Origin of the sequence: Pseudoxanthomonas japonensis (genome assembly GCF_043632995.1) — a bacterium.
GTDB classification, from domain to species: Bacteria; Pseudomonadota; Gammaproteobacteria; order Xanthomonadales; family Xanthomonadaceae; genus Pseudoxanthomonas_A; species Pseudoxanthomonas_A japonensis.
Window position 1 is genome coordinate 1 of sequence record NZ_CP171634.1, and the last position, 52,106, is coordinate 52,106.

The window sequence follows — 52,106 nt, forward strand, 5'->3', positions numbered from 1 at the left end:
ATGCCGATCACGAAAGCCGAGGCGCAAGGGGTGACGCGGGCTTTCGTCCGCGACTACCCCGGCGCGCTGGAGCTGGCCTACAAGTTCCGCGAGGACGCGGCCGAGCTGTACGGGCCGCGAGCGGCCGAGGTGCCGGCCGACATGAAGGGCGGCTACGTGCCCAAGGAGACGCTGCACGCCGGCCGCGCCTACCGTGGCCGCGTGGACGTGCCCTTGCAGAACGTCGAGAGCGCCAGCGACCTACTGATGACGCTGCGGCACGAGGTGCTAGGCCACTACGGGGCCAACACCTTCGCGCCGGGCGAGAAGCGCGCCTTGCTGGACGGCCTGGCGGCCGCCCGCAACGAACCCACCCTCAAGCCGCTATGGGATGACGTGAACCGGCGCTATGCCGGCCAGTCCCTGGACGTGCGCGCCGAGGAAGTGTTTGCCCTGCACTGCGAGGGCATCGAGCCGAGCCAGCACCAGGTCGCCGACCAGGTGCAGCAGCGCGGCCAACAGTCATTCACGGAAACCTGCATCGCCCGCGTGCGGCCCATGCAGGCCGACGACCTGCACAACATCGTGTGCATGGTCGCCCAGGGCCTGCGCGACCGTTCCCGGACACAGCAGAACTTCCCTCAGTTCAACGAGCTATTCCGAAGGGACGAGAACATGGAGCCGAAGAAGCCGTTTCACGAAGTCGTGGCCGAAAAGCTGATCGAGCAGCTCAAGGCCGGCACCGCACCGTGGCAAAAGCCGTGGGAGCCGGGCGAACCCAACGCCTACCTGCCGATGAACCCGACCACCGGCAAGCGGTACAAAGGGATCAACGCCATCCACCTGATGGCCCAGGGCCGCAGCGATGCGCGCTGGATGACCTACAAGCAGGCCGCCGCCGTGGGCGCGCAGGTTCGCAAGGGCGAGAAAGGCACGCCGGTTCAATACTGGAAGTTCAGCGAAGAGCAAGACAAGCTGGACGACAGCGGCCGGCCCGTCCTCGATGCGAAGGGCCAGCCGGTCAAGGAAACCGTCATGCTGGAGCGGCCGCGCGTGTTCTTTGCGACCGTGTTCAACGGCGAGCAGATCGACGGCCTGCCGCCGCTCCAGCCGAAGAAGGAACAGACTTGGAACGCCGTCGAGCGCGCCGAGCACATCCTGAAAGCCTCGGGCGCGACGATCACCCACGCCGCCGGTGATCGGGCGTTCTACCGCCCTTCGACCGACAGCATCACCCTGCCGGAGCGCGGCCAGTTCCCCAGCTCCGACCGCTACTACGCGACCGCGCTGCACGAGCTGGGCCACTGGACGGGCCACGCTTCGCGCCTTGACCGCGACCTGGCGCACCCGTTCGGGAGCGAGGGGTACGCCAAGGAAGAGCTGCGCGCCGAGATCGCTTCCATGATCGTCGGCGACGAGCTGGGCATCGGCCACGATCCGGGCCAGCACGCCGCCTATGTGGGTTCGTGGATCAAGGCGCTGCAAGACGAGCCGCTGGAGGTGTTCCGCGCGGCCGCCGATGCCGAGAAGATTCACGACTACGTGCTGGCCTTCGAGCAGAAGCAGGTTCAGGAGCAAGACCAGCAGCAGAGCCAGGCCCAGGACGAAGCCGTGGCCCAGGCCCTGGCCGTGGACATTGCCGAAGTCCTGGACAACCCGGACGTGTCTTTCAGCCACTACCAGGCATTCCAGGGCGACACCCTGGAAGACGCCTTGCGCAGCCGTGGCCTCGAAACCGTGGGCAGCATCACCGGCACCGATCCCGAGCAGTTCTACGCGGTCGCGCATGACCGGCTGTCGCCGGTGTTCGGCATCGACCCGAGCCACACCGACACCGACAACGCCTACCTGGAGCGCAAGGGCTTGGCGCAAGAGTTCGCCAACATGGCCGAACAGCTCCACCTCGCGCAGCAGCTCCAGCAGCACGGCGAACAGATCGTGTCGAGCATCGACGCCGAAGCCAGGTGGAGCGACGGCCAGCGCATCTTTGCGTTCCACGACCAGGACGGTGAACCCCACCAGGTTCGCAGCCTGGACGAGCTGAACAACTACGCGCCCGACCAGTTGATGGCCCTGCCGGCGCTGACCCAGCAGCAAGCGGCCGTCGCAGACCAGGAGGCGAACATGACCCCACCGACCAACGACCAGGCGGCCGCCCTGCTGGCCGCCCATCCTGCCGACGCGGTGCAGGGCATCGAGCAGGCCGCCGCCGCGCGCCGGCAGCTCGCCGCCGGCGAGATCGACGGCCAGGCGTTCGCCGACGCGACCCGTCAACACCTTGGCGTTGAGCTGCCGCCCGACTGGAGCGGAGAGCTGCGCATCGTCGGCGTGGCCGAGCAGGACGGCCAGACCGTCGATGCCGCCCAGGCCGGCATCGAGCCGCAGGCGTTCCAGGTCTACGCGCGCAAGGCCGATGCGCAGTTCGGCGAGGACGCCTTTGCCTTCGTCGCCGGCACCCGCACCGAGGGCCAGGCCGAGGCTCTGGCCGAGCGCCTGCACCTGGTCGATGCGCTGGGCACCGACAACCAGCACGAGCGCGCCGCCAAGCTGGCCCGCGTGCAGGAAGAGCGTGTACGGCGCGACCCCAACGCGACCGAAGAGGACATTTCAGCCGCTAAAGAGGCACGCAAGACCGCCGAGGCGTCGGCCATGCTCAACGACAGCGACGCGCAGCGCCGCGCGGCCGAGCTGGAGCGCCAGGAACGCGAGCGGCAGCAGGCGCAGCCGCAGGCCGAGAAGCCCGAACGGCAGTACATCAACGTGCCGTACAAGGAGAAGGACGAGGCCAAGAGCCTCGGGGCGCGTTGGGATCGGCAGCAACAGTCCTGGTACGTGCCGCCGGGCACCGATGCCGCTCCCTTCGCCAAATGGGCGCAGGGAGCCGCTACAGCGGCCGTAGAGCCGCGTTCGGCCCAGCCGGCACCCGAAGCCCAGGGCGAGGCGCAGAAGCCCGCGCAGCAGGCCCAGCAGGCCCGCCAGTACCTGGCCGTGCCCTACGAGCAGCGCAACGCGGCCAAGGCCGCCGGCGCGCTTTGGGACAAGGCCGCGAAGTCCTGGTATGTCGGCCCGCGCGCCGACGCGGCGAAGCTCGAACGCTGGAAGCCCGAGAACGTGCAGGCCCAGCAAGGGCCAGCGATGACGCCAAGGGAAGAGTTCGCCGAGGCCATGCGCAGCGCCGGCCTGTTCACCGGCAGCAACGCCCAGGGCGATCACCCGATCATGGATGGCAAGCGGCACCGCGTGCCGGTCGAGGGCGGCAAGAAGGGCGCGCTCGATGGCTTCTACGTGGGCCACCTGGACGGGCACCCGGCCGGGCGGATCATCAACAACAAGACCGGCACGGACATTACCTGGAAGAGCAAGGGCTACGCCTTGAGCGACCAGGAGAAGGCCAAGCTCCAGGCCGAGGCGGCCGAGAAGCTGGCACAGCGAGCCGTCGAGCAGGACAAGGCCCAGGAGGCCACCGCGCAGCGCGTCGGTCGGCAGATGGCCGACCTCGTGCCCATCGAGCAGCCGACGCCCTACCTGCAAGCCAAAGGCATCCAGGCGCAGGCCGGCGTGATGACCGACCGCGAAGGCCAGAAGACCTACATCCCGGCCTTCGACGCAGAGGGCAAGCAATGGACGATGCAATACATCCAGGAGGACGGCACTAAGCGGTTCGCCAAGGACTCGAAGAAGGAAGGATGCTTCCACCCGGTCGGCGGCATGGACGCCCTGGCGGCCGCGCCGGCGCTGGTGATCTCGGAGGGCTACGCCACGGCGGCCCAGGTGGCCGAGGCCGTGGGCCACGCCACGGTCGCCGCCTTCGACAGCGGCAACCTTGAGGCCGTGGCGAAGGCGCTGCACGCCAAGTTCCCGGACAAGCCGGTCATCATCGCCGGCGACGACGACCGGCACCTGGTCATGACCCACGGCAACAACCCCGGCCGGGAGAAGGCCGAGGCGGCCGCCCAGGCCGTGGGCGGCAAGGCGATCTTCCCGATCTTCGCGCCGGCCGAGAACACCTACCCGCGCGACTTGCCCGCCATCACGCCCGACAGCTTCAAGACCCACCTGCGCGCCGAGCAGCGCCTTGCCGACGCCGCCGCCGGCAAGGTCGAGCTGGCCGGCGACGAGGCGGCCAAGCTCAAGGCGTCGATGTTGAGCGGCGCGCAGATCGCGGCGCTGTCCACGATGAAGCAGCACACCGACTTCAACGACTTGGCGCACAAGAGCGAGCTGGGCATCGAGGGCGTGAAGCGGCAGATCGGCGCGGCCATCAGCCAGGTGCAGCGCGACGAGCAGCAGCACCAGGAGCAGAAGCACGTCGAGAAAAAGCAACAGCAGATCGAGCAGCGCCCACGGCGGGCCGCTCGCATCGGATAAGTCGAAAAATCCGGCTAAAGTGGCCGAGCTGCACATCAGGCCGCGCGGTTTTCCTCCCTGATCGCCGGCGCGGTTTCTTCCTCCCTGAACCGCATGCAGACTTGCCGCCTCGGACACCCCGAGGCGGTTTTTTTTCGCCTCGCTCGAGCATCGCCGCATCCGACGATGCCGAGACGACCAGGCCGCGCACGTCGAGCTGCAGCATCGCCATTGCCGACGATGGCACCAGGTCGCCGGCGGTGGCCACCGACCTCGAGCTCGCATCGCCACATCCGACGATGCGCGCCGGCGTCGACCATCGCCAGGTCTGACGATGGCGGCCGCCCTGCCCTGGATCTCGCATCGCCATTTCTGGCGATGAGATCCACGGAGCGGCCATTTAGACCCGCCAATAACGACCCGGCCAAGATAATGTCATTTTCAGAAGACGACTGCACCAGTTCACGAGGCGGGCCGCCCCGTGTGCAGCCGACTTCTGAACGGGCCGTGTCAGCAGTCCTATGCACGAAGTGCCGCAAGGGGCCGGAATTGCTCAGAACTCCCCTGCACGATGCAATCTTGTGATGTAGTCGCATTGCGACTACAATATGGGTATCTGAACCGTTCCCGGAGAATTGCCATGAGCACCACTGCCGATACCTACGTCCGCGCCCGCATCGACACCAACACCAAGGAGCGCGCTGCCAGCGCGCTCGAAGCAATGGGTTTGTCGATTTCCGACGCCATCCGCCTGCTGATGCTGCGCATCGCCGACGAACACCGCCTGCCCTTCGACGTGAAGGTGCCCAATGCCACCACCAAGAAGGCCATTGCCGAGCTGGAAGCAGGCAAGGGCAAGAAGTTCACCAGCGTGGATGACCTGATGGCGGATTTGCATGCGGACGATTGACCATTCCTCCGCGTTCAAACGCGATTACAAGCGCGAGGTCAAGGGCCAACACCGCGCCTCGCTCGATGACGCGCTCAAGCCGGTGCTGGTCGCGCTGGCGACCGATCAGCCCCTTGGTGCGCGCTACCGCGATCACGACCTTTCCGGCGATTGGGCAGGCTACCGGGAATGTCACATCAAGCCCGACCTGTTGCTGATCTACCGCAAGTCCGATTCCGACACCCTGCGACTGGCGCGGCTTGGCTCGCACAGCGAGCTTTTCGGCTGACGCCAGCCGCCCTGTCCGTCAAACGATCCTTAGCCGGTCATGCCGGACACTGTCCGGCAAAGTGTTTGTATAACGGGTTGTCGGACATTAAGATAGGCGGACGGAATAACGGACAAAAGAGGCGGCCAATGGCGATGATCGGCTATGCGCGGGTATCGACGGCGGAACAGGACACCGCCTTGCAGACGGATGCGCTGCGCAAGGCGGGCTGCGAGCGCGTTTTCGAGGACACCGCTTCCGGGGCCAAGGCCGACCGCCCAGGCTTGGCGGATGCGCTGGCCTACCTGCGCGACGGCGACGTGCTGGCCGTCTGGCGGCTGGATCGGCTGGGGCGCTCCATGCCGCACCTGATCGAAACGATAGGCGCGCTGGAAGCGCGTGGCGTCGGCTTCCGGTCTCTGACGGAAGCCATCGACACCACAACGCCGGGCGGACGGCTCATCTTCCATGTGTTCGGTGCGCTGGGCCAGTTCGAGCGTGACTTGATCCGCGAGCGCACCAAGGCCGGGTTGACCGCCGCCGCCGCACGCGGGCGCAAGGGCGGGCGCAAGCCGGTCGTCACCGCCGACAAGTTGCAGCGAGCGCGGGAGCACATCGCCAACGGGCTGAACGTTCGTGAAGCCGCTACGCGGCTCAAGGTGAGCAAGACGGCCCTGTACGCCGCGCTGCAATCCACCAGTGCAGCCGACTCCTGATATTTCGTGCGGTCGTCTTCTGAAAATGACAGATAAATCGCATGACGGCCTTTTTGGCCGGGGGTAGCATGACCGGACACTTTGCGTATACCCAAAATGACCGGAGGAACCCATGACCAGCCGCAACGGCTACTTCCCAGGCAAGACCAAGGCGAAGCGCAGCGCGATCATCACGCCGCGCACCGCCCAGGAAACACAGATTGCGGCCATGCCGCGCCAGTCACGCGCAGCGCGCCAGGCGCTCGCCAAGACGCCACCGCTGCGCGTCGGCGGCGATGGCCTGGTCGAAGGTGCCGACCGCATCATGCGGACGCCGACCGAGCACCAGGCCGCCGGCGTCGCTTTCAAGGTCGCGCGCATCTACTTGCGCGTCAGCACCGACGAGCAGGACTTGACCAGGCAGGCCGCCATCGTAGAGAGCACCAGGGCCGCCGGCTTCTACGTCGCCGGCATCTACCGCGAGAAGGCTTCGGGCGCTCGCGCCGATCGCGCCGAGCTGCTGCGCATGATCGGCGACCTGCAACCCGGTGAAGTCGTCGTTGCGGAGAAGATCGACCGCATCAGCCGCCTGCCGCTGCCCGAGGCCGAACGCCTCGTGGCCTCGATCCGCGCCCAGGGCGCGCGCCTGGCTGTCCCTGGCGTGGTCGATCTATCCGACCTGGCCGCCGAGGCGAAGGGCGTGGCAAAGGTGGTGCTGGAGTCGATCCAGGACATGCTTTTGAAGCTGGCGTTGCAGATGGCCCGCGACGACTACGAGGATCGCCGCGAGCGGCAGCGGCAGGGCGTCGAGCTGGCGAAGGACGCCGGCCGCTACACCGGCCGCAAGGCCAACACAAAGGTGCATGAACGCATCGTGGCGCTGCGCAGCGCAGGCCACAGCATTCCAGAGACGGCCAGGCTGGCCGGGTGCAGTGAAAGCCAGGTCAAGCGCGTATGGGCGCTGCACAACCAGGCGCAGGCGTGACCTACTCGGCCGCCTCCAGCTCGCGCAGGCATTCCATGATCGCCGCCCGCTCCAGCGGATCGAGCTTGGCGAGCTTCGCTTGCCAGCGGGCTTTCTTCCGCTTGATGCGCTCGCGCTCGCGGAAGTTGCTGCCGAGGTAGCGCAGATCGTGCAGCTCGGCCGGCTCGGGGTAGTTCATCCACAGCCGTTCGATAGCGATGCCGCCGCGCGTCATCGCGTTGAAGTCGATGGTTCTCCATGACGCCAAGGGAGAGCTGTCATAGATCGTTGAGCTGTAGCCCGACACCATCACCGCGCACGGCAAGCCGGCCAGCACGTCGAGCAGCCGCACGTGGTCGGCGTCGTCGTATTCGTGGCGGTATAGCTTGCCGCCGCGCCGGCTGTCCATCACGTAGGGCGGATCGGCGTAGACGAACTCGGAGCCGGTGAACTGGTGGGACTCCAGCCAGGCCACGGCGTCGCCGTGGTGCAGCTCCAGGCCGGGCACGTCGAGCTGCTGCCAGACCTCGATCACCTCGGGATCAACGTCGATGCCGACGCTGCGGGCAGCGGGCCGCTTGCGCTCCAGGATGTTGCCGCCGCCCAGGTGCGTTTCGATGTACGTGTCGTGAGGCGGGATGTTGTTGATGATCGTCTGGTAGACGCCGGCACCGCCCTTGCCGCCGGGGTATCTCATGGCCTTCTTCCTGGAGTAAATCGGGACTTGGCCAGCATCGTCAGAAATGGCGATGCTGTCAAGGGAAGCCGGCCGGGCCTGCATCGTCAGAGCCGACGATGCGAAGCTGCTGGAGCGACCTGCAGCACCGCCAGGAATGGCGATGCCGGATCGCTCAGTAGGTGGGGATGTAGACCACCTCAATGTCCACGCGCTGGTTCTCGCGCCGGCCCTCGGCCGTCGAGTTGTCTGCCACGAAATCGGCGGCCGATGCGAAGTTCACCATGATCTTGAGCGGCGAGACGCCGCGCGCCACCAAGTACGACCTGGCCGAGAGCGCACGGCGTAGTGCAAGGGCCTCATCGGCCGCGCTGGGCCGTAGTGTGCTGGTGCGCCCGCTGATGTAGATGATCGCCGCATTCCTAGCGTCGGCCAGCAGCTCCAGGGCCTCTGGCGTCGGCTGGAATGTCGCGCTGCTGTCGGGGAAGGACACCGATACGCCGGACTTGATCGGCGTGCCGAAGTTGCCGGCGTCGCCGGCGGCCAGTGCGCTTTGCGCGCTGACCAGGAACGCCAGAGAGAGGGCCAGAAGAACGGGTTTTCGCATGGGGCAGGACTCCAATCAGAAGAACAGGTAGCCGGCCTTGCTCATGGGGATGCGGATCAACCAGAGCGAGGCCAGGTGCAGCGGGTAATAGGCGTAGAAGGCCCAGCGCAGGCGCGGCACGCGCACATCCACCCGCGAGGCCAGGAAGAGCACCGGCAGGGCTGCCAAGGCCCACAGGTTGCGATTGACGAACCACAGGGCCGCGCAGGCCAGCACCGCGACCGCCGCGGCGGCCCAGCTCGGCCGGCGCGTGTACGACCACACCGCCAGGCCGAAAGCCACGGCCGGCCACCAATATTCGACCGAGCTGCCGCCGACCAGGAACACCACGCCGGCGGCCGCCAGGTGCAGCTTGCCGCCACGTTCGACCAGGTAAGCCGTGGCCGTGACGACCAGCAGCGTGAACATCACGTTGAGCGGCCACCAACCGGCGTACAGGCCGCCGAGGGCCACGAAGGGCACGGAGGCCAGCGCGCCGAACATCGCCAGGCGCGACATGGTGCGGCCGTACACGCCGCGTTCGAGCGTGCCCGGCCGGGCCAGGTTGTAGGCCAGGACGAACACGAAAAGGGGGAGCGCCACGCGGCCGGCCTCGAACAGCACCGGCAGCGTCGCGTTGAACAGGTACTTGTTGACGTGATCGCCGGTCATGAGAACCAGTGCGAGCCACTTCAACGCTTCGACGGTTCCATCAGGAATCCGCAGGGCCTTCATCAGCGCCGGCCCCCGCGAATCGCGTAGGCGCGCAGCACCAGGAAGATGATGTAGAGCGCTGGCAGTGAGAGCACGAAGGCGATGGGCTTGCCGATCCACGCCGGCAGCGCCCACAGCAGAAGGCCCAAGGCGAAGATCGGGCCGAGGCCCAGCAGAAGCAAATCGAGCTGGTTCTTGGCCTGTCCTTCCGCCCACTTGCAATAGGCTTGAAGCAACCGGCCGACGCCCAGCGTATACCGCATCATGAAGGCGTGGAATTTGTCCATGTTTAGCCGCTAAATCGGAAGAGCCGGCCTACTCGGCCGACCCCTCGCGTGAAGTGTTGAAAGACACCGTGCGGGGCACGTAGCCGGCCACCGACACGCTGCGAGCTGCTGCGGCCGCTGGGGCGGCCTGCTGGGGTGCTGGTGCCGGCCTGGCCGCCGGCGTCGCCCGCTGGGCCACCGTCGCGGGCTGGCTGGGCGTCGAGGGCGTGGCCCCGGCCTTCGTCACGTCAAGCGTGACGAACCGAGCTTCGAGCCAATCGGCCCACTTCGACGCCTTGCGCATCAAGTCGGCCCGGTACACCGCGTTGTACTGCGGCGTGCGCGAGTGGTAGTTCGCCGCCTTCGTCCAGAGGTCGCCCTTGTCGTTGCGGATGTGCATCCGCAGCCGCCAGGCGGCCAGGTCGAACGAGTAGCAGCCGGCAGCCGCCACATCGTTCGCCGTGATGCCGTATCGGGCCAGGTCGCCCAGGTACGCGGTGTTGAACTGCATCGGGCCAACGTCATGCGTGCCATTCGAGTTGCGCACCCACTGGCCCGGCTTGCCGCCCTCTTTCTCGGCGACGGCCAACACGATGTTGACCGGCACCTCGTACTTGACGGCGGCCGAGATCGAGCAGACGACGCGCTCCTGGAGCTGCGGCGGCAGATCGGCGAAGAACGGCATGCCCTCCCCTCCCTCAGTTCAGCCAGGACTGACGGCGGCGCTCTTCGTCCTCGCGCCGGATGCGTTCGTTGTACTCGGCCAAGGCGCGGTCATAGTCGCGCGCTTCGACCCAATACCCGCCCCGCTCTGGCGTCCCGACATAGCGCGGCAGCGTGCCGCTGCTGGCGAAGTCGGTGTAGGCGTGGCCGGTGTAGGCCCCGCAGTAGTCAGGCAACTGGTTGCTGATGTACGTGCGCCCATCGTCGTAGCCGCCCGTCCACATCACCAACGTCGAGTTCAGCGACTGCGCGTCGCAACGGCCAGCGCCGCGCGAGATCGCCGACACGAGCGACTGCATTTCCGGCGTCTGGCTCGCCACCGGGCAAAGCTGGAGGAAGTTCAGGCGGGCGCGGATCGTGTCCGACAGCTTGCGCTTCGTGATGTTGAAGTACCGCGACAGCGACGGCGTGCATTCGCTCGGGCGCGTGCCCGACGACAGGCACAGGATCGCCTCGCAGGCCAGGCGCGTGTCGCCGGTCAGCACGTCTTGCGCGCTGGCCGTGCCGGCGGTCGATCCGAGGGCTGCCACGAGGGCGGCCAGGGCAAACAGTTTCTTCTTCATGGTTGGACTCTCCTTGGTTACGCAGTTGTGCCGTCGCGGCCTTGCTCGCGGTTGGCGAACGCAGCTACTTCGGACTCGGGATCGGCATCGGCGGGGCCGCCTGCCAGGCTGTTGTCGCCGAAGCTCGGCGCGGGCTGCTGGTCGGGCACGTCGATGTTCTCGGCCGTGCCGCTTCCTTGCGCCTTGATCGCGGCGGCGATCTTTCCGCCAGTGGTGTCGGCGATCCGCTCGGCTGCGGCTTCGCGCAGCCTCGCGGCTTTGGCCTTGGCAACATCGGCGGTTCCCTTCGCCAAGTTCGCGCCGGCGTCGGCGGCGATGCGGCCGGCCGTGCCGAGGGCCGATGCGGCCGATGCGAGCAAGCCGGGGCCGGTGCTGCCCGGTGCGGCCTGCTGCCCTTGCCCTGCCCCGCCGGCGGGCTTGGGTTCGTTCTTGGCGGCCTTGTCGGCACTGCTGCCGGTGCTGGCCGTCGAGCTGCTGCCCTGGCCGCCGGCGTCGGCTTTGCCGCCGCCCTTATCGCCGCCCTTCGAGCTGCCCGAGCTGCTGCCGGTCGAGGGGCTGCCGCCACCCGACGAAGAGCCACCGCCGGAGCTGCCGCTAAAGCCCGCAGCCTGAGCGAAGGGCGTGCTGCCGGTGCCGGCGTCGCCGCCGCCGCCCGCACCGCCGCCCGAGCTGCCGCCGCCCGAGAAGGCCGACATAACGTCCGTGCCTGCCGACACGTTCTCATTGGCCTTCGAGAAGGCGGCCATGACGGCAGAGGCACCACCGGCGGCCGAGGCTGCGCCGGCGGCCAGAGCGGCGCCGCCGGTCGCGGCCGCTGCTGCTGCCATGCCTGCGGCACCCAACGCAGCGCCTGCACCGAACTGGCCGATGCCGGCACCGCCCACGCTCGCGCCGGTGATGATCCCGGCGATGAGCGGCGGAATCTTGTTGACCAACGCCAAGAGGATGATGACGACGATCAGCATCACGCCCATTTCCTTGAGGCTGATGCCGGCGCTCATGCGCGAGTAGTAGTCATCGAGGAAGGTCTTGCCGATGCCCACCAGGAGCACCATTGCGAAGAGCTGCGCGGCCACGCCCAGGACGACCTTGTAGTAGTTGATCGCCATGTCGGAAGTCCAGCGCGAACCACCGAAGCCGAGGAAGAACACGCCGCCGTAGGCGAGCACCCAGCCCGACGCGAGCAGCAGAAGCATATTCACACCGACCAGGGCCAGGATGACCAGGATCGCCACGGCCATGAGGATGCCGGCCATGCTGTCCACCGGCGACCACACCGAGGACTGATCCATCACCTTGTCGAAGATCGCAAAGCCCACGTCCACGATGCCCGAGGGCGACAGAGCATTGCCCAGGCCCGTCGCGTTGCCGGCGAGCTGCCGCAACGACGCATAGATGGACGAGGCGAAGTTAGGGCCGTTGGTCAGCGCCCACCAGAAGAAGCCGGTAAAGATCGTGAAGCGGACGAACTCCGCGAAGAACTCGCCAATGTCGGCCTTGCGCAAGGCCATCATGCCGAACGTCCAGACCATCGAGATCACAACCAGCGTCCAGAAGAGCCAGGTTGCGGCCGTGGTGATGACACCGGCCCAGCCGCTCGCGGCGGCCTGGTAGCGATCCAGCACGCTATCGAACACGCCGGCGTTGTCGATGGCCGCGTGGGCATCGACCGCGAAGAACGCCAGCCAGACGAACAGCGGCAGGGCGAGGGTTTTTAGATTGGCTGGCATTCTCATCGTCAGCACCTCACCATTCGCGTTTCGGGCTGGGCTTGAAATCCCCACCACGACGCAAGCACAGCGACGAAAAAGCCTGCTGGACGCCCTTGTCCTCGATCTTGGCGATGTTCTCGGGCTTGCAGTTCTCGTCGTTCACTTCCGGCATGGGGGCCGTGGCCGGCTTGTTGTCGCAGCCGGCGACCAAGGCCGCCACGAGGGCGGCCGAGGCCAAGGACAGAGCCTTGATTGCTTTCATGAATCCCCCTTACCAGGTGCGCGCCGGGCTGGCCCGGTAGCTGCCCTGGCGCAGTTGTGCGGCCGCTGCCGCCTGCTGGGCTTCCTTGTCGGCGTCGGCCTGCATCTTGGTTGCCATCGCGTTCTGCTGCGCGATCAGCAGGCCACGAATCTGCAAGAGCTGGTTGGCCTGCTGGCTGGCGAGCTGGTTGGCGTAGCCGATGGCCTGCATTTGGCCCTGCGCGCCCTGCGCTGCCGATTGAAGACGCTGCAACGTCGCTGCATCGGCCGTGAGATTCGTTTGCTGCCTATCGAGGCCCTTGAACAAGGCATCGTTGGCCTTCTTCTGCGACTCGCTCGCGAGCTGGGCCACATTCCGAAGTGCTGCGCGTTCCGCGTCGGAGCACCCTGCCGCCGTAAAGCACGGCGAGTTCTTGTAGTAGTTCACGTCCTGGAACTTGCCGATGTAGCTGTCCAGGCTGCCGAGTTGGGTCTTGTAGTAATCCAGCGTGTTGACCGCGTTCATCAACCCGTTGATGGTCGATTGCGCCTGATCCCAGATATACGCGGCCGGGGCCATCGTGTTCTGGAGTTGGTTTTGATACTGCTGGAGCTGGGTGCTGTACTGCTCAATTTGCTTGAGCGTCTGGGCCACCGATTCGATGGCCGTCATGATGTTCTGCGACAGGTTGGTGCCGTCGATGACGGGGATGCCAGCCTGCACAGGTGTGACCGCCAGCGTGCTCGAAACAGCAATGACGAGGGCCAATTTAGCGGCTAAAAACTTCGGCTTCATGGTGCTTTTCTCCTATGGCGTTAGTAATCGAAGGAACGGTACGGCTTGGAAAACGTCATGTCCTTCGTGACCACGACGTTGAAGCGATACCCCGGCCGAATTTCCAGCGTCGGCGAAATGCTCAGGTTCTTGGCGATGAGTTGCGCCGTAACCTGGCCGAGCTGCTGGCCGAGGGCTTCGCTTAGGGCACTGCTGGCGCTCGGTGCGCCATAGGTGTTTGTGGCCTGGTTCTGGCGTTGGCTGTAGGTGATGCCTGCTGTCACGCCGGACATGAGGAAGGCCGAGCCGAACAGGCGCACATAGTGGTTGTTCACCTGGTCGTGGAAGCCCGCGTATCCCGCGCTGTCCGCGCCTGGCATCGCGCCAATGTCCATCGCCTTGCCATCGGGGAACACGATGCGTTGCCACGCAACCAGCACGCGCGCTTGGCCGTAGGCCACGTCGCTCGAATACGAGCCGACGAGGCGCGATCCCTGCGGGATCAACAGGTGCTTGCCGGTCGGTGTGTCGTACACGTCCTGCGCGACCTGGGCCATGATTTGGCCCGGCAGATCGGAGTTGATGCCCGAAATGAGCGTGGCCGGCACGACGAAGCCCGCGCGCAGCTCGAACGGTGTGCGCGGCGCTTCCGGCTGCGAATCCAGCTTCCAGCGGTCGCCCTGCCCACCTTGGCCGAACTGCGCCATGCTGTTGCGCCCGCCGCCGCTGGTCGAGGTTTGCAGGAGCTGCGGCGCACCGCCCGCGCCCATGCCGCCGGCGGCCGGAGCCGCGCCGCCACCACCGACGCCCATGCCGCGAATCTGCGCCAGGCGTGCTTGATAGGCGGCGGTCGGATCGTTGCTGCGCTGCGCGTCGATTTGCTGCTGCACCGCTGCGATGCGGTTCAGCATTTCATCGCGCGTCTGCGGCGTGCCGGTGTAGGTGCTCGGGCCACCCGGCGCGGAGCCGTTGCTACGCGGGGCATCCACGCGCACGGTGGTCTTGGCCTTCACGGCTTCGCCGAACATCTGCATCTTCGCCATGCGGATGCGCTGGGCCTCGTCGTCGTTCACCGGCTGGCCCGGGTTGCCGGGGTTGGCCGGCGGGGCCGGCGGCGCGTCCGGGTTGGACGGCCGCGCGATCTCCAGCGGAGCCGACGCCGGGCCGGTCGGCATGTCGGGCACCTTGAGCGGGCTTGCCGGCTCGATCAAGCCGCCGGTCTTGTCGCCTGCGATCTCCTTGGCGAACATCGACGTGTTGCCGGCCTTCTCCTTGGGGCCGTCCGCCGGCGCGTTCTGCTTGGCCGCGCGATCCGCCGCGACCAGGGCCATGACCAGCACGAACGACAGCAGGACGCCGCCGAGGATGTACATGGGCATGTTGTTGACGCGACGGACGCCCGCCTTCTTGGACACTTCGCCAGGCGAAGCGTCAGGTGCCATCTGATCGGCGTTTTCTGTCATGGCGTCACTCCTTGCGCACCCAGTACCCGGCCGGCGCGAACGTGCCGTTTTGCGCCAGGTAAGGGCGGGTGATGGATTGATTGCCGACCATCAAGGTCAGGCGGTACAGGTTCGAGTCGCCAGCCTGGTCGAGCACGTAGCGCAACGGCAGGCCGCCCGACGCGGCCGTGGTGGCCGGTGCGCTCGCCTGCGATGCCGCCGAGGCCGGGGCCTGCGTGGAAGCGCCGGCCGGGGCGTACTCCAGGAGGGCATAGCCCTTGTCGCGCAGCGACTTGACGAGCGCCTGGCCGAACGGATCGGGCGTCGGCTGTTGCAGCTCCAGGCGCGTGCGCGCCGGCGCGTACAGCGTGGCGAGCTGCTGCACCGCGTCGGTGGCGAGCTTCTGCTGATCGAGCGCGGCCGACTGGACGAAGTTGCCGTACTGGCTGGTGGTTGCGCAGCCGCCGAGGCCCAGGGCGAGGGCGAGCAGCGCGAGAGAGACGATCTTGCGCATGGTCACTTCCTCCGGCTGATGGTCACGCGGTCTTGGCTACTGCCAACACCGGCAATCAGGATCGCGCGGTCAAACACCGTGTCCACGATGTAGCGATTGCCCTGCACGCGGTAATTGACCAGCACCGTTTCGTCGTCGGTGAACAAGCCGCCCTCTTTGCGCACGACCAGGAGCGTCGGCGCTTCGGTCTGCTGCATCGTGCCGGGCATTTCGATGATGGTCTTGCGGCCATCGTTGTAGACGCGCACAGGCTTCCAGCTCGCCGACCCGGACAGCTCATAGTCGAACGAGAGATCGCCCAGGTACTCGCCCGTCGCCGGCAGGGTGTTGTCGGTGCGTTCCTGCTTCTCGCGGCGCTGGATCGCGTCCCACTTGGCTTGCGCTTCCTCGGGGTACGTGAACGAGACTTGCGGCATGTACTCGGTGCGATGCGAGCGCAGGCGGAAGTGGTAGCTGCGGCGGTTCGTGGTCACAACCAGGCTGGTTTCGAGGCCCACGTCCATCGGCTTGATGATGAGGTGCTGAACCTCGGTCGCGCCGCTGCCGGTGATGGCCGGTTCCACCGTCCACCTGGCCGTGTCGCCCAGGTTGATCGAGTTCACTTGTTCGCCGGGCTGCAAGGCCACGTCGCACACCTGGAGCACCGCGCAAACGATGCTCGGCTGCTGCGCGCCGTACACGAACTTGATGGCACCGCCCGAGCCGGCCACCGGCTTGATGCCCGTCGCCGACCCCGCTTCCCACCGTTTGGCGATGGCGAGCGCCGCGCGCTCTTGAGCGGTCAGCGTCGGGTTGGTCTTGTTGAAATACTTGTCGGCAATGTCGTCGCCAGGGGCGGCCAGAGCCAGGGAGGGCACCGCCACAGCAGCGCCCACGATCAAAGCGGAGAGGGTTTTCTTCATGGTGGATGACCTCGAATTCATTGGATGCGGGACCAGGAGTAATCACGCACGTAGATGCTCAACGGGTTGTTCCGCAGTTGCTCATCGGTGGTGTTGGGCGTGACCTCGGCGATGTAGGTAGTCACGAGCGCGCGCCAGGTGACGGGCTGACCTTTCAGCGTGCCTTGGCGGTCGCGCGTGGTTTCCACCCACTCGACTTGCCAGGTGTCGGGCGTTTGCGGGATGACGGTCTTGATCTCGACGCTGACCATTTCCTTCTCGGCGCGCTTGAACGGGCTGGAATCGGGCGTGCCGTTCAACCACTCGTTCATCTTTGGCGTCGCCGGATCGTTGGGGGCGAGCATCGAGTACGCCTTGAACACGCACTTGCGCTGCAAGGCCACGTCAGGCGACACCATGCGCGCGCAGCTCATCCAGTCCGCAACGGCGGCGTGGATGACACGCGGATCGGCCTTCCCTGCGGCCTGCACCGGGCCGGCGGCCACCGTCTGGCCCAGCTTGTCCACCTCGACCACGTAGGGGATGAACTTCGACTGGCTGCCGATGTGGATCACGCCACCCACGCCGGCCAGCGCGATCAACAGCGACAGGATGCCGATCACCTGCCAGGTTTGGCGCTGCGAGACGACGCCGCCCACGTGATCGTTCCAGGTGCGGCGCGCGGCCAGGTAGGGGTTCTCGGCCTCGCCCGCACGGCGGCCGCCGGCGAGCGGTTCCTTCGAGCGGCGCGGATCGCGCGGCTCGGCGGAGTTGGCGGGCTTCTTGAAGATCAAGCCCTTGAGGGTGTCGGCGATGCTCATGCGGCCTCCAGGTAGTCGTTGAGATTCAGCCCACGGCCGGCCAGCCACTCATGCACCCATTCGTGGCCGAACTTGGCTTCGAGGCTCTTGATGGTGGCGACCGATTCCTTGTCGGACGCACCGACGAAGGCCAGGGCCATCGGCCCCAGGGCAAGGTCATAGAGACGGCGGCCGTTCTCCGAGACGTAGTAGTACTGACGCTTCGGAATGGCAGTCGCCAGGATTTCGATCTGACGCGCGTTGAGGCCCATACGGCGATAGAGCGCCGATGTGTCCTCATCCCTGGCGTAGACGTTGGGCAGGAAAATCTTGGTCGCGGTCGATTCCACGATCACGTCCAAGATGCCCGAGTTGGCCGCGTCGGAGAGGCTTTGCGTCGCCATCAGCACAAGGCAGTTGGCCTTGCGCAGCACCTTGAGCCATTCCCTGATCTTGGCGCGGAACGCGGGGTGGCCCAGCATCAACCAGGCTTCGTCCAGGATGATGACGGAGGGCTGGCCTTTCAGTGCGCGCTCGATGCGGCGGAACAGGTAGAGCAGCACCGGCAGCGCGAACTTCTCGCCCAGGTTCATCAGCTCTTCGATCTCGAACACCGTGAAGTCGGACAGCGACAGGCCGTCCTCTTCGGCGTCGAGCAGGTGGCCCATCGAGCCGTCCACCGTGTACTGCTTGATGGCCTCGCGGATCGCCTCGTCCTGAATCGTCACCGAGAACTCGGAGAGCGTGCGCGCGCCGCTGGCGTGCATGCTCATGATCGCGTTGCCGATCTCGTTGCGCTGCGCCGGCGTGGTGTTGACGCCGTTCAACGCCAGGATGGTGTCGATCCACTCCATCGCCCAGGCCCTATCCCCCTTCGTTTCGAGGAACTGGAGCGGGCAGAACGCCAGGCGGTCATCGTCGGCGGCCACCGTGAAATGCAGGCCGCTCTTGCCCTTCGTGGCCGCGCGGATGCCGGCCGCGAGTGGGTACATCGACATGCCCTTGTCGAAGGCGTAGATCGACATGCCGGCGTAGCGACGGAGCTGCGCGGCGATGATGCCCAGGTGCGTCGATTTGCCTGCGCCGGTCGGGCCGAACATGAAGGTGTGGCCCAGGTCGCGCACGTGCAGGTTCAGGCGGAACGGCGTAGCGCCCACCGTCACGCAGTGCATGAGCGCCGGCGACAGCGGCGGGTACATCGGGCACGGAGCCGTGGCGCTGCCCGTCCAGATCGAGCTTGTCGGCAGCAGGTCGGCCAGGTTCATCGTGTTGATGAGCGGCCGGCGCACGTTCTCGACGCCGTGGCCGGGCAAGCTGCCCAGGTACGCATCGAGCGTGTTGATCGTCTCGATACGGGCCGCGAAGGCCAGGCGGTTGACGGCCTTCTCGACCAGGAGCGCGGAGGCCGCCAGGCGCTCCCGATCCTCGTCCATCAGCACGACCACGCTGGTGTAGTAGCCGGCCGCCACCAAGCCGCTGTTGACCTCGGCGATGGCCGCCTCGGCGTCGCCGACCATCGCGGCCGCGTCCTGGTTGATCGAGCCGGTATTCGTGTTGAACACCTGATCGAAGAAGCCGCGAATCTTCTGCTTCCACTTCTTGCGGAACTTGTCCAGGTGCTTCAAGGACTCGTGCTGATCCATGAAGATGAAGCGGCTCGACCAGCGGTATTCGCTGGGCAGCTCGGCCAGGGCCGAGAGCACCCCAGGCGTTGACTCCAAGGGGAAGCCTTCGATGGCGACCACCTGGATGAACTTGCGCCCGATCTTGGGCACGACGCCGCCCCACAGCTCTTGCCCGCCGATTACCGCATCGAGGTACATCGGATTGCTGGGCAGCATGACCGGGTGATGGAGGCCCGTCACGCAGAACTGCAACCAGCTCAGGAAGTCATCGTGCGTGACTTCCCTGCCCTCTTCCGACACGACTTTTTGGCCGCGCAGGCGCGTCATCTTGACCGCCGAGGACAGGCGCGATTCCAGGCTGGTGATCTCGCGCTTGAACTGCGCAATCAGGCCCGTAGTGCGCGCCGTATGGTCGGGAGCCACCGCATCGTCATCGAACATGAGTTCGACAAACTTGCGCTGGGCCAGTACTGGCGGGAACCACGTGACGGTCAGGACAAAGTAGCCCTCGAACATCGCGCCCAGGCCCTCGAACAAGCGCCGGCGTTCCTCGTCAATGGCGAAGGAAACGGAGTCGGGGAACGATGACACGCCCCGCTCCGAGTAGTTCGGCGCAGGCCGACGCACAGCATCGACATGCACCATCCAGCCGTTCCCCAGGCCCGCCAGGGCCTGGTTGATGCGGAACGACACCATTTCCCGCTGTTCCTCGGTGCTGCTGGCGTTGTCATCCCCCTTGTACAGCCAGGCGGCCATAAAGGAGCCGTTCTTGCCCACGATCACGCCGTCATCGACCACGGCGGCGTAATTGAGCAGATCGGCCAGGCCGGCATCCTTGGCGCGATGCTTCTTGAGCTTCAGCTCGGCATCGACAGCCCGGATGCGGGCAAAGAGGATGAGCAACAGAACCGCACCGAGCACAGCAATGGCAATTGCGATTGCTTCGATCATTTGTATTGCTTCCCTTGACTCGGCGTGTTGTCACGGAAGGGCGTGCTGCGAGCCGGGTAGTACGGCTTGTACCGGCGGTGCCGCAGGTACACGTGTCGCAGCTTCGGATCGGCCTTCGCCATGAGGCGCAGCGCGAAGAGCGCGCCGAACCACAAGGCGATGCCGAACACCGTTGCCCTCACTTCTTGGGCGCTGAAAATCAGCGCGCCGGCCAGCAGGCCCGAGAACATCACCAGCTCACGATCCCCGCCCATGAACAGGTTTTCTCGGTTGCCGGCCCTACGGATGGGGATCGCGCGCAGAGCCATGACTTACCCCGCGATGTGGCCGCGCTCGGCCCAGCGCATGACGGCTTCGCCGGGGAAGCCGGCCACGTCCAGCGCGGCGACCTTGACCTGGTGCAGCGCGCCATCGGTCAGGGCGGCGATTTCCGCGCCACGGCCGAAGAACGTGCTCATCATGTTCTGCGCGCCGACCAGCAGGGCCATGACCAGGACGATGAAGATCAACGTGCGGAAGAAGCCGTTGAGTTCGCCGCCGAAGATGAGGATGCCGCCGGCGACCACGATGCCGATGATCGACAGCGCGAAGGCCACCGGGCCGGTGACGGAGTTGCGGAGGTTGGTCAGCCAGCTCTCATACGGCAGAGAGCCGCCGGTGCCCTCGGAGGCGAATGCGTGCTGGGGGGCCAGCAGGAAGAACGCCAGGAGGGCGAAGAGGCCCATGTAGAACAGGGCGTTGCGGTTGAGGCGGAATGCCGGGAAGGTTGCTTGCATTGGTCGTAACTCCTAGTCAGAGGGTTTTGGTGATGTACTGGCCGTTGGCGAACCCGGAAACCTCCAAGATTTCCTGGATGCGCCGCGAGCCTTCGACGCGGGCGATATGAACAACCACGTGAACCGCCTCGCCGATAAGCGGTTCAATGGGTTTCGGGGAATCGGGGTGCATGCTGATGAGCATGGCGAGCCGATCCAATCCAGCTTTGGCGTTGTTTGCGTGCAGGGTTGCAGCACCTCCTTCGTGCCCGGTGTTCCAGGCCATCAACAGATCAAGGGCTTCGGGGCCGCGCACCTCGCCGACCAGGATTCGGTCGGGGCGCATGCGGAGGGTGGTTTTCAGCAGCGCCGTCATGTTCACGTCGATGCTGGTGTGGTACTGGACGTAGTTCTCGGCGGCGCACTGGATTTCGCCGGTGTCCTCGATGATGAAAACCCGCTCGGTCGGGTCTTGAATCACCATCTCGTTGATGATCGCGTTCACCAGCGTGGTCTTGCCCGAGCCGGTGCCGCCGATCACAAGGATGTTCCGGTGCGCGCGCACCGCTGCAATCAATGCCTCGCGCTGCGGCGCGGTCATGATTCCGCGTTCGACGTACTGATCGAGCGTGAAGATGGCGACGGCCTTCTTCCGAATGGCGAAGGTGGGTGCGGGCACAACCGGCGGGAGCTGGCCGGCGAAGCGACTGCCATCAAGGGGCAGCTCGCCTTCCAGGATCGGCTTGGAGCGCGTGACTTCCTTGCCGTGGTAGCCCGCGATGGTTTCGATGATGGCTTGCGCCTGCGCGACGCGCAGCGTGCCGATGCACTTCATCGGCTCGCCCAGGCGTTCGAGCCAGAGCTTGCCGTCCGCGTTGAGCATGATTTCAACGGTCTTGGGATCGTTGAGGGCGGCCAGCAGCTCCGGCCCCATGTCGCGTTCGAGCTTCTTCTTCGCCCGTTCCTTGATGCTGTTGTGTTCTGGTTTCTGGTCGGTCATTCCGTATGCCCTGTATGCCGTTGCGTTTCGCGCATTCTACACAGGTTCATACGATATACCGAACTAATTTCGACCGCAACACCGAAGCGCACAAGGGTGACTTCGGCCGCGACGTTGCATCGCGGATTGCAGGGGCGAAAGAGGCGACAACGCGGCGCATGCTCCGTGCGCCCTCGCGCCGAACCCGTGGCGTTTGCGTTATGGGTTGTCCGGGGGTTGAGCCACCCCGGCGGGCTTTAGCGGCTAAAACTTGGCTGGCTCTTGTGGCTCAGTTCCGCGCCGCTTCCCTTCCCTTCTCACATCCTGGCGTCAACTCCCCCTAAGTTTCTTCCTTGTCGCTTCGCCCCACTTCTTGACGATGAACGCCTGGTGTTCTGGCAGCACGGCCGCCACGCGCTCGAAGCCTGGCGGCAGGCTTCGGGGTGCCTTGCCGCCGGCCAGGGCGTCAAGGGCTTCTTTGTCCAGGTCGGTCGATTCAAGCAGGAGCGGCAGGGGAGTTTCAAGGGCCTGCGCAATGTCCTCCATCACCTTTAGGGAGGGGTTGGCTTTGCCAGTAGTGAGATCGGAAAGGAAGGAGATCGAAACCCCCGACCTGTCCGATAGCTCCTTTTTCGTCATGTGCCGCTCATCGAGCAGCCGGAGCACGTTCGTGAAGAAGATGTAGTTGTACAAGGCCCGTATGCCTTCTCGGTGCGGGCGGCAGAAAATTTTAGCCGCTAAAGTTCTTGACCACGGACGCAGGTTTAGCTAAACTGACGACTCCATTAGCGAAAGGAGCATGACGAATGAGCCACAACCTGTTCCAGTTTATCGGTAATCTTACCCGCGATACCGACGTTCGCCATAGCGAAAACAGCGCCCGCGCCGTTTTCGACCTGGCTGTCAATCGCGTGTGGCGCAACGCAGCCGGTGCGAAGCAGGAGCAGACGGACTTCTTCCGCATCAAGTCGTTCGGCGGCCTGGCCGAGAACGCGGGCAAGTACCTGGGCAAAGGCTCCAAGGTGTTCGTCCAGGGCCGCATCGAGCCGACGAAGTACGAGAAGGACGGCAAGACCGAATACGGGTTCGATTTCATCGCCGAGGAAATCGAATACCTGGACACCAAAGCGCCAGGCGGCGGCCAGTAAGGCCAGGCCCGGCCACGGCCGGGCAGTATGCTAGGAGGGAGATTAGATGCAGAACGAGTTCAACGAGCAGGAATACAGGCGCAAGCTCATCGAGGGCGGGCTTAGCGAAGCCGACGCCACCGACCTTGCCGCCCGTACCGCCGCCGCTCGCAGGGACTCGGGCAGCGCCGGCGGGGCCTTCCGCCCCGCCGGTTCCCTCTTCGAGCTGCCGGCCACGGCCGGCGACAACGAGGCGGCTTTGCCGCCGAAGCTACCGACGCCGGCAAGTGCCGCCGTCGAGCGATCCGAGCGCATGGCGCAGGAATCGGCCGAGCTTGCGCGCACGATGGGCCTGCCGCCCGAACCGCGCACCGCCGTGAACAAGATGGCCGAGCAGATCGGCGCGCTGGCCCAGGACAAACGGAGTAGTGCGATGGCGACCAAGAAGCGAACGGCCGGCGGTGAGCTGGCCGAGAAGGTCAGCGAGGCCAAGCAGACGGCCTTGCTCAAGCACACGAAGCAGCAGATCAAGGACATGCAGCTCTCGCTGTTCGACCTGGCTCCCTGGCCGGATCACATGCGGGCACTGCCCAACGACTTCGGGCGGTCGGCGATCTTCACCGTCCGCAACAAGAAGGTGCCGCGCGCCGCGCTGCAAGGCCAGTCGATCTACCACGTCAACAAAGACGTGGAGATCACCTACACCGGGATCGAGCTGCGCGCCGACGACGACGAGCTGGTATTCGCCCAGGTGCTGGAGTACGCGAAGCGCACCGCGCTCGGAGAGCCGGTTTCCTTCACGTTCTACGAGCTTTGCCAGGACTTGGACTGGTCAATCAACGGTCGGTACTACACAAGGGCCGAGGAATGCCTGACGCGGCTCCAGGCGTCGGCCATGCAGTTCTCATCCCAACGCATCGGCCGGCTCGAATCGGTGTCGCTGATCCGGCGCTTCCGCGTCCTGGATCGCGGCAAGCGCACGTCGCGCTGCCAGGTCGAGATCGACGCCGAAATCGTGGTGCTGTTCGCCGGCGACCACTACACGAAATTCGTGTGGGAGAAGTACCGCAAGCTGTCGCCCACCGCGCGGCGCATGTTCGACTACTTCGCCACCCACAAGGAGCCGTACCCGCTCAAGCTGGAGACGTTCCGGCTGATGTGCGGCTCGGATTCCACCCGGCCGAAGAAGTGGCGCGAGCAGGTAGGCGAAGCGTGCGACGAGCTGCGCGAAAACGGCCTGGTCGAAAGTGCGTGGGTGAACGACGACCTGGTGCATTGCAAGCGGTGATCGCCCCCCTGCCCTCCCCTGGAGCCGCCCGAGATCGAGGCGGCTTTTTTTCTCGAGCATCGCCACTTCCGGCGAGGCAGTACCGCGCACCAGCTCGCGCACGTCGAGCTGCAGCATCGTATGCGTCCGGTAATCCCAACTTGAGATAGACCCAGCGCCGAGGCATCGTGTGCACGATGAAGATCATGCACACCATGGCGAACGACACGATCGCCCAACGCCCCAAGCGGCGCTACTACCCGCCAGAACTCAAAGGCCAGATCGTGGCCGAATGCCAATTCTCCGGCGCGTCAGTGGCCGGCGTGGCACTCGCTCACGGGGTCAACGCCAACATCGTTCACCGCTGGATGCGGGAGCAAGCTGACGCCCTGTTGCCAGCGCCCCGGAACGAGTTCGTTGCGTTGAATCTGCCTCCACCAGTTGAACAGGTCCCAGCAACTGAGAACAGCTCGCCGCCCGTGGCGCGTGCGATCCATGTTGAGGTTCGGCGCAGTGCTGGCGTGGTTACCGTGAGCTGGCCGATGGAAGATGCGGCGTCATGTGCAGCGTGGCTGCGCGACTGGCTCCGATGATCCGCATCGATGCACTGTGGCTTTCCGCCGAGCCGCTGGACATGCGAGCGGGAACCGAGACGGCGCTGGCACGCGTAGTGGCTGTCTTTGGCGCGGCGCGCCCACACCACGCCTACCTGTTCGCCAATCGACGGGCTAACCGCATGAAGGTGCTGGTGCACGACGGCATTGGTGTTTGGCTGGCGGCCCGGCGCCTGAACAGCGGCAAGTTCGCCTGGCCGCGCGATGCCGCCACCACCGCCACCACCGCCACACTCAGCCGCACGCAGTTCGATGCGCTCGTGCTGGGCCTGCCGTGGAAGAACGTCGGCGAGGCTGGAATCATCACCGTGCTTTGAGTGCTCCGGTCGTTGGCCAGGCAATCAGAGCTTGCACCGATGCGCGAGGGCGATGTTCGTCGCATCATCTTCTCTCGTGATCATCGCAGACCACCTTGACACCCTGGAGCCGCAGCAGATGCGAGCGGCTCTGCTGTCGTTGATGGGTGAGCTGGCCGAGCGAGACGGCGTAATTGAGCGCCAGGGCCAGGAGGCGGTCTTCAAGCAGGCCCTGATCGACAAGCTCACGCACGAGAACGCGCTGCTCAAGCGCATGAAGTTCGCCGCGCAGTCGGAGCGCTTCAGCGCCGAGCAGAAGAGCCTGCTCGATGAATCGCTGGATGAGGACCTGCAGGCTGTGGCCGATGAGATCGAGCAGGCCACGCAGCCAGTGGCAGGCCGCCAAGACAAGCAAGTCCCCAAACGCGCACCCCTGCCAGCCAACCTGCCGAGGCGCGAGATCCGCCACGAGCCCGAGTCCACCACCTGCGCCTGCGGCTGCCAGATGAAGCGCATCGGCGAGGACGTGGCCGAGAAGCTGGACTACGTGCCCGGCGTGTTCACAGTTGAGCGCCACATCCGGGGCAAGTGGGCTTGCGCGAAGTGCGAGACGCTCACCCAAGTCCCTGTCGAGCCTCACGTCATCGACAAGGGCATCCCCACCACCGGGCTGCTGGCTCAAGTGCTGGTGGCCAAGTACGCCGACCACTTGCCGCTGTACCGCCAGGAAGCAATCTTCGGCCGAGCCGGTCTGGCCATCCCGCGCTCCACTCTGGCGCAATGGGTCGGCTCTTGCGGCGTGCAGTTGCAGCCACTGGTGGACGCAATGAGGAAGGAGCTGCTGCAGCACCGCGTGCTGCATGCCGATGAGACGCCGGTGGCCATGCTCAAACCAGGCACCGGCAAGACACACCGGGCCTACCTATGGGCCTATGCCACCGGGGCCTTTGAGAACGCGAGGGCGGTGGTCTATGACTTCTGCGAGAGCCGCGCTGGCGAGCACGCTCGCTCCTTCCTGGGCGCTTGGAAGGGCAGCCTGGTGTGCGATGACTTCAGCGGCTACAAGGCCCTCCTGATTGCCGGCGTCACCGAGGTGGGCTGCCTGGCGCACGCGCGCCGCAAGTTCTTCGATCTGCAGGCGGCCAACCAGAGCCAGATTGCCCAGAGCGCGTTGGAGCAGCTCGCCCGCATCTACGAGATCGAGCGTGAGGTCAAGGAGCTCAGCGCCGAGCAGCGTCTGGCAGTCCGGCAGGAGAGAACGAAGCCGGTCCTGGACGCCCTGCATAAATGGATGACGCTGCAGCGGCGCAAGGTACCCGACGGATCGGCCCCAGCCAAGGCGCTGGATTACAGCCTCAAACGTTGGGCCGCACTCATCCGCTTCGCAGAGGACGGACATTTGCCCGTGGACAACAATTGGATCGAGAACCAGATCCGGCCCATCGCCATCGGCCGCAGCAACTGGCTGTTCGCTGGCAGCTTGCGCGCGGGCCAGAGGGCGGCAGCGGTGATGAGTTTGATCCAGTCGGCGCGTATGAACGGGCATGACCCGTATGCGTACCTGAGGGACGTGCTCACACGCCTGCCCACGCACAAGCAGCGTGACATCGACCAACTGCTGCCTCACATCTGGCAGCCTTCGGCCACGCCGCATAGCGCATTCGTTTAAATGTTGATGACGTTGGGTATCTGCACATCGGTACAAACGTCGGCCTCGTAGTCGACTCCTTCGATCCCGAACCCGAACAGGCGCAAGAACTCCGATTTGTAGCCGGCGAAATCCGTAACCTCGTCGATGTTGTCACTGGTGACCTCGTGCCAGAGCTGTTGCACGCGGCCTTGAACTTCCTGATCGAGCTCCTTGTCGTCTGCGCGCAGACGGCCCTCGCTGTCCATGCGCGGCGAATCGCCGTACAGGCTGTCGCGGTAGAGCCCGTAGACCTGCTCGATGCAGCCCTCGTGAGTACCTTGCGCCTTCATGACCTTGAACAACAGTGATAGGTACAGCGGCATCATTGGGATGGCGGAACTCGCCTGGGTGACAACTGCTTTCAGCACCGATACGCGAGCGTCGCCCCCATAAACGGCCAGACGGTCCCGGATGCCGATGACTCGCCGGTCCAGGTCCTTCTTGGCCGCACCGATGGAGCCGTTCCAGTAGATGTCGCGGGTGATCTGCTCGCCCAGGTAGGTGAAGGCGGTGGTCTTTGCGCCGTCGGCCAGCACACCCGCCGCCTCCAGCGCGTCGATCCACATCTGCCAGTCCTCACCGCCCATCACCGCCACGGTGCTTTCGATTTCGTCCTGCGTCGCCGGCTGCAGAACGGTCTCCTTTACCACCTTGTTGTCGGTGTCGAGGCTGCGCACGTTGACCGCCTTGCCGATTGGCTTCAGCGTCGAGCTGAAGACTTCACCGGTTCGAGGATGCGTGCGTCTCGGTGCAGCGAGGCTGTAGACAACCAGGTCAACCTGACCCAAATCTCGTCGGATGACATCGATCGTCTTCTGCTTAATCTCTTCAGAAAAGCCGTCGCCATTGATACTCGCCGCGTACAGGCCTTGGGCGGTGGCGGATTGGTGGAAAGCGGCCGTGTTGTACCAGCCGGGCGAGCCGGGCTTGCCCTCGGTGCCGGGGCGCTCGAAGAAGACACCGAGCGTATCGGCACCGCTTGCGAATGCAGCGGTGATCCGGGCTGCAAGTCCGTATCCAGTCGATGCACCGATTACTAAGACCTTCCTGGGCCCCTGGCTGATGGCGCCGTTTGCCTTGACGTATTCGATCTGCTGCCTGACATTCGCACCGCAGCCCACAGGGTGAGTTGTGACACAGATGAAGCCACGCATACGCGGTTGGATGATCATGAAGAATTCGTTTGTGATGTCGAGCCGGGGAGAATACCGCAGCCAACATCCAAGACTTCAACCTGACTTCGCTGCGCGCTTACGCAGCATCGTCACTTCCGGCGAGGCTGGCCACGTCCTGGCCACGGTCGACCATCGCCACATCCAACGATGCCCCGAGGGCCCCATCGCCAGTTCCGACGATGACGGCCGCCGCTGGATCTCGCATCGCCACTTCCGACGATGAGATCCACTCTTTGACATTTGAGGGGCCAAGCTGCGGGGGATTCTCCCGGCCGGCGGCCGCGAGAACCGGCTATGTCGTGCTACGCATCGAGCCAGGCGGCCACGGCCGCCCGTCTCGCCCCTGGCGGGCTTCCAGCGCCTTCCCGACGCTCACCGGGCCGGTGGCCCTCGCCGCTAGGCTACGAGGCCCTGGCGGGCCTTTCTGGCCCCTTCTCGGGGCCATAGAGGGCCGGCGCTGCCTGGTCGGCCTTGTGGGCTTCCGCGCCGACAATCCCACCACTGCGCAGATCGACGACGGGCTGGTAGTGCAGTTCAAGCTGCCCGCGCTCGACCGCTTGGGCCAGTTCCGGCGTCGTCCATCCATCCGGCCGGAAAGCGCTCATTCTCTTTCCCTGAATGCCCGCAACGCCCGCGACAGGGACAGAAGGAACAGGCCGGTCAAACCGAGCGCCGCGATGACCCAATGCTCGCCGAGGAAAGCACCGGCGGTTGTGCCGGCCAGCACGACAGCGAGGATGGGCAGGTGGCAGGGGCAAGTCAGCACAGCCAGTCCGCCCCACAGGTAGCCGGTGATCGGTTTGTGCGTCTCGGACGGCAAGCGCTCGGGGTTGTTCATGGCAGACTCTCCGCGTGCTGTGCCGGCTCGGTCGGCAGGGTGGCCAACTGCACTTCCAGATCGGCCAACGCTTCGCGCCGACGCTCGACGAACTGACGCAGCAGGGCAAGCTGCGCGGCCGCTTCGTCGCCGTCCGCCGCATCCAGCGCCCGGCACAGCCGCGCCAGCGCGTCGAGGCCGATGCCCGCCTCGAAGGCCGCCCGCACGAAGCACAGCCGTTGCAAGGCGGCGTCATCGAACAAGCCGTAGCCGCCTGGTGTGCACGCCACCGGGCGCAGCAATCCGCGCAGCAGGTAGTCGCGCACGATATGCACGCTCACCCCGGCATCAAGAGCCAGCCGGGACACCGTGTAGGCGTTCATCGAACACCTCCTTTTGGTCGGTTCACGGCAATGCATATACCGTTTCGCCGAGTTCAATCCGCGCGCTGCGAATCCGATGCCGGTGCCGTAGAACATTGGGTCGATATCCGATCACGGTGTCCTAGATGACATGGTCTGCAACAGATGTCGATTAAACTCCTGGCCCAAGCCGAAAGCCTCGTGGACACTGACGATCGCCAATCCTTCCAATCCTTGATGCTTGGAGGCCCAGTCTTCCGCCGTCGGGACAGATGCAAAGAAATGTACATGGCAACAGAAGGACTGACGAACGTCGGCTGCTTCCTGCGGCAATACCAAGGACACCGCCATGCCGGCAGGTTCGACAGCCTGTATCTCGCTGGGTGAAACCGTGAGTGAAACGGGTGCTCCGGTTGCAGCGCAATGCGATGAGACGCGAGCTGTACGGCCGATCAGCGCCGGAAATATCAAGGTGTCCAGCGCGCACCAGGCATACAGACGGCGGTCGTCAATTTCAAAGACATACGAAGTCTCGCGCAAGGTGAGGCCGTAGCCGATGATGTTCCCATCTTTGTCATATTCGGTACTGGTGGCCTGTTCGAGTACGGCGGCCACTCGCTCAGCGGGCCAGTCGAGAATCCCGGCAAGTGTCGTTCGTGAAACCGGACGCCCCTTGGCGAGTTCCCGCAGTAGCGGGACCAAGAGATCCGCAGTACCATTGGTACGATTGACCGAAGTGAGACGTTCTAAAATATATGGGGCGAGCTTCATGGTTCCATCTCCTTTCATCCTGCGCAGCAGGACAATTGTTTGACATCCTTGGTGAAGGTCTGCGCCGCGAGCTTCAGCCCCTCGACCATCGTCAGGTAGGGGAACAACTGGTCAGCCAGTTCCTGTACGGTCATGCGGTTACGGATCGCGAGCACCGCCGTCTGGATCAGCTCGCCCGCTTCCGGGGCCACTGCCTGTACCCCAATGAGTCGTCCGCTACCTTCCTCGATTACCAGCTTGATAAAGCCGCGTGTGTCGAAGTTGGCGAGCGCACGCGGCACGTTATCCAGTGTTAGCAGGCGGCTGTCGGTCTCGATCCCGTCGTGGTGCGCTTCCGCCTCGCTGTAGCCCACGGTCGCCACTTGCGGATCGGTGAACACCACGGCCGGCATTGCGGTCAGGTCGAGCGCCGCATCGCCGCCGGTCATGTTGATCGCGGCACGGGTGCCGGCCGCTGCCGCCACATAGACGAACTGCGGCTGGTCGGTGCAGTCGCCGGCCGCGTAGATGTTCGGGTTGCTCGTGCGCATGCCTTGGTCGATGACGATGGCACCTTGCGCATTGACAGTGACCCCCGCTGCGTCCAGCGCGAGGCTGCGCGTGTTCGGTGTCCGACCGGTGGCAACCAGCAGTTTGTCGGCGCGCAATTCACCGTGCGTGGTGGTCAGCACGAATTCACCGTCCATATGGGCGACCTGGCTGGCTTGCGTGTGCTCCAGCACCTCGATGCCCTCGGCACGGAAAGCGGCTGTCACCGCCTCGCCGATGGCCGGGTCTTCACGGAAGAACAAGGTATTGCGCGCCAGGACCGTGACCTTGCTGCCCAGCCGGGCAAAGGCTTGCGCCAGCTCCAGCGCCACCACCGACGAGCCGATTACGGCAAGGCGTTCGGGAATGGTGTCGCTCGCCAGGGCCTCGGTGGAAGTCCAGTAGGGTGACTCTTTCAACCCCGGAATCGGCGGGACCGCCGGGCTGGCACCCGTGGCGACCAGGCAGCGGTCGAACATCACGACGCGCTCGCCACCCTCGTTCAAACTAACGATAAGGCTCTGGTCGTCCTTGAAACGCGCTTCACCGTGCAGAACGGTGATGGCTGAATTGCCGTCCAGGATGCCTTCGTACTTGGCATGACGGAGTTCTTCGACACGGGCCTGCTGCTGGGCCAGCAGCCGCTCGCGCAAGATCGTCGGCGGTGTGGGTGGCATGCCGCCGTCGAATGGGCTTTCCCGGCGCAGATGGGCGATGTGGGCGGCGCGGATCATGATCTTGGACGGCACACAACCGACGTTGACGCAGGTGCCGCCGATGGTGCCGCGCTCAATCAGCGTGACCTGCGCGCCTTGCTCGACGGCCTTCAGTGCTGCCGCCATCGCGGCTCCACCGCTGCCGATCACGGCGACTTGCAACGGGCGCTCGCCGCCGCTGCCCTTGTCGGCGGCACCCATCCAGCCGCGCACCTTGTCGAACAGCCCAGTGCGGTTGTCGGTCGGCGGGGCATCGGCGAGCATCGCTTTGTAGCCTAGGCCAGCCACGGCGGCGGTCAGTGCGTCCGGCGCTGTGCCTGGATCAAGGGCGAGCTGGGCCGCGCCCTTGGCATAGGACACTATGGCAGATTGGACGCCGGGTACTTTTTCCAGCGCTTCCTTGACGTGCGCCGCGCACGAGTCGCAGGTCATGCCGGTGATTTTTAGATGGGTCATGCGATAGATCCTTTTTCGTTTGTGGTAGCAGACAAGGGCGTCAGATGTGCTGCGCTGCCGTTTTCAGTGCCTCACTTCTTGACGCTGGACGGATAGCCTGCGTCTTCGGTGGCCTTGGTCAGCTTCTGCACGCTGGTCTTGGCATCATCGAAGGTGACAACCGCTTCGCGTGTCTCGAAGGTCACGTTAACTTTGCTGACGCCTTCGACCTTGGAAATCGCCTTCTTGACGGTGATCGGACAAGCGGAGCAGGTCATGCCCGGTACGGACAGCGTGACGGTCTGGGTGGCGGCCCACACGGGGGCAACAACGGCAGCGATGGCGAGAGAGGCAAACAGTTTTTTCATGATGAACTCCTGTGATTAATAGAAAAATGGCATGACGTAGGGAAATCCGAGCGCGACCAGAACCAGCGCGGCCACGACCCAGAAAATGAGCTTGTAAGTAGCGCGCACTTGGGGAATCGCACACACATCCCCTGGTTTGCAGGCTTGCGCCGGTCGGTAGATGCGCCGCCAGGCGAAAAACAGCGCCACCAACGCCGCGCCGATGAAGATCGGGCGATAAGGTTCCAACACCGTCAAGTTGCCGATCCAAGCGCCGCTGAACCCCAGGGCGATCAGAACCAGCGGCCCCAGGCAGCAAGCCGAGGCGAGGATGGCGGCTAGCCCGCCAGTGAAGAGCGCCCCGCGCCCGTTTTGAGGTTCAGACATACGCTTGTCCTTTCAAATCTGGATTGGATAGCTTAAGCTTACTTCCGTACCAATGTACGGAGTCAAGCGATATGGAAAAAAATTTGGAGAATCTGACTATTGGCGTTTTCGCCAAGGCGGCCGGGGTCAACGTGGAAACAATCCGGTTCTATCAGCGCAAGGGCTTGTTGCCGGAGCCGGACAAGCCCTATGGCAGCATCCGCCGCTATGGCGAGGCGGATGTGACGCGGGTGCGCTTCGTGAAATCAGCCCAGCGGCTCGGATTCAGCCTCGACGAGATCGCAGAGCTGCTGAGGCTGGATGACGGCACCCACTGCGAGGAAGCCAGCAGCCTGGCCGAGCACAAGCTTCAGGACGTGCGCGAAAAAATGACCGACCTGGCGCGCATGGAAACCGTGCTATCCGAACTTGTGTTCGCCTGCCATGCGCGGCAAGGGAACGTTTCTTGCCCGCTGATTGCTTCGCTGCAAGGGGAGAAAGAGCCGCGTGGTGCCGACGCGGTGTAGCCGAGGGTAGTTACGCCTTAGCGTGCTTTATTTTCCGTTTTCTGAGACGACCCCTTAGAAAGCCTAGTCAAAGAGCTGTCACGAGAACACCGTTAGCTTAGCGTACGATTTTTTCCGAATTCTGCGGTTCCCCCTTGTGGATCGTTTGGGGACAAAACGCCGGCTGGTGACAGTTGAGGGGCGTTTCTTGACACTTGGGGGGCAGCGCACCCCGGCGCGATGCTGACAGATGAGGGGCCGGCCTCGAAATCGGCCGGCTGGAGCCGCGCCGGAGGCCGTCGAGGCGGCCTATGTGCTTGATCGGGCTGGCTTTATCCACAGAAGTTGTGGATAAGCCTGTTGGCAAGGCCCTTGCCGTACTGACACTTGAGGGGCGGGGGTGCTGACAGATGAGGGGCGCGATCCTTGACACTTGACGGGCAGACTATTGACCCTTGAGGGGCTTATCCATTGACACTTGAGGGGCGGCCCTTCGAGCCTTTTCCTTGGCGTATCAACGGCTTGCGCGCGTTTTCCGGTCAAGCTAACCGGCTTTTAACCCTTCATAACCTTTATATTAAACCTAGTTGTTATAACCGGGTGTCGAAAAAAGCGGCAAACCGGCCCAAGGTGCCCCGCAGAATGATCGGCCGCCGAAGGGGGGTGCCCCCCCTTCTCGATCCCACCCGGCCGCTAAAGCGGCCTCCCATCCCCCCAGGGGCGTTGCCCCTCGGCCTACGGCCTTCACCCCAAGAATGGAGCGCCTACGGCGCTACGGCTGACCATAGCCAGGCGCAAGCGCCTGGCAGAAGTTCGTGCTCTTCCAAAGGGGGCCAAGGCCCCCTCTGGACTCCCCAACTGTCAAGGCCGCGGTGACTCCTGCGCCGTCGCCAAGTCGGAAGATGGCTCCAGCTCGAAGGCCGCAAGGTTGAACGCCAAGGGAGGGGTCGGCCTGCCAGGCCCAGGGCGTGATTGCGCCCCTCAAGTGTCAAGAAGCGGGGGAATTCAGTCGTCCGCGTCGTCGTGCAGGATCGTCTCGTAGTCCTGCCCGCCGTAGAACACGCCGATGATGGAAACCAGATCGCCGGCCACATCGAAGGCGATCACGGCGCGCTTGCGGTAGTTCGTGATGCGCAGGCCGGGCCGCACATCGTCGCGCATGGTGCCGCGCAGTGGAAACGTGCGCAGGCTTTCGCAGTAGGTGACGATTGCCTCGGTGTAGCGAGCGGCAACGTCAGGCGACGCCGCCGCCGCGATGTAGCGGTACAGCTCGGCAAGCTGCTCTTCGGCCTCGGGCGAGAAGACGATCGCGTAGCTCATTGCGCCTTCGCATGCTCGGCGGCCAGGCGGGCGCGCACCTGGTCGGCGGTGACGGCTCGGGAGGGATCGGCTTTCAGGGCGTCATACGCCGGGCCGACCTGGTTGTGAAGCCAGGACTCGACGGCGCGATCACGCGCGAGTAGCGCACGCAGGCCGTCGCGGATGACCTCGCTTTCGCTCGCGTACTCCCCGGTCTTGACCTTCGTTTTCACCACGTCGGCCATGTCGTTCGGCAGGGTGATGCTCAGTTGCTGGGTGGTTCGCATGGCGGCCTCCATTCGGTTCAATAGGATTCAATCCTATCACTCCAAGGGGGCGAAGTCCAGTTTAGCGGCTAAAGTTTAGCTAAAGTGCTTGACAGGTTAGGACATTTTGTCCTAATATACGTCTTGAAGGCCGGGCATGTCGCCCAGGTCAACTACCGGAGAGTTCCGATGAACACCCAAGACCAACCCGTCACCGCTTCCCTGGTCGCCGAGGCCCAGCGCCTCGACTTCTTGCCTACCTACTTCGGCCCGCGCCTGATGATGCGCGGCGAGGCCCTTGTGTACGCCTGGCTGCGCCGGCTCTGCGAACGCTACAACGGCGCGTATTGGCACTACTACACCCTGTCGGACGGCGGTTTCTACCTGGCCCCCGACCTGGCCGAGCGCCTGGAGATCGAGGTAGACGGCAACGGCTTCCGGGGCGAACTGTCGGCCGACGCCGCCGGCATTGTCGCAACCCTGTTCGCGCTCGGCCAGCTCGCGGCCGAGATCGCCGGCACGGACGCGGCCGACGCCCTGATCGACCGCTATCACTTCCTGCGCGGCTTCGCGGCCGGCCACCCCGAGGCCGCTGCGATCTACCGGGCTATTGACTGATGAGGGGCGGCCCCGGCTCCGGCCGGGGCTGCACCAGGAGCACGTCAAGCGATGGCGAAGCGAACAAAGCAACCGGCCCAGACGGGCCAGGACTGGAGCGCGCCGGCGGCCGAGCTGCTGGCCGAGCTGCCGGCAGACCGTGACGGCCTGCTGGCTGCGGCCGTTGCGGCCGTGGTGGAGATCGACGCGGCTGTCATGCGCGGCGACGGGGCGGCGGCCGAGCTGGCCGGCGACCGATACGAGGCGATCATCTGGAAGCTGAACGGCGGCACGAACTTCGGGTGCATGGCCGACGACGAGGCCGCCGGCCGCGTCATCGAGCGGCATTGCGCTGCGGTGCCGGGGGACGTGCCCTTGTGGGGCCAGCGCGGCCAGTTCCTGGCCGTGGCGGGCGACGTGCGCGCCCTGGTGGAGTACGAGGCCGGTTATGGCGGGCCGCTCAACGCGCATTTTCAGTTCCACGCGGTTGACCTGGACAGGCCGTTTATCTCGGCGACGGGCTATCGCTCGCACTTCGACACGGCGCGGGGCTGCATGACCGTGGACGAGGTTGCGCGCGGCATCCTGACGGCCATGCTGGCCGAGAAGAAGCGGCCGGTGTTGATCGAGGCCAACTACCGCGACCGCTTGGCCGACGCTCCCCTGCCCGATTGGCTGGCCGGCCTGGTGCCGCCGGCGCGGCGCGAGCCGGCGACCGTGACGATCCCGCCGGGCTTCGTCTTGGTCGATGTGGTGCTGCCGGCGCACAAGGCGTTCATCGCGCGGCGCTGGGCGGCCGAGGCGGCGGGCAAGGTCAAGGCGGCCAGGGCCGCCAGGTCGAACGCCAAGGGAAAGGCCGGGGGCCGCGAGCGAGATCCCGCATCGGCGGAAACGGCGATGCGCTGCAGCACCGCCAAAGCTGACGATTGCAAGGCCGAGGCTGGGCCTGTATCGCCAGAAGCGACGATGCCGGGCGCAGGCGAAGCATCCTGCAGCACCGCCAGGAATGGCGATGCAGGCCCGGCCGACCTGGTGGAGTTCACGCCCGCACCAGGCCAACGGTGCGAGATCGTGAGCGTCCACCATCCGGTGTTCGCCAAGGAGATCGGCAAGCGCGTCATCATCGTGAAGGTGCATCCAGACACCCGCCAGGTGTGGGCGCATGACGACCGGCCGGTGACATACAAGACCAACCGCGCGGGCCGCCGTGTGGTGGATTCAGACCCGAGCTGCATTCAGTCGATCTACGGATTCGACCAACTGCGGCTTATCACGTGACCAGGAGAAGAAACGAATGACGAACGACGCCAATATCCGGCTGGAGTGCTTGAAGCCGGCCGAGCGGTGGGCGCAGCCGAGCGGCGAAGAGGTGCGCGAGGTGCTGCGCCTGGCGGGCCTCACCGGCGGCAAAGCCGCGAAGGTGCTGGGCCTCGGCCCGAAGGGCGACCGGACGATCCGGCGATGGGTGGGCGAGGACACGCCGATCCCTTATGCCGCGTGGGCGCTGCTGTGCGACTACGCCGGCCTCGGGCTGATCTGGAAAGAGGTTTGACGCCAGGGAAAGAGGCTTTAGCGGCTAAAGTGCTAGGCATCGGACTACGGTAAAGCGAAAATAGTTTAGCTAAAGTGCTTGACAGGCTAGGACATTTTGTCCTAATATAGCACTTGAAGGCCGGGCATTCCGCCCAGGTCGATTACCGGAGAGGTTCCGATGAGCAAGAACAAGATCATGCCTTGGGTTGACGCCCTGCCGAATGTGGAAGCCACCGACTTCCAAGCCCGCCGCGACCAGATCGAGGCCACGATGGCCGAGGCGGCCGAGCTGGTGAAGCAGGCGGAAGAGCTGCGCGGCAAAGCCTATTTCGCCGCCTTGAGCCTGGAGGCCAGTGCCAAGGGCGAATGGTCGAGCCAAGCGGTCGAGCAGGCCAAGCGCAGCGTCGGCTGGTAAGGGAAGGCGGCCCGGCTTCGGCCGGGTCATCAACGGAACGCCAAGAGGAAACAGTCCCATGAGCAAAGGCAAGATCGAGATCATCGAGACGTGCTGCCGGCGCTGCGGCAAGAGCATCCGAACCTTGAGCCACACCATCATCGGCGCCGATGATGCCCGCGAGAAGTTCGGCAGCATCTGCGGCGGCTGCATCACGCCGGAGGAAGATAACGAGCTGACGGAAATGCTGCTGGCGGCGGCCGTGCGACGCATGAGCGGAGCGACGCTGCAATGACGGCATTCCACACGTTCGACGGCCCCAGGTGGAGGAACGCCCCGGAGTGATCCGGGGCGCTTGGCCTGGTGCTGGCACACCGTAACCATGCTTCCGAGTGGGAGCATCCAGCATTCAACACGTAACCGCGTGGAGGGTCAAGCCATGTCCAACATCGTCAAGTTCCCCAGGGCGAGCAAGCCGCCGGCTCCCGAGCCGGTGCAGCCTGCCGCGCCCGCTGCTGCGCCTGCCGCACCCAAGGCCGAAGGCCGGGGCCTGGTGGCCGGCCTGGTCAAGTTCGTATGGGTGGCGACCGTGCTGGTCTGGCCGGTGCTCAAGTGGGTGCTGGCGATCATCACCTTCTTCCAGTTCGTGCGGATGCTCTACCACTGGAACACGCCTGGCGTGTATGCCGGCTGGTCGTTCCTGGCGTACTTCGCGGCACTGACCGCGATCACCTACTTCGTTTCGATCTACAAACCGAAAGGGCTTTGACATGGCAAAGCAGACCCTCCCCTACCCGCCTGGCTTCGTGGAGCCGACCACTGGCCGCGTGGCCGTCATGGTGCGCGAGTACGCGGACAGCGACTTGAACGGCGACGCGCCGGCCTACTGGTACAGCGCGCAATCCGAAGAATGGGGCCTTGACCCCTGGCGTCTCGTGGAGGGCGTCGATCCGCACGTGGGCGGCGGTTCCTTCGACGTGTGCTTTGCCAGCGGCGGCACGCGCACCGTAGGCCCGCTGATGACGTTCTTCCTGAGTGCCGCCCATGCGGCACAGCTCATTGACGCCAAGGGGGAAGAGTTGGCCTTGCAGCGCGCCACCCTGGCCGTCATCGCGGACGGGCTGGGCCTGCCTGCCAAGGCGCTGCGCATCGAGGCGAAGGTGGAGGGCCGGCCGGCCGTGTTCTACGACCAGGACGGGGCCACGCTTTGCGCGTGCGCGGTGGATTCCGACCACTGGCGACAGGCGCGGGCGACGGCCGCAACGGCATCGGCCATCGACAAGGCGCGAACAAATTTTTAGCCGCTAAAACGCTTGACGGCTTCGCATGGTTTAGCTAAACTTCTGCACATGGTTGGCGGCTGGCACCGCCATTTGTTCAACAAACCGGGTGTGGAGTGTTATGGGTGCAATCCATGAAGAAACGGCTAACCGAAGCCCAATTCCAGACGGCCATCAAGGGGCTGGAGATCGGGCAGCAGACCATCGACATAGCGCGCGGCGTGCTGGTCGATGGCCGGCCCCAGGCGGAGTTTGTCACTTCGCTGGGGCTGACCAAGGGGGCGGTGTCGCAGGCGGTCAGTCGCGTATGGGCAGCAGCAGGGGAACAGCTCCCCGAGGGCTTCGAGCGAGTGACGGCGGTACTGCCGGAGCATCAAGCGTTCATCGTCAAGAAGTGGGAAGCAGACGCCAAGAGGAAACAGGAACCCAAGTCATGAAAACACTGGTCACGGCAATTCAGAAGGGCGGTCAAGGCAAGACGTTCGCCACCTGCCACCTGGCATTCGACTTCCTGGAGCGCGGCCTTCGCGTGGCCGTGATCGACCTGGACACCCAGGGCAACGCATCGTTCACGCTGTCGGCGTACCAATCGGGCTACCTCGCCAGCCAGTTGTTCACCGGCGACACCGATGACCTGCGGTATTGGTTCGGCAAGCGCGAGGGCGAGAGCCTGGCGCTGATCGCGGCAGACGCCAACCTGGCGAACCTGGACAAGATGGAGCTTTCCCAGGCGGCCGCCGCGCTGCGGGCCAGTGTGGCCGCGCTGGGCGAGTTCTTCGACGTGTGCCTGATCGACACGGCCCCCTCCCTTGGCGTCGCCATGACGGCGGCCGTGCTGACGGCCGACTACATGCTGTCGCCCATCGAAATGGAGGCGTACAGCTTGCAGGGCATGAAGAAGATGGTCGCGGTCATCAGCAACCTGCGCAAGCAGAACCCCAAGCTGCGCTTCCTCGGCATGGTGCCGAACAAGGTGGACGCGCGGAAGCCGCGCCACGTCAACAACCTGGCGACGTTGCAGCAGGCATACCCGCAGCTCATCTTGCCGTTCAGCATCGGCGCGCGTGACAGCATCGCCGAGGCGCTGGGCGAGCAGATGCCGGTGTGGAAGATCAAGAAGACCGCCGCGCGGAAGGCCACCCAGGAGGTGCGTGCGCTGGCGGATTACGTGTTCACGAAGATGGAGATCGCGCAATGAGCGCCAAGACCAACGCCAAGAAGAAGGAGCAGGACAAGCCGCAATCGTCCGGGCTGGGCCTGGACGGGCTGGGCGACCTGGCCGGCCTGCTGAACGAGCAGCCGGCGGCCAACGCCGGCGGCGCAGGCCCGCAGGAGCTGCCGCTTGACCTGATCGACGAAGACCCACACCAGCCGCGCACGGCCGACAACCCCGGCTTCTCGCCGGAGAGCATCGCGGAGATCGGCGAGACCATCAAAGCGCGCGGCGTGAAGTCGCCCATCAGCGTGCGCGAGAACCCGGACGCACCGGGGCGCTACCTCATCAACCACGGCGCGCGGCGCTATCGCGGCTCGAAGTGGGCGCACAAGACCACGATCCCGGCCTTCATCGACAACGACTACAACGAGGCCGACCAGGTTATCGAGAACCTGCAACGCAACGAGCTGACGGCGCGTGAGATCGCCGACTTCATCGGCCGCGAGCTGGCGAAGGGCAAGAAGAAGGGCGAGATCGCCAAGGAGATCGGCAAGTCGCCGGCCTTCGTCACGCAGCACGTCACGCTGCTGGACTTGCCCGAACCCATTGCCGAGGCGTTCAATAGCGGCCGGGGCAAGGACGTGACTGTCATCAACGAGCTGGTGACGGCCTACAAGAAGAACCCCGACGAGGTGGCCGCCTGGCTGGCCGACGACAGCCAGGAGCTGACGCGCGGCTCGGTGAAGCTGCTGCGCGAGTTCCTGGAGGACAAGCGCAGTCACGAGGACGGCGACCGTGATCCCAACACCGTCGATGCGCTGACCGGCAAGACCGACGCCGAGGCCGGCGACGGCGAGCAGGGGCCGCAGGATGATGACGCCAAGGGGAAGAAGGAGCCGAAGGAGGCCGACCCCGACAAGCTCAAGAAGGCCATCATCCAGGTCAAGCACGACGACCGGCCGGCACGGCTGATCCTCAACCGCCGGCCCCCGGCCGAGGGCTGGGCCTGGCTCAAATACGAGGATGACGGCCAGGAGTTCGAGGCCGACCTTGGCACCGTGCAGCTTGTCGCGCTGCTGGAGGGCTGACACGCCCAGCGCCGGGCATCGCCGACCACCGACCCCCACCCATCGCCCCGCCATCGAGCGGGGCTTTTTTTTGCCCGCGTTTTAGCCGCTAAAAAAAGTTCAGCTAAACCGCTTGCGTAGTGTTGTATGTTGTAGTATGCTACACGCTACAACATACAACCGGCCAAAGGAGGCCCGACATGGCGATCTCGAAGGAGCAGATATTTGCGGTGGCCGACGAACTGGACGCGGCCGGCCAGAACCCCACGCTGGCGAACGTGCGCAAGCAGCTCGGCAGCGGCAGCTTCACCACCATCAGCGAGGCGATGAACGAGTGGCGCGCACGCAAGGCCAGCCAGGCCGCCCCGATCCGCGAGCCGGCACCGCAGGCGATCACCGACAAGCTGGCCGAGCTGGGCGGCGACTTGTGGGCCGTGGCGCTGGAAATGGCGAACAACCGCCTGGCCGCCGAGCGCGAGGCGCTGGAGGCCGTGCGCCAGGAGACGGAAGCAGCGCGCCAGGAAGCCGCAGAGCTGGCCGACCAGCTCACCGGCGAGCTGGACGAGGCCAAGGCCCGCGTCGCGGCCCTGGAGGCCGTCGAGGCGGCCGCCAAGGGCGAGGCCGACGAGCTGCGCGGCAAGCTCGCGGCGACCAGCGAGCGCGCGGCCACGGCCGAGGCCAGGGCCGGCGAGCTGCGCACGGAGCTGGATCACGCCCATCAGGAAGCCCGCCAGGCGCGCGCAGAGCGCGACAAGGCCCAGGAGAGGGCCACGGCCAGCGCCGACCAGGTGGAGGCCCTGCGGGCCGACCTCGCGGCCGCGAACAGCCGTACCGCCGAGATCGAGCGCCGCGCCGGCGAGCTGCGTGCCGACCTGGAGCGGGCGAACCAGGCGACCGACCAGGCGCGCGCCGCTCAGGCCGAGCAGCGGAAGGCCACCGAGGTGGCCGCCGCCGAGCGCGACCAGGTGCGCGCGGAGCTGGTGAAGGTGCAGGCCAAGGCCGAGGCGGCCGAGCAGGCCCACCAGGAGCAGCGCAAGGCGATGGCGGCCGAGGCACACCGCCAGGCCGAGCGGCTGACCGCCGCCCAGGGCGAGCGCGACCAGGCGAAGCGCGACGCTGCCCAGGCCCGCGAGGAAGCGGCCGGGCTTCGCGGCCGGCTGGAGGCCCTGGAAACCGTCATGGCGCAAGGCCGGGCGGCCGATCCGACCAGCGGCGGACGCAAAAAGACCTGATAAATCGGTTGGTTTTCCTTAAAATTACCCTGGAACCATGACAAAACGCACAACCCGGCCGCTGGGAAGAGCCGGCCTCGCTTTGCCGAGGTCGGCTTTTTTGTTGGAGCGCGGCTTGCATGGGGCCACCATCACCCTTTTGAGAACCACGGCAACCATAGGAGTGCCCGATGAAAGAACGCCTCTTGGTCATGAACGGTCAACGCATCGTTCAGGCCGAAAAGGACGGCGCTTGGACGAATCAGAAAGTAGACAAGGCGGGCGCGTTGAAGCCCGGCATCTACAACCTGTACACGGCCCAAGCGGCCGACAAGAAGCAGACCCACGCCGGCGTGATCGTTCATGCCGACGCCACCAACGTGTACCAGCAGATCGGCAAGAACTTTGTCATGCACGCTCGGTCAGATTTCGATAAAGTACCTGAAATTGGGAGCGCAAAGAGCATCAGCTACAACGCCCAGGGCAAGGCGGCAGTCGCCGCAGAGGCCCCGAAACTGACGCGGGGGCGCTCCATGTAGCTTTAGCGGCTAAAAAGGAGGCACGCCCTTGAAACGACTCACCATCCCCGGCAGCGGCACCGAGAGCCGCGCCACCAAGCCGGCCCGCGTCAGCGCGCCGGCCACCCTCGGCGGTGCCGCCTTCGGCGCTTCGCGCGAGGACACCGGAGCCGACTTGCTGGAGGCCGCCCAGGCGGCCGAGATCGAGCAGCAGGCCACCCTAGAGGCGGCCCCGGTCGAGCAGTCCTACCCCGAAACCCTGGCGCTCTACGTGCAGGCCAAGCACGACCAGGTGGAGCACATCGAGGACAGGCTAGAAAACCTGATCGACCGGCAGCAGGCCCGCTTGCAGCAGACCCAGGCGTCCGCGCCTGGCCGGCTTTCCTTGCCCGGCTCTAAGCGAGCCTGGCAGAACCAGCAGGCGCAGCAGCAGGCCCGCTTGCAGACGCTTCACGCGCGCCTGGAGGCCGTCCGCGAGATCAAGGAAGGCATGGGCCTGCACTCGCCGAAGATCGAAGAGCTGGCGACGCGCAAGATGCGCGCCGAGAACCCCGAGCTGGCTTCCGATTGGGATGCCATGCGCGAGGCCGCCCGCCGGCATGAGCTGCTGATGCGCAAGCAGGAGCAGGAGCGCAAGCAATCCCAGGCCCAGGAGCGGCCAGGGAGATCGCAGTCCTTGGGCCTGTCAGCCAGGCCCGCATAAAAACGAAGCCCGGCGGTCGCCGGGTTTTTTTCTCGAGCATCGCCATTTCTGGCGAGGGAGGCCCGCCGAGGGCCTGGCGGAATCATCCTGCAGCATCGTCACAAGCGACGATGCCGGGAGCTGGCCAGCATCGCCGAACCTGGCGATGCCGCCGGCGCGGTCGACCATCGCCACTTCTGACGATGAGATCCCGCATCGCCATCTACAGCGAGGCCCACAGGGCCAGGCCGGCGGCCACGACCGCCATGCCGGCCGCGACCATGTTCATCATGGCGACGCGCCGCGCCTCGCGGATCGGCGCGACGAGCTGCGCCGTCACCGCCTCAACCTCACGCCGCACGGCCTCGGCGGCCGCCTTCGCGCCCTCCTGCATTCCCCGCGTCATGGCGTCCTTGCTGGCCGCCAACGCCGCGTTGAGCGTCCTTTCCGCCTTTCCCTTGGCGTCATCACCCCATCGGTGGGCGATGGACTCCAGTTCCGACTTGAAGGCGTCCAAGATTTCCTGCTGGGCCGATGCGCTGTCCTGCATCAGCTTCATGTTGATGGTCTGGAGGATCAAGATCGGATCGTCGCGGCCCACGGCGATGCCGTGCTTGGCCGCGATCTCCCGTATCAGCTCCTCGATCTTGTCGTCGGCCGCCATCAGAGCACCGCCGCGTTTTCGAGCTGGGCGAAGAGCTGGGTTTTCACGATCTTGAGCCGCTGCCGCGTCATGATCGTGAGCGCCGAATCGGCCAGGGCCTCATCGAAGGTGCGCCGATCCTGGAGCATTTCGGCGAAGTCGCGGCCGTAGGTTTCCTCTTTCAGCGCCGGAATCTGGATGATGGCGGACACACGGCCCTTGTTGGCCGTGTACGCCTTCAACTGCTCGAACCCCTTGCCCTCGTGCTCGATTGGCCCCCAATACGGGTTCAGCCAGACCACGAACAGGCATTCGGCCGGGAACTGGCTGGCGAGCTGGGCGAAGCCGCTCACCGTGTCCACCAGGGCCTGGCCGCCGGTGACGACCGTATGCACCACGAGTTCGTGGCCCATGTCCTGGAGCAGCGCCGGCACCTGGTTGCTGATGAGGTAGTGCGACAGCGGCACGAACGAGCTGGCCCCGTTGTCGATGATGACGTCGCCCTCGGCCGACGCGATCATCTCGACCAGGGCGTCGAAATTCCGGGTGTTGATCTCGTCGCCGTCCATGATGTTGAGCCGGCGCACGTTGAGGGCTTTGTAGCCCTCGAACGTCGCGTTCACCGGATCGGTGTCGATGCAAAGCGGCTTCTGTCCCTTGCCGGCTTTGTACTGCGCGATGGTGGCCGCGATCATCGACTTGCCGACGCCGCCCTTGCCTTGCAGAACCATGTGAATTTTCGCCATTACAGTAAATCCTCTTTCTTTGGAGTCGCATCAAACGTGAAGCCGCCGATCTTGGGTGGCTCACTCTTGGATTCCGAGGCCGGCGGGGCGGCCTTCGGCTCGGGCTTCGCGCCCTTGGGCTGGCTGTCCGGGGGAGTGGCGGGAGGCGGCGGGGAAGCTACCGGCGCGGCCTTGATGTACCGCTTCACGTGCTGGGTGAAGGTTTCGTACCGACAGCGCAGCCGGCCGGTTTCCTTCATGTGCTCCCAGATCGTTTTCATCGCATAGCCCGCATCGAGCGCCGCTTGAACGTCGCTCTTGACGGCCAGGAACGCGACCACGTGCTTGTCCTGGCGCGGCTTCTTGGCTTCCCGTCCCTTCACCCATTCAGCCAGCTCTTCGGGGTAGGTCTTTGGCATCGTGTTCGTCCATCTAATCCTCTCATCGCAAATGTAACGCTACTAAGCGGCGCTACGGAAACGCAAAAAGTCCGCTATCGGCGTGCATTGGCACGCTTCGATAGGGGCATTATGGGCCATTGTGGCGGGTTTCGCTATATCCGTTGCTGCTTTTGCGGCCTGATAGCGCGATAGTTGCGGATAAATCGTAATGGCTGGTGTAGACTTTCCTTGGTGTTATTAACGCCGTAAGGCGGGCAGGATGTGTGAAGTTAGCTAACCGGCGAGCCGGTTATCTATCTTCACTGTCCCTTATTCGCGCCGGGGGCGCTCAACGGGTCATCCTGCTCTGCGAGGCAGCCGGCTACCGCCGGCATGAGAGACGAGGCGAGGCATGGAGAACGACGAAAAGGAACACGGCCGCCGGCGGCGGCAGCACCTGCGGGTGCCGGTGTTCCCCGAAGAGAAAGACGAGATCGAGGCGAACGCCAAGAGGGCGGGCGTCAGCGTGGCGCGCTATCTGCGCGACGTGGGCCAGGGCTACCAGATCAAGGGCGTCATGGACTACCAGCACGTGCGCGAGCTGGTGCGCGTCAACGGCGACCTTGGCCGCCTTGGCGGCCTGCTCAAGCTCTGGCTGACCGATGACGTGCGAACGCTCCAGTTCGGCGAGGCGACCATCCTGGCCCTGCTGGGCCGGATCGAGGCCACCCAGGACGAAATGAGCCGGATCATGGAGGCCGTGGTTCAGCCGAGGGCCGAGCCTTGACTTCTTTAGCGGCTAAAAAGCCGGAGGGGCGGCCATGATCGCCAAGCACGTGCCGATGCGCTCGCTTGGCAAGAGCGACTTCGCGGGCCTGGCGAACTACATCACCGACGCCCAAAGCAAAGACCACCGGCTGGGCCACGTGCAGGCGACGAACTGCGAAGCCGGTTCCATCCAGGACGCCATCACGGAGGTGCTGGCGACCCAGCACACGAACACCCGCGCGAAGGGCGACAAGACCTACCACCTGATCGTCAGCTTCCGGGCCGGCGAGCAGCCCAGCGCCGACACCTTGCGCGCGATTGAGGAACGCATCTGCGTCGGGCTGGGTTATGGCGAGCATCAGCGAATCAGTGCCGTCCACAACGACACCGACAACCTGCACATCCACATCGCCATCAACAAGATTCACCCGACGCGGCACACGATGCACGAGCCGTACTACCCGCACCGGGCGCTGGCGGAACTCTGCACGGCCCTGGAGCGCGACTACGGCCTGGAGCGCGACAACCACGAGCCGCGCAAGCGCGGCGCGGAGGGCCGGGCCGCCGACATGGAGCGGCATGCCGGCGTTGAAAGCCTGGTCGGCTGGATCAAGCGCGAGTGCCTGGACGAGATCAAGGGCGCGCAGTCCTGGCAGGAACTGCACCAGGTCATGCGCGACAACGGAATGGAGCTGCGCGTCCGCGCCAATGGCCTCGTGTTCGAGGCCGGCGACGGAACGATGGTGAAGGCGAGCACAGTAGCCCGCGACCTTTCCAAGCCGAGCCTGGAGGCGCGGCTTGGCCCGTTCGAGGCTTCGCCCGAACGGCAGGCGCAAACCACCGCGAAGCGGCAGTACCGCAAAGACCCCATCCGCCTTCGCGTCAACACCGTGGAGCTGTACGCGAAGTACAAGGCCGAGCAGCAGAGCTTGACCACGGCGCGCGCCCAGGCCCTGGAGCGCGCCCGGCATCGCAAGGATCGGCTGATCGAGGCGGCCAAGAGGTCGAACCGCCTGCGCCGCGCCACGATTAAGGTGGTCGGCGAGGGCCGCGCGAACAAGAAGCTGCTGTACGCCCAGGCGAGCAAGGCCCTGCGCAGCGAAATCCAGGCGATCAACAAGCAGTTCCAGCAGGAGCGCACGGCCCTCTACGCCGAGCACAGCCGGCGCACGTGGGCCGACTGGCTCAAGAAGGAGGCGCAGCACGGCGGCGCCGACGCCCTGGCCGCCCTGCGCGCCCGCGAGGCGGCCCAGGGCCTCAAGGGCAACACCATCCGGGGCGAGGGCCAGGCGAAGCCCGGCCACGCGCCGGCGGTGGACAACATCACGAAGAAGGGGACGATCATCTTCCGCGCCGGCATGAGCGCCGTGCGCGATGACGGTGACCGCCTGCAAGTCTCCCGCGAGGCCACGCGCGAAGGGCTGCAAGAAGCCCTGCGCCTGGCGATGCAACGCTACGGCAACCGCATCACCGTCAACGGCACGGTGGAGTTCAAGGCGCAGATGATCCGCGCCGCCGTCGATTCCCAGCTACCCATCACCTTCACCGATCCGGCTCTTGAGAGCCGGCGGCAGGCGCTTTTGAACAAGGAGAACACCCATGAGCGAACCGAAAGACCAGAGCATCGAGGACGAACTGGACGCGGCGCTGGCGGCCCTGGACAGCGGCCCGCTGCCGACCAGCACGCTACCGGAGCCGCAGCCGTCGCCCGAGCAGGCGACGGCCGGCCAGCCGCCGGCCGAGGCGACCGCGCCGACGCCGGCCTTCACGCCGCCACCGTCCACCGGAAGCCCGACGTTGGACGCCTTGGAAGAAAACCGCCGCCCCAAAGCCAGCACCGTTTGCGAGCACTGTCCGAACTCGGTGTGGTTCGCATCGCCGGCGGAAGTGAAGTGCTATTGCCGCGTGATGTTCCTCGTCACGTGGAGCAGCAAGGAACCCAACCAGATCACGCACTGCGACGGGGAATTTCTCGGCCAGGAACAGGAGTAGGCCAGACGCCGCCGGGCGTCGCCGCCGCCGACAAGTACATCGCCGAACGCGAGGCAAAGCGCCTAAAAGGTTTCGATATACCGAAGCATTCCCGATATACTGCCGGTGATGGTGCGCTCACGTTCCAGGGCACCAGGACTATCGAGGGCCAGGCGCTGGCCCTCTTGAAACGAGGTGATGAGGTCATGGTTACGCCCATCGACCAGGCCACGGCCCGGCGCTTGACGCGCATCGCGGTCGGCGATGCCGTCTCGATCACCGCGAAAGGCTCCATCAAAACGTCGAAAGGAAGGAGTAGATGAAGATCAAGATGAACAACGCGGTAGGGCCGCAAGTCCGAACCGCCAAACCGAAGCCGAGCAAGCTGCTGCCGGTGCTGGGCGCGGCCTCGATGGTCGGCGGCCTCCAGGCCGCGACGCAGTTCTTCGCCCACACGTTCGCCTATCACGCGACCCTCGGCCCCAACGTGGGCCACGTGTACGCGCCCTGGTCGATCCTGCACTGGACGTACAAGTGGTACAGCCAGTACCCGGACGAGATCATGAAGGCCGGCAGCATGGGGATGCTGGTTTCGACCGTGGGCCTGCTGGGCGTGGCCGTGGCGAAGGTCGTCACGTCCAACAGCTCGAAGGCGAACGAGTACCTGCACGGCTCGGCCCGCTGGGCCGAGAAGAAGGACATTCAGGCGGCCGGCCTGCTGCCACGCGAGCGCAACGTCCTGGAGATCGTCACCGGCAAGGCCGCACCCACGGCTACCGGCGTGTACGTGGGCGGCTGGCAGGACAAGGACGGCAATTTCTTCTACCTGCGGCACAGCGGCCCCGAGCACGTGCTGACCTACGCGCCCACGCGCTCGGGCAAGGGCGTCGGCCTGGTGGTGCCCACGCTGCTGTCGTGGGGCGCGAGCAGCGTCATCACCGACTTGAAGGGCGAGTTGTGGGCCTTGACCGCCGGCTGGCGGCAGAAGCACGCCAAGAACAAGGTGCTGCGCTTCGAGCCGGCCAGCACCTCGGGCGGCGTCTGCTGGAATCCGCTGGACGAAATCCGCCTCGGCACCGAATACGAGGTGGGTGACGTGCAGAACCTTGCCACGCTGATCGTTGACCCGGACGGCAAGGGCCTGGACTCGCACTGGCAGAAGACCGCCTTCGCGCTCCTGGTCGGCGTGATCCTGCACGCGCTGTACAAGGCCAAGGACGATGGCGGCACCGCCACGCTGCCGTCCGTCGATGCGATGCTGGCCGACCCGAACCGGGACATTGGCGAGCTTTGGATGGAAATGGCGACCTACGGGCACGTAGACGGCCAGAACCATCACGCCATCGGCTCGGCGGCCCGCGACATGATGGATCGGCCCGAGGAAGAAGCCGGATCGGTGCTGTCCACGGCCAAGTCGTACCTGGCCCTGTACCGCGACCCCGTGGTGGCCCGCAACGTCAGCCGGTCGGACTTCCGCATCAAGCAGTTGATGCACGAGGACGACCCGGTAAGCCTCTACATCGTCACCCAGCCCAACGATAAGGCCCGCCTGCGGCCGCTGGTGCGCGTCATGGTGAACATGATCGTGCGCCTGCTGGCCGACAAGATGGACTTCGAGGGCGGCCGGCCGGTGGCGCACTACAAGCACCGGCTCTTGATGATGCTGGACGAGTTCCCGAGCCTCGGGAAGCTGGAGATCATGCAAGAGTCGCTGGCCTTCGTGGCCGGCTACGGCATCAAGTGCTACCTCATCTGCCAGGACATTAACCAGCTCAAGAGCCGCGAGACGGGCTACGGCCACGACGAAAGCATCACGTCGAACTGCCACGTGCAGAACGCCTACCCGCCCAACCGCGTCGAGACGGCCGAACACCTGTCCCGCCTCACCGGGCAGACCACCGTGGTGAAGGAGCAGATCACGACCAGCGGCCGCCGCACGGCGGCGATGCTGGGCCAGGTGTCGCGCACTTACCAGGAAGTGCAGCGGCCCTTGCTGACGCCCGACGAATGCCTGCGCATGCCGGGGCCAAAGAAGAACGCCCAGGGCGAGATCGAAGAAGCCGGCGACATGGTGATCTACGTCGCGGGCTACCCGGCGATCTACGGCAAGCAACCCCTGTACTTCAAAGACCCAGTGTTCTCGGCACGCGCCGCGATCCCTGCGCCCAAGGTCAGCGACCGCCTGCGCGCCGTCGCACAGGCCGAGACGGAAGGGGAGGGCATCACGATATGAGCCGCATCCTGAAACGTATCGCGGCAGGCGTCGTCATCGCGGGCGTGGCCGCCCTGCTGCTGGCCGCCGGCGGCTATGCCGCCGGTGCCCGCGTGAACACCACCAAGAGCATTCCGGTCGGCCTGTACTGGACGAGCAGCGCGCCGGTGGAGAAGGGGGCCTACGTCCTCTTCTGCCCGCCGCAGCTCGGCGTGTTCGATGACGCCAAGGAGAGGGGCTACATCGGGGCCGGCTTCTGCCAGGGCGGCTACGGCTACATGATGAAGCGCGTTTTAGCCGCTAAAGACGATGCCGTCGCCGTCGCCGATGACGGCGTGCGCGTCAACGGCGAGCTGCTGCCCCTCAGCGCGCCGATCAAGGCCGACAAGGCCGGTCGGCCGCTGCCGCGCTATCAGTCCAACAGCTACACGCTCGGCAATTCCGAGGTGCTGCTTATGTCGGACGTGAGCGCCACATCCTTCGACGGCCGCTACTTCGGCCCGATCAATCGTTCGCAAATCAAGACCGTGATCCGTCCGGTCATCACCTGGTAGGGAGACACACCATGCGCCTTTTCATCGCAGAAAAGCCGTCCGTCGCCAAGGCCATCGCCGGCGAGCTGGGCGCGACCGGCAAGGGCGACGGCTTCATCGAGTGCGGCACCGACAAAGTGACCTGGTGCTTCGGGCACATGCTCGAACAGGCCGACCCCGACGAGTACACGCCCGATGACGTGCCGCGCGGCCAGTCCGGCAAGAAGGTCTGGCGCGTCGATGAGCTGCCCATCATCCCCGAGAGCTGGATTCTCAAGCCCAAGGACGACGCGAAGAAGCAGCTCGCCGTGATCGGCAAGCTGCTCAAGGAGGCCAAGGAGATCGTCAACGCCGGCGACCCCGACCGCGAAGGCCAGTTGCTGGTTGACGAAGTGCTGGAGCACTTCCGCAACAGCAAGCCGGTGCGCCGCTTTTGGGTGAGCGCGCAGGACTCCGTTTCCGTCAAGCGCGGCCTGGCCGCGTTGAAGGAGAACACCACCTATGCAGGCTGGGCCGACGCTGCACGCGGGCGGCAGCGCGCCGACTGGCTGATCGGCATGAACCTCAGCCGCGCGTACACGCTGCGCGCGCAGCGCGGCGGCTCGCGCGCCCTGCTGACCGTGGGCCGCGTGCAGACGCCGACGCTGGCCCTCGTGGTCGCCCGCGACCGCGAGATCGAGGCATTCAAGGCCGTGCCGTACCACACCATCCGGGCGGTGGTGCAGCACGCCGGCGGCAGCTTCGCCGCCGCATGGAAGGCGAAGGAGGATCAAGCCGGCCTGGACAGCGAAGGCCGCCTTGTCGATACCGCCGTCGCCGACGCCCTGGTGGCCGCCGTCAAGGGCCAGCCGGGCACCATCGCCGCGTACAAACAGGAGGCCAAGAAGCAGAACCAGCCGCTGGCCTTCGCCCTGTCCGACATTACGGCACTGGCCTCGGCCAAGTTCGGCTACAGCGCCGAGGACGTGCTGAACACCTGCCAGGCGCTCTACGAGACGCACAAGCTGACCTCGTACCCGCGCACCGACTGCGCCTACCTGCCGGAGTCGCAGCACGCCGACGCGCCGCGCGTGCTGGAGGCGATCAAGCACGTCAACCCCGAACTGGCCGGCCTGGTCGATGGTGCCGATCCGCGTATCAAGTCCAAGACGTGGGACGACTCGAAGATCACCGCGCACCACGGCATCGTGCCGACCATGCAGAAGGGCAGCAAGGCCGCCCTCAGCGAGCGCGAGCGCAACATCTACGACCTGATCGTGCGCGCCTACCTGGCGCAGTTCTACCCGCTGCACGAGTACATGCAGACCACCGTGGGCGTCGAGATCGCGGGCGAGAACTTCGCCGCGAGCGGCAAGGTAGTCACGCGCAACGGCTGGCGTGACGTGTACAGCCAGGCCGACGAGGAAGGCGAGAAGGACGAGGACGACGACAGCGGCACGCAGGCCCTGCCGTCGATGGCCCAGGGCGACGCCGTGATCTGCACGGACGCCACCCGCAAGGACGCCAAGACGAAGCCGCCAGCGCGCTTTACCGAGGGCACGCTGATCCGCGCGATGGAGAACATCCACAAGTTCGTCAGCGATGCCGAGCACAAGAAGATGCTGCGCGAGGGCGACGGCATCGGCACGTCGGCCACCCGCGCGTCGATCATTTCCGAGTTGAAGCGGCGCGAGTTCCTGGCCGTCAAAGGCAAGCAGATCATCAGCACGACCCTCGGCCGCAGCGTCATCGACGCGCTGCCCGAGGTTGTGAAAAGCCCGGTGCTGACCGCGCTCTACGAGCGGATGCTGAAAGGCGTCGAGCAGGGCACGGCCGCCCTGGACGCCTTCATCACGAAGCAAGAGACGTTCATCCGCGACCAGGTGGCGAAGGCCAACAGCGGAGCCGTGACCATCGCCGGCGGCAAGGAAGCCGCGCCGGTGTCATCCCTTCACAAGTGCATGGCCTGCGGCAGCGGCTTGTCGCGCCGGCCGAGCAAGAAGAAGGGGCAATTCTGGTGGGGTTGCAGCAACTTCCCCACATGCAAGCAGACCTACCCCGACCTCAAGGGTCGGCCCGACTACAGCAAGGGCCGCAACGGCCAGGCATCCGAATGACCACAGCGAAGGAGATCGACCATGAACGAGCAAACCACCACCAACACCGCCGCCCACGACGAGCCGCTGGCCGTCCTGCCGCCGGTTGACGACGACGCCGCCGGCCGCGAGGCCGTGCGCGAGAAGATGGCCGACGCGCTGACGCCCGGCTTCCAGGTCGAGTTCGACCCCGACGAAGCCGAGCGCGTGGGCGCGTTCGTGGAGGACGCGCTGTCCGAGCAGGACGCCGCCGCGAGCGGCGACGACCTGGTGGAAGTCGATGGCGCGCTGGAGCCGGCATTCCTGGACGACGAAGGCCCGAGCGCCGACATCCCGCCGTTCATCACCACCACGAACGCCCGCGAGCTGTACGACCTGCGGCCCGGCGAGACGGTTGCCCAGGCCGCCGCGCGCAAGGCGTCGGAGGGCTGACCC

Annotated in this window: 60 protein-coding genes and 1 pseudogene; 30 read left to right on the forward strand and 31 right to left on the reverse strand. The window is 65.4% G+C overall.

Annotated elements, in window-relative coordinates:
* The 5 genes from ACGHX3_RS20815 to ACGHX3_RS20835 all read left to right on the forward strand — a co-directional run bounded on the left by ACGHX3_RS20815 (window position 1) and on the right by ACGHX3_RS20835 (window position 7,163).
* Window positions 1-4,347 (forward strand): zincin-like metallopeptidase domain-containing protein, encoded by a 4,347-nt coding sequence (locus ACGHX3_RS20815; protein WP_011117147.1) that lies wholly within the window; start codon window positions 1-3, stop codon window positions 4,345-4,347.
* A 619-nt stretch (window positions 4,348-4,966) separates the two neighbouring features.
* Window positions 4,967-5,236, forward strand: a complete 270-nt coding sequence (locus ACGHX3_RS20820; protein ID WP_017518824.1) for a type II toxin-antitoxin system RelB/DinJ family antitoxin — start codon at window positions 4,967-4,969, stop codon at window positions 5,234-5,236.
* The gene (locus ACGHX3_RS20825; protein ID WP_394697562.1) at window positions 5,223-5,504 is read left to right on the forward strand and encodes a type II toxin-antitoxin system YafQ family toxin; all 282 of its coding nucleotides are present in this window, start codon (window positions 5,223-5,225) and stop codon (window positions 5,502-5,504) included. The genes ACGHX3_RS20820 and ACGHX3_RS20825 overlap by 14 nt, the downstream gene beginning before the upstream one ends.
* A 128-nt stretch (window positions 5,505-5,632) precedes the next feature.
* Complete coding sequence (locus tag ACGHX3_RS20830; RefSeq protein WP_394697563.1) at window positions 5,633-6,199, forward strand: recombinase family protein; 567 nt, start codon at window positions 5,633-5,635, stop codon at window positions 6,197-6,199.
* 112 nt (window positions 6,200-6,311) lie between these two features.
* A complete protein-coding gene (locus ACGHX3_RS20835; RefSeq protein WP_011296189.1) occupies window positions 6,312-7,163 on the forward strand; it encodes a recombinase family protein in 852 nt (283 codons plus the stop codon).
* Window position 7,164: 1 nt separating this feature from the next.
* Here the strand turns inward: ACGHX3_RS20835 and ACGHX3_RS20840 are convergent, their stop codons facing one another.
* The 18 genes from ACGHX3_RS20840 to ACGHX3_RS20925 form a co-directional block, all read right to left on the reverse strand.
* On the reverse strand, window positions 7,165-7,839 hold the full coding sequence (locus ACGHX3_RS20840) for a DNA methylase (protein WP_011178411.1): 675 nt from the start codon (window positions 7,837-7,839) through the stop codon (window positions 7,165-7,167).
* A gap of 154 nt (window positions 7,840-7,993) precedes the next feature.
* The gene (locus tag ACGHX3_RS20845) at window positions 7,994-8,425 is read right to left on the reverse strand and encodes an OmpA family protein (protein ID WP_001665065.1); all 432 of its coding nucleotides are present in this window, start codon (window positions 8,423-8,425) and stop codon (window positions 7,994-7,996) included.
* Window positions 8,426-8,440: 15 nt separating this feature from the next.
* The gene (locus tag ACGHX3_RS20850) at window positions 8,441-9,139 is read right to left on the reverse strand and encodes a TraX family protein (RefSeq protein ID WP_011114053.1); all 699 of its coding nucleotides are present in this window, start codon (window positions 9,137-9,139) and stop codon (window positions 8,441-8,443) included.
* The gene (locus tag ACGHX3_RS20855) at window positions 9,139-9,405 is read right to left on the reverse strand and encodes a hypothetical protein (protein WP_010890140.1); all 267 of its coding nucleotides are present in this window, start codon (window positions 9,403-9,405) and stop codon (window positions 9,139-9,141) included. Before ACGHX3_RS20855 ends, ACGHX3_RS20850 begins: the two co-directional genes overlap by 1 nt.
* 28 nt (window positions 9,406-9,433) lie before the next feature.
* On the reverse strand, window positions 9,434-10,069 hold the full coding sequence (locus ACGHX3_RS20860) for a transglycosylase SLT domain-containing protein (RefSeq protein WP_011114052.1): 636 nt from the start codon (window positions 10,067-10,069) through the stop codon (window positions 9,434-9,436).
* A gap of 13 nt (window positions 10,070-10,082) precedes the next feature.
* Window positions 10,083-10,670 (reverse strand): TrbM/KikA/MpfK family conjugal transfer protein, encoded by a 588-nt coding sequence (locus ACGHX3_RS20865; RefSeq protein ID WP_010890138.1) that lies wholly within the window; start codon window positions 10,668-10,670, stop codon window positions 10,083-10,085.
* A gap of 17 nt (window positions 10,671-10,687) precedes the next feature.
* Window positions 10,688-12,406, reverse strand: a complete 1,719-nt coding sequence (gene trbL, locus ACGHX3_RS20870; protein WP_027814021.1) for a P-type conjugative transfer protein TrbL — start codon at window positions 12,404-12,406, stop codon at window positions 10,688-10,690.
* Window positions 12,407-12,416: 10 nt separating this feature from the next.
* Window positions 12,417-12,644, reverse strand: coding sequence for an entry exclusion lipoprotein TrbK (trbK, locus tag ACGHX3_RS20875; RefSeq protein WP_000644148.1), 228 nt, complete (start codon window positions 12,642-12,644; stop codon window positions 12,417-12,419).
* 9 nt (window positions 12,645-12,653) lie between these two features.
* Window positions 12,654-13,418 carry a P-type conjugative transfer protein TrbJ gene (gene trbJ / locus ACGHX3_RS20880; protein ID WP_010890135.1) on the reverse strand — a complete coding sequence of 255 codons (765 nt, stop codon included), beginning with the start codon at window positions 13,416-13,418 and terminating at the stop codon, window positions 12,654-12,656.
* Window positions 13,419-13,438: 20 nt separating this feature from the next.
* The gene (locus tag ACGHX3_RS20885) at window positions 13,439-14,860 is read right to left on the reverse strand and encodes a TrbI/VirB10 family protein (RefSeq protein ID WP_011114050.1); all 1,422 of its coding nucleotides are present in this window, start codon (window positions 14,858-14,860) and stop codon (window positions 13,439-13,441) included.
* A gap of 4 nt (window positions 14,861-14,864) precedes the next feature.
* Window positions 14,865-15,353, reverse strand: a complete 489-nt coding sequence (locus ACGHX3_RS20890; protein WP_006122479.1) for a conjugal transfer protein TrbH — start codon at window positions 15,351-15,353, stop codon at window positions 14,865-14,867.
* 2 nt (window positions 15,354-15,355) lie between these two features.
* Window positions 15,356-16,255, reverse strand: a complete 900-nt coding sequence (gene trbG, locus ACGHX3_RS20895; protein ID WP_006122480.1) for a P-type conjugative transfer protein TrbG — start codon at window positions 16,253-16,255, stop codon at window positions 15,356-15,358.
* Window positions 16,256-16,272: 17 nt separating this feature from the next.
* Entirely contained in the window at window positions 16,273-17,055 is a 783-nt protein-coding gene (locus ACGHX3_RS20900) for a conjugal transfer protein TrbF (protein ID WP_006122481.1), read from the reverse strand.
* Entirely contained in the window at window positions 17,052-19,610 is a 2,559-nt protein-coding gene (locus ACGHX3_RS20905; protein WP_011114047.1) for a VirB4 family type IV secretion/conjugal transfer ATPase, read from the reverse strand. The genes ACGHX3_RS20900 and ACGHX3_RS20905 overlap by 4 nt, the downstream gene beginning before the upstream one ends.
* Entirely contained in the window at window positions 19,607-19,918 is a 312-nt protein-coding gene (locus tag ACGHX3_RS20910; RefSeq protein ID WP_001207961.1) for a conjugal transfer protein TrbD, read from the reverse strand. Before ACGHX3_RS20910 ends, ACGHX3_RS20905 begins: the two co-directional genes overlap by 4 nt.
* A 3-nt stretch (window positions 19,919-19,921) precedes the next feature.
* The gene (gene trbC / locus ACGHX3_RS20915) at window positions 19,922-20,386 is read right to left on the reverse strand and encodes a conjugal transfer system pilin TrbC (protein ID WP_011114046.1); all 465 of its coding nucleotides are present in this window, start codon (window positions 20,384-20,386) and stop codon (window positions 19,922-19,924) included.
* Between the two features lie 16 nt (window positions 20,387-20,402).
* A complete protein-coding gene (trbB, locus tag ACGHX3_RS20920; protein WP_000132020.1) occupies window positions 20,403-21,365 on the reverse strand; it encodes a P-type conjugative transfer ATPase TrbB in 963 nt (320 codons plus the stop codon).
* Window positions 21,366-21,674: 309 nt separating this feature from the next.
* Window positions 21,675-22,037 (reverse strand): transcriptional regulator, encoded by a 363-nt coding sequence (locus ACGHX3_RS20925; protein WP_010890126.1) that lies wholly within the window; start codon window positions 22,035-22,037, stop codon window positions 21,675-21,677.
* 113 nt (window positions 22,038-22,150) lie between these two features.
* Between ACGHX3_RS20925 and ACGHX3_RS20930 the strand changes: the two genes are divergently transcribed.
* The 5 genes from ACGHX3_RS20930 (at window position 22,151) to tnpC (ending at window position 26,317) form a co-directional block, all read left to right on the forward strand.
* Window positions 22,151-22,492, forward strand: a complete 342-nt coding sequence (locus ACGHX3_RS20930; protein WP_000019167.1) for a single-stranded DNA-binding protein — start codon at window positions 22,151-22,153, stop codon at window positions 22,490-22,492.
* Between the two features lie 46 nt (window positions 22,493-22,538).
* Window positions 22,539-23,759, forward strand: coding sequence for a plasmid replication initiator TrfA (gene trfA, locus ACGHX3_RS20935; RefSeq protein ID WP_011114072.1), 1,221 nt, complete (start codon window positions 22,539-22,541; stop codon window positions 23,757-23,759).
* Window positions 23,760-23,935: 176 nt separating this feature from the next.
* Window positions 23,936-24,331, forward strand: a complete 396-nt coding sequence (tnpA, locus tag ACGHX3_RS20940) for an IS66-like element accessory protein TnpA (RefSeq protein WP_046986735.1) — start codon at window positions 23,936-23,938, stop codon at window positions 24,329-24,331.
* The gene (gene tnpB / locus ACGHX3_RS20945) at window positions 24,328-24,669 is read left to right on the forward strand and encodes an IS66 family insertion sequence element accessory protein TnpB (protein WP_046986737.1); all 342 of its coding nucleotides are present in this window, start codon (window positions 24,328-24,330) and stop codon (window positions 24,667-24,669) included. The genes tnpA and tnpB overlap by 4 nt, the downstream gene beginning before the upstream one ends.
* A gap of 52 nt (window positions 24,670-24,721) precedes the next feature.
* Window positions 24,722-26,317: an IS66 family transposase gene (gene tnpC, locus ACGHX3_RS20950; RefSeq protein WP_034369419.1), complete on the forward strand. Its 1,596-nt coding sequence runs from the start codon at window positions 24,722-24,724 to the stop codon at window positions 26,315-26,317.
* Here the strand turns inward: tnpC and fabV are convergent.
* From fabV to ACGHX3_RS20990, 8 genes and pseudogenes are all read right to left on the reverse strand, one after another.
* Window positions 26,314-27,510: an enoyl-ACP reductase FabV gene (gene fabV / locus ACGHX3_RS20955; protein ID WP_087786567.1), complete on the reverse strand. Its 1,197-nt coding sequence runs from the start codon at window positions 27,508-27,510 to the stop codon at window positions 26,314-26,316. The two genes, tnpC and fabV, sit on opposite strands and share 4 nt — an antisense overlap.
* A gap of 479 nt (window positions 27,511-27,989) precedes the next feature.
* Window positions 27,990-28,118 (reverse strand): annotated as a pseudogene (locus tag ACGHX3_RS20960) (Diguanylate phosphodiesterase); the annotation flags it as partial.
* Entirely contained in the window at window positions 28,115-28,351 is a 237-nt protein-coding gene (gene merE / locus ACGHX3_RS20965; protein ID WP_003132004.1) for a broad-spectrum mercury transporter MerE, read from the reverse strand. The gene merE and the pseudogene ACGHX3_RS20960, both read right to left, overlap by 4 nt.
* On the reverse strand, window positions 28,348-28,713 hold the full coding sequence (gene merD, locus ACGHX3_RS20970) for a mercury resistance co-regulator MerD (RefSeq protein WP_000995360.1): 366 nt from the start codon (window positions 28,711-28,713) through the stop codon (window positions 28,348-28,350). Before merD ends, merE begins: the two co-directional genes overlap by 4 nt.
* Window positions 28,714-28,824: 111 nt before the next feature.
* On the reverse strand, window positions 28,825-29,463 hold the full coding sequence (merB, locus tag ACGHX3_RS20975; RefSeq protein WP_000761850.1) for an organomercurial lyase MerB: 639 nt from the start codon (window positions 29,461-29,463) through the stop codon (window positions 28,825-28,827).
* Between the two features lie 14 nt (window positions 29,464-29,477).
* Window positions 29,478-31,163 (reverse strand): mercury(II) reductase, encoded by a 1,686-nt coding sequence (gene merA, locus ACGHX3_RS20980; RefSeq protein WP_394697557.1) that lies wholly within the window; start codon window positions 31,161-31,163, stop codon window positions 29,478-29,480.
* A gap of 71 nt (window positions 31,164-31,234) precedes the next feature.
* Window positions 31,235-31,510 carry a mercury resistance system periplasmic binding protein MerP gene (gene merP, locus ACGHX3_RS20985; protein WP_000732290.1) on the reverse strand — a complete coding sequence of 92 codons (276 nt, stop codon included), beginning with the start codon at window positions 31,508-31,510 and terminating at the stop codon, window positions 31,235-31,237.
* Window positions 31,511-31,525: 15 nt separating this feature from the next.
* Window positions 31,526-31,876: a mercuric transport protein MerT gene (locus ACGHX3_RS20990; RefSeq protein WP_001294666.1), complete on the reverse strand. Its 351-nt coding sequence runs from the start codon at window positions 31,874-31,876 to the stop codon at window positions 31,526-31,528.
* A 71-nt stretch (window positions 31,877-31,947) separates the two neighbouring features.
* Here ACGHX3_RS20990 and ACGHX3_RS20995 point away from each other — a divergent pair, with 71 nt between their 5' ends.
* Window positions 31,948-32,382 carry a mercury resistance transcriptional regulator MerR gene (locus ACGHX3_RS20995; RefSeq protein WP_000414383.1) on the forward strand — a complete coding sequence of 145 codons (435 nt, stop codon included), beginning with the start codon at window positions 31,948-31,950 and terminating at the stop codon, window positions 32,380-32,382.
* Between the two features lie 984 nt (window positions 32,383-33,366).
* Here ACGHX3_RS20995 and ACGHX3_RS21000 read toward each other — a convergent pair.
* Together ACGHX3_RS21000 and ACGHX3_RS21005 are read right to left on the reverse strand one after the other, a co-directional pair.
* A complete protein-coding gene (locus ACGHX3_RS21000; RefSeq protein ID WP_394697558.1) occupies window positions 33,367-33,681 on the reverse strand; it encodes a type II toxin-antitoxin system RelE/ParE family toxin in 315 nt (104 codons plus the stop codon).
* On the reverse strand, window positions 33,678-33,947 hold the full coding sequence (locus ACGHX3_RS21005; RefSeq protein WP_001260984.1) for a type II toxin-antitoxin system ParD family antitoxin: 270 nt from the start codon (window positions 33,945-33,947) through the stop codon (window positions 33,678-33,680). Before ACGHX3_RS21005 ends, ACGHX3_RS21000 begins: the two co-directional genes overlap by 4 nt.
* A gap of 168 nt (window positions 33,948-34,115) precedes the next feature.
* Between ACGHX3_RS21005 and ACGHX3_RS21010 the strand changes: the two genes are divergently transcribed.
* The 13 genes from ACGHX3_RS21010 (at window position 34,116) to kfrC (ending at window position 42,385) form a co-directional block, all read left to right on the forward strand.
* Entirely contained in the window at window positions 34,116-34,544 is a 429-nt protein-coding gene (locus ACGHX3_RS21010; protein ID WP_001095942.1) for an antirestriction protein, read from the forward strand.
* Between the two features lie 51 nt (window positions 34,545-34,595).
* On the forward strand, window positions 34,596-35,801 hold the full coding sequence (locus ACGHX3_RS21015) for a protein KlcB (RefSeq protein WP_010890116.1): 1,206 nt from the start codon (window positions 34,596-34,598) through the stop codon (window positions 35,799-35,801).
* Window positions 35,802-35,817: 16 nt separating this feature from the next.
* On the forward strand, window positions 35,818-36,075 hold the full coding sequence (gene korC / locus ACGHX3_RS21020; protein WP_010890115.1) for a transcriptional repressor KorC: 258 nt from the start codon (window positions 35,818-35,820) through the stop codon (window positions 36,073-36,075).
* Between the two features lie 159 nt (window positions 36,076-36,234).
* Window positions 36,235-36,471, forward strand: a complete 237-nt coding sequence (gene kleA, locus ACGHX3_RS21025; RefSeq protein WP_000041932.1) for a stable inheritance protein KleA — start codon at window positions 36,235-36,237, stop codon at window positions 36,469-36,471.
* A gap of 58 nt (window positions 36,472-36,529) precedes the next feature.
* The gene (locus ACGHX3_RS21030) at window positions 36,530-36,745 is read left to right on the forward strand and encodes a DUF2688 domain-containing protein (RefSeq protein WP_010890114.1); all 216 of its coding nucleotides are present in this window, start codon (window positions 36,530-36,532) and stop codon (window positions 36,743-36,745) included.
* 144 nt (window positions 36,746-36,889) lie between these two features.
* The gene (gene kleE, locus ACGHX3_RS21035; RefSeq protein WP_010890113.1) at window positions 36,890-37,219 is read left to right on the forward strand and encodes a KleE stable inheritance protein; all 330 of its coding nucleotides are present in this window, start codon (window positions 36,890-36,892) and stop codon (window positions 37,217-37,219) included.
* A 1-nt stretch (window position 37,220) separates the two neighbouring features.
* Window positions 37,221-37,751, forward strand: coding sequence for a DUF2761 domain-containing protein (locus tag ACGHX3_RS21040; protein WP_010890112.1), 531 nt, complete (start codon window positions 37,221-37,223; stop codon window positions 37,749-37,751).
* 113 nt (window positions 37,752-37,864) lie between these two features.
* Entirely contained in the window at window positions 37,865-38,167 is a 303-nt protein-coding gene (locus tag ACGHX3_RS21045; RefSeq protein WP_010890110.1) for a transcriptional regulator KorA, read from the forward strand.
* Window positions 38,164-38,928: a ParA family protein gene (locus ACGHX3_RS21050; protein ID WP_000855329.1), complete on the forward strand. Its 765-nt coding sequence runs from the start codon at window positions 38,164-38,166 to the stop codon at window positions 38,926-38,928. The genes ACGHX3_RS21045 and ACGHX3_RS21050 overlap by 4 nt, the downstream gene beginning before the upstream one ends.
* On the forward strand, window positions 38,925-39,974 hold the full coding sequence (locus ACGHX3_RS21055; protein WP_011114060.1) for a ParB/RepB/Spo0J family partition protein: 1,050 nt from the start codon (window positions 38,925-38,927) through the stop codon (window positions 39,972-39,974). The genes ACGHX3_RS21050 and ACGHX3_RS21055 overlap by 4 nt, the downstream gene beginning before the upstream one ends.
* A gap of 179 nt (window positions 39,975-40,153) precedes the next feature.
* The gene (locus ACGHX3_RS21060) at window positions 40,154-41,185 is read left to right on the forward strand and encodes a DNA-binding protein (RefSeq protein WP_011342948.1); all 1,032 of its coding nucleotides are present in this window, start codon (window positions 40,154-40,156) and stop codon (window positions 41,183-41,185) included.
* Between the two features lie 170 nt (window positions 41,186-41,355).
* The gene (gene kfrB, locus ACGHX3_RS21065; RefSeq protein WP_000664557.1) at window positions 41,356-41,703 is read left to right on the forward strand and encodes an IncP plasmid survival protein KfrB; all 348 of its coding nucleotides are present in this window, start codon (window positions 41,356-41,358) and stop codon (window positions 41,701-41,703) included.
* A 28-nt stretch (window positions 41,704-41,731) separates the two neighbouring features.
* On the forward strand, window positions 41,732-42,385 hold the full coding sequence (gene kfrC / locus ACGHX3_RS21070; RefSeq protein WP_000826922.1) for an IncP plasmid survival protein KfrC: 654 nt from the start codon (window positions 41,732-41,734) through the stop codon (window positions 42,383-42,385).
* Between the two features lie 202 nt (window positions 42,386-42,587).
* On the opposite strand, the gene ACGHX3_RS21075 is transcribed toward kfrC, so the two are convergent.
* The 3 genes from ACGHX3_RS21075 to ACGHX3_RS21085 are packed head-to-tail and all read right to left on the reverse strand — an operon-like array spanning window position 42,588 to window position 44,151.
* Complete coding sequence (locus ACGHX3_RS21075) at window positions 42,588-43,028, reverse strand: conjugal transfer protein TraM (RefSeq protein ID WP_000718516.1); 441 nt, start codon at window positions 43,026-43,028, stop codon at window positions 42,588-42,590.
* Complete coding sequence (locus ACGHX3_RS21080) at window positions 43,028-43,753, reverse strand: ArsA-related P-loop ATPase (protein ID WP_001062597.1); 726 nt, start codon at window positions 43,751-43,753, stop codon at window positions 43,028-43,030. The genes ACGHX3_RS21075 and ACGHX3_RS21080 overlap by 1 nt, the downstream gene beginning before the upstream one ends.
* On the reverse strand, window positions 43,753-44,151 hold the full coding sequence (locus ACGHX3_RS21085; protein WP_001127128.1) for a TraK family protein: 399 nt from the start codon (window positions 44,149-44,151) through the stop codon (window positions 43,753-43,755). The genes ACGHX3_RS21080 and ACGHX3_RS21085 overlap by 1 nt, the downstream gene beginning before the upstream one ends.
* 373 nt (window positions 44,152-44,524) lie before the next feature.
* Here ACGHX3_RS21085 and traJ point away from each other — a divergent pair, with 373 nt between their 5' ends.
* From traJ to ACGHX3_RS21115, 6 genes are read left to right on the forward strand one after another with little or no spacing between them, the layout of a single operon-like run.
* Window positions 44,525-44,899, forward strand: a complete 375-nt coding sequence (traJ, locus tag ACGHX3_RS21090; protein ID WP_394697559.1) for a conjugal transfer transcriptional regulator TraJ — start codon at window positions 44,525-44,527, stop codon at window positions 44,897-44,899.
* A gap of 34 nt (window positions 44,900-44,933) precedes the next feature.
* Window positions 44,934-47,174 (forward strand): TraI/MobA(P) family conjugative relaxase, encoded by a 2,241-nt coding sequence (gene traI / locus ACGHX3_RS21095; protein ID WP_394697560.1) that lies wholly within the window; start codon window positions 44,934-44,936, stop codon window positions 47,172-47,174.
* Window positions 47,171-49,084, forward strand: coding sequence for a type IV secretory system conjugative DNA transfer family protein (locus tag ACGHX3_RS21100; RefSeq protein WP_000694765.1), 1,914 nt, complete (start codon window positions 47,171-47,173; stop codon window positions 49,082-49,084). Before traI ends, ACGHX3_RS21100 begins: the two co-directional genes overlap by 4 nt.
* Window positions 49,081-49,617: a conjugative transfer signal peptidase TraF gene (gene traF / locus ACGHX3_RS21105; RefSeq protein ID WP_006122512.1), complete on the forward strand. Its 537-nt coding sequence runs from the start codon at window positions 49,081-49,083 to the stop codon at window positions 49,615-49,617. Before ACGHX3_RS21100 ends, traF begins: the two co-directional genes overlap by 4 nt.
* 11 nt (window positions 49,618-49,628) lie before the next feature.
* Entirely contained in the window at window positions 49,629-51,692 is a 2,064-nt protein-coding gene (locus tag ACGHX3_RS21110; protein WP_394697561.1) for a DNA topoisomerase III, read from the forward strand.
* Window positions 51,693-51,713: 21 nt separating this feature from the next.
* Complete coding sequence (locus ACGHX3_RS21115; RefSeq protein WP_006122510.1) at window positions 51,714-52,103, forward strand: protein TraD; 390 nt, start codon at window positions 51,714-51,716, stop codon at window positions 52,101-52,103.
* Window positions 52,104-52,106: the final 3 nt, after the last annotated feature.

What these genes read in the sequence shown, in the direction of transcription:
- ACGHX3_RS20815 (WP_011117147.1), top strand. Translation starts at nt 1, where the DNA reads ATGCCGATCACGAAAGCCGAGGCGCAAGGGGTGACGCGGGCTTTCGTC.
- ACGHX3_RS20820 (WP_017518824.1), top strand. Translation starts at nt 4,967, where the DNA reads ATGAGCACCACTGCCGATACCTACGTCCGCGCCCGCATCGACACCAAC.
- ACGHX3_RS20825 (WP_394697562.1), top strand. Translation starts at nt 5,223, where the DNA reads ATGCGGACGATTGACCATTCCTCCGCGTTCAAACGCGATTACAAGCGC.
- ACGHX3_RS20830 (WP_394697563.1), top strand. Translation starts at nt 5,633, where the DNA reads ATGGCGATGATCGGCTATGCGCGGGTATCGACGGCGGAACAGGACACC.
- ACGHX3_RS20835 (WP_011296189.1), top strand. Translation starts at nt 6,312, where the DNA reads ATGACCAGCCGCAACGGCTACTTCCCAGGCAAGACCAAGGCGAAGCGC.
- ACGHX3_RS20840 (WP_011178411.1), bottom strand. Translation starts at nt 7,839, where the DNA reads ATGAGATACCCCGGCGGCAAGGGCGGTGCCGGCGTCTACCAGACGATC.
- ACGHX3_RS20845 (WP_001665065.1), bottom strand. Translation starts at nt 8,425, where the DNA reads ATGCGAAAACCCGTTCTTCTGGCCCTCTCTCTGGCGTTCCTGGTCAGC.
- ACGHX3_RS20850 (WP_011114053.1), bottom strand. Translation starts at nt 9,139, where the DNA reads ATGAAGGCCCTGCGGATTCCTGATGGAACCGTCGAAGCGTTGAAGTGG.
- ACGHX3_RS20855 (WP_010890140.1), bottom strand. Translation starts at nt 9,405, where the DNA reads ATGGACAAATTCCACGCCTTCATGATGCGGTATACGCTGGGCGTCGGC.
- ACGHX3_RS20860 (WP_011114052.1), bottom strand. Translation starts at nt 10,069, where the DNA reads ATGCCGTTCTTCGCCGATCTGCCGCCGCAGCTCCAGGAGCGCGTCGTC.
- ACGHX3_RS20865 (WP_010890138.1), bottom strand. Translation starts at nt 10,670, where the DNA reads ATGAAGAAGAAACTGTTTGCCCTGGCCGCCCTCGTGGCAGCCCTCGGA.
- trbL (WP_027814021.1), bottom strand. Translation starts at nt 12,406, where the DNA reads ATGAGAATGCCAGCCAATCTAAAAACCCTCGCCCTGCCGCTGTTCGTC.
- trbK (WP_000644148.1), bottom strand. Translation starts at nt 12,644, where the DNA reads ATGAAAGCAATCAAGGCTCTGTCCTTGGCCTCGGCCGCCCTCGTGGCG.
- trbJ (WP_010890135.1), bottom strand. Translation starts at nt 13,418, where the DNA reads ATGAAGCCGAAGTTTTTAGCCGCTAAATTGGCCCTCGTCATTGCTGTT.
- ACGHX3_RS20885 (WP_011114050.1), bottom strand. Translation starts at nt 14,860, where the DNA reads ATGACAGAAAACGCCGATCAGATGGCACCTGACGCTTCGCCTGGCGAA.
- ACGHX3_RS20890 (WP_006122479.1), bottom strand. Translation starts at nt 15,353, where the DNA reads ATGCGCAAGATCGTCTCTCTCGCGCTGCTCGCCCTCGCCCTGGGCCTC.
- trbG (WP_006122480.1), bottom strand. Translation starts at nt 16,255, where the DNA reads ATGAAGAAAACCCTCTCCGCTTTGATCGTGGGCGCTGCTGTGGCGGTG.
- ACGHX3_RS20900 (WP_006122481.1), bottom strand. Translation starts at nt 17,055, where the DNA reads ATGAGCATCGCCGACACCCTCAAGGGCTTGATCTTCAAGAAGCCCGCC.
- ACGHX3_RS20905 (WP_011114047.1), bottom strand. Translation starts at nt 19,610, where the DNA reads ATGATCGAAGCAATCGCAATTGCCATTGCTGTGCTCGGTGCGGTTCTG.
- ACGHX3_RS20910 (WP_001207961.1), bottom strand. Translation starts at nt 19,918, where the DNA reads ATGGCTCTGCGCGCGATCCCCATCCGTAGGGCCGGCAACCGAGAAAAC.
- trbC (WP_011114046.1), bottom strand. Translation starts at nt 20,386, where the DNA reads ATGCAAGCAACCTTCCCGGCATTCCGCCTCAACCGCAACGCCCTGTTC.
- trbB (WP_000132020.1), bottom strand. Translation starts at nt 21,365, where the DNA reads ATGACCGACCAGAAACCAGAACACAACAGCATCAAGGAACGGGCGAAG.
- ACGHX3_RS20930 (WP_000019167.1), top strand. Translation starts at nt 22,151, where the DNA reads ATGAGCCACAACCTGTTCCAGTTTATCGGTAATCTTACCCGCGATACC.
- trfA (WP_011114072.1), top strand. Translation starts at nt 22,539, where the DNA reads ATGCAGAACGAGTTCAACGAGCAGGAATACAGGCGCAAGCTCATCGAG.
- tnpA (WP_046986735.1), top strand. Translation starts at nt 23,936, where the DNA reads ATGAAGATCATGCACACCATGGCGAACGACACGATCGCCCAACGCCCC.
- tnpB (WP_046986737.1), top strand. Translation starts at nt 24,328, where the DNA reads ATGATCCGCATCGATGCACTGTGGCTTTCCGCCGAGCCGCTGGACATG.
- tnpC (WP_034369419.1), top strand. Translation starts at nt 24,722, where the DNA reads ATGTTCGTCGCATCATCTTCTCTCGTGATCATCGCAGACCACCTTGAC.
- fabV (WP_087786567.1), bottom strand. Translation starts at nt 27,510, where the DNA reads ATGATCATCCAACCGCGTATGCGTGGCTTCATCTGTGTCACAACTCAC.
- merE (WP_003132004.1), bottom strand. Translation starts at nt 28,351, where the DNA reads ATGAACAACCCCGAGCGCTTGCCGTCCGAGACGCACAAACCGATCACC.
- merD (WP_000995360.1), bottom strand. Translation starts at nt 28,713, where the DNA reads ATGAACGCCTACACGGTGTCCCGGCTGGCTCTTGATGCCGGGGTGAGC.
- merB (WP_000761850.1), bottom strand. Translation starts at nt 29,463, where the DNA reads ATGAAGCTCGCCCCATATATTTTAGAACGTCTCACTTCGGTCAATCGT.
- merA (WP_394697557.1), bottom strand. Translation starts at nt 31,163, where the DNA reads ATGACCCATCTAAAAATCACCGGCATGACCTGCGACTCGTGCGCGGCG.
- merP (WP_000732290.1), bottom strand. Translation starts at nt 31,510, where the DNA reads ATGAAAAAACTGTTTGCCTCTCTCGCCATCGCTGCCGTTGTTGCCCCC.
- ACGHX3_RS20990 (WP_001294666.1), bottom strand. Translation starts at nt 31,876, where the DNA reads ATGTCTGAACCTCAAAACGGGCGCGGGGCGCTCTTCACTGGCGGGCTA.
- ACGHX3_RS20995 (WP_000414383.1), top strand. Translation starts at nt 31,948, where the DNA reads ATGGAAAAAAATTTGGAGAATCTGACTATTGGCGTTTTCGCCAAGGCG.
- ACGHX3_RS21000 (WP_394697558.1), bottom strand. Translation starts at nt 33,681, where the DNA reads ATGAGCTACGCGATCGTCTTCTCGCCCGAGGCCGAAGAGCAGCTTGCC.
- ACGHX3_RS21005 (WP_001260984.1), bottom strand. Translation starts at nt 33,947, where the DNA reads ATGCGAACCACCCAGCAACTGAGCATCACCCTGCCGAACGACATGGCC.
- ACGHX3_RS21010 (WP_001095942.1), top strand. Translation starts at nt 34,116, where the DNA reads ATGAACACCCAAGACCAACCCGTCACCGCTTCCCTGGTCGCCGAGGCC.
- ACGHX3_RS21015 (WP_010890116.1), top strand. Translation starts at nt 34,596, where the DNA reads ATGGCGAAGCGAACAAAGCAACCGGCCCAGACGGGCCAGGACTGGAGC.
- korC (WP_010890115.1), top strand. Translation starts at nt 35,818, where the DNA reads ATGACGAACGACGCCAATATCCGGCTGGAGTGCTTGAAGCCGGCCGAG.
- kleA (WP_000041932.1), top strand. Translation starts at nt 36,235, where the DNA reads ATGAGCAAGAACAAGATCATGCCTTGGGTTGACGCCCTGCCGAATGTG.
- ACGHX3_RS21030 (WP_010890114.1), top strand. Translation starts at nt 36,530, where the DNA reads ATGAGCAAAGGCAAGATCGAGATCATCGAGACGTGCTGCCGGCGCTGC.
- kleE (WP_010890113.1), top strand. Translation starts at nt 36,890, where the DNA reads ATGTCCAACATCGTCAAGTTCCCCAGGGCGAGCAAGCCGCCGGCTCCC.
- ACGHX3_RS21040 (WP_010890112.1), top strand. Translation starts at nt 37,221, where the DNA reads ATGGCAAAGCAGACCCTCCCCTACCCGCCTGGCTTCGTGGAGCCGACC.
- ACGHX3_RS21045 (WP_010890110.1), top strand. Translation starts at nt 37,865, where the DNA reads ATGAAGAAACGGCTAACCGAAGCCCAATTCCAGACGGCCATCAAGGGG.
- ACGHX3_RS21050 (WP_000855329.1), top strand. Translation starts at nt 38,164, where the DNA reads ATGAAAACACTGGTCACGGCAATTCAGAAGGGCGGTCAAGGCAAGACG.
- ACGHX3_RS21055 (WP_011114060.1), top strand. Translation starts at nt 38,925, where the DNA reads ATGAGCGCCAAGACCAACGCCAAGAAGAAGGAGCAGGACAAGCCGCAA.
- ACGHX3_RS21060 (WP_011342948.1), top strand. Translation starts at nt 40,154, where the DNA reads ATGGCGATCTCGAAGGAGCAGATATTTGCGGTGGCCGACGAACTGGAC.
- kfrB (WP_000664557.1), top strand. Translation starts at nt 41,356, where the DNA reads ATGAAAGAACGCCTCTTGGTCATGAACGGTCAACGCATCGTTCAGGCC.
- ACGHX3_RS21075 (WP_000718516.1), bottom strand. Translation starts at nt 43,028, where the DNA reads ATGGCGGCCGACGACAAGATCGAGGAGCTGATACGGGAGATCGCGGCC.
- ACGHX3_RS21080 (WP_001062597.1), bottom strand. Translation starts at nt 43,753, where the DNA reads ATGGCGAAAATTCACATGGTTCTGCAAGGCAAGGGCGGCGTCGGCAAG.
- ACGHX3_RS21085 (WP_001127128.1), bottom strand. Translation starts at nt 44,151, where the DNA reads ATGCCAAAGACCTACCCCGAAGAGCTGGCTGAATGGGTGAAGGGACGG.
- traJ (WP_394697559.1), top strand. Translation starts at nt 44,525, where the DNA reads ATGGAGAACGACGAAAAGGAACACGGCCGCCGGCGGCGGCAGCACCTG.
- traI (WP_394697560.1), top strand. Translation starts at nt 44,934, where the DNA reads ATGATCGCCAAGCACGTGCCGATGCGCTCGCTTGGCAAGAGCGACTTC.
- ACGHX3_RS21100 (WP_000694765.1), top strand. Translation starts at nt 47,171, where the DNA reads ATGAAGATCAAGATGAACAACGCGGTAGGGCCGCAAGTCCGAACCGCC.
- traF (WP_006122512.1), top strand. Translation starts at nt 49,081, where the DNA reads ATGAGCCGCATCCTGAAACGTATCGCGGCAGGCGTCGTCATCGCGGGC.
- ACGHX3_RS21110 (WP_394697561.1), top strand. Translation starts at nt 49,629, where the DNA reads ATGCGCCTTTTCATCGCAGAAAAGCCGTCCGTCGCCAAGGCCATCGCC.
- ACGHX3_RS21115 (WP_006122510.1), top strand. Translation starts at nt 51,714, where the DNA reads ATGAACGAGCAAACCACCACCAACACCGCCGCCCACGACGAGCCGCTG.